This window comes from Pseudomonas sp. RIT-PI-o, assembly GCF_001297215.1.
Taxonomy (GTDB): Bacteria; Pseudomonadota; Gammaproteobacteria; order Pseudomonadales; family Pseudomonadaceae; genus Aquipseudomonas; species Aquipseudomonas moraviensis_A.
Map to the genome: position 1 here is coordinate 115,197 of NZ_LHPA01000016.1, position 56,996 is coordinate 172,192.

At 60.0% G+C, this 56,996-nt stretch carries 52 protein-coding genes and 1 tRNA gene (2 of these 53 cut by a window edge); 27 read left to right on the plus strand and 26 right to left on the minus strand.

From position 1 onward, the window contains the following. The 4 genes from AEQ63_RS06520 to AEQ63_RS06535 all read left to right on the plus strand — a co-directional run. Positions 1 to 823, plus strand: partial view of a zinc-dependent alcohol dehydrogenase gene (locus AEQ63_RS06520; RefSeq protein WP_064362466.1) — the 3' portion only. Its footprint begins 404 nt before the window's first position; only the last 823 of its 1,227 coding nucleotides appear in the window; its start codon lies beyond the left edge, outside the window; its stop codon occupies positions 821 to 823. Between the two features lie 15 nt (positions 824 to 838). Beyond that, positions 839 to 1,768, plus strand: coding sequence for a ZIP family metal transporter (locus tag AEQ63_RS06525; protein WP_082367732.1), 930 nt, complete (start codon positions 839 to 841; stop codon positions 1,766 to 1,768). A 110-nt stretch (positions 1,769 to 1,878) separates the two neighbouring features. Continuing rightward, positions 1,879 to 3,246: an iron-containing redox enzyme family protein gene (locus AEQ63_RS06530; RefSeq protein WP_064362275.1), complete on the plus strand. Its 1,368-nt coding sequence runs from the start codon at positions 1,879 to 1,881 to the stop codon at positions 3,244 to 3,246. A gap of 14 nt (positions 3,247 to 3,260) precedes the next feature. Beyond that, positions 3,261 to 4,205, plus strand: coding sequence for a methyltransferase (locus AEQ63_RS06535; RefSeq protein WP_064362277.1), 945 nt, complete (start codon positions 3,261 to 3,263; stop codon positions 4,203 to 4,205). Between the two features lie 32 nt (positions 4,206 to 4,237). Here AEQ63_RS06535 and AEQ63_RS06540 read toward each other — a convergent pair whose 3' ends face one another. Further along, a complete protein-coding gene (locus AEQ63_RS06540) occupies positions 4,238 to 4,672 on the minus strand; it encodes a hypothetical protein (protein ID WP_064362279.1) in 435 nt (144 codons plus the stop codon). Between the two features lie 312 nt (positions 4,673 to 4,984). Between AEQ63_RS06540 and lpxO the strand changes: the two genes are divergently transcribed. Continuing rightward, positions 4,985 to 5,884 carry a lipid A hydroxylase LpxO gene (lpxO, locus tag AEQ63_RS06545; protein WP_064362281.1) on the plus strand — a complete coding sequence of 300 codons (900 nt, stop codon included), beginning with the start codon at positions 4,985 to 4,987 and terminating at the stop codon, positions 5,882 to 5,884. A gap of 131 nt (positions 5,885 to 6,015) precedes the next feature. Here the strand turns inward: lpxO and ku are convergent, their stop codons facing one another. Next, positions 6,016 to 6,882 carry a non-homologous end joining protein Ku gene (gene ku / locus AEQ63_RS06550; RefSeq protein ID WP_064362283.1) on the minus strand — a complete coding sequence of 289 codons (867 nt, stop codon included), beginning with the start codon at positions 6,880 to 6,882 and terminating at the stop codon, positions 6,016 to 6,018. Positions 6,883 to 7,072: 190 nt separating this feature from the next. Between ku and AEQ63_RS06555 the strand changes: the two genes are divergently transcribed. From AEQ63_RS06555 to nudC, 4 genes are all read left to right on the plus strand, one after another. After that, positions 7,073 to 7,393, plus strand: a complete 321-nt coding sequence (locus AEQ63_RS06555) for a hypothetical protein (protein ID WP_042609927.1) — start codon at positions 7,073 to 7,075, stop codon at positions 7,391 to 7,393. Between the two features lie 52 nt (positions 7,394 to 7,445). Further along, positions 7,446 to 8,600: a PQQ-dependent sugar dehydrogenase gene (locus tag AEQ63_RS06560; RefSeq protein WP_042609928.1), complete on the plus strand. Its 1,155-nt coding sequence runs from the start codon at positions 7,446 to 7,448 to the stop codon at positions 8,598 to 8,600. A 227-nt stretch (positions 8,601 to 8,827) separates the two neighbouring features. Then, complete coding sequence (locus AEQ63_RS06565; RefSeq protein WP_042609929.1) at positions 8,828 to 9,640, plus strand: crotonase/enoyl-CoA hydratase family protein; 813 nt, start codon at positions 8,828 to 8,830, stop codon at positions 9,638 to 9,640. A 7-nt stretch (positions 9,641 to 9,647) separates the two neighbouring features. Beyond that, positions 9,648 to 10,478, plus strand: coding sequence for an NAD(+) diphosphatase (gene nudC, locus AEQ63_RS06570; protein WP_064362285.1), 831 nt, complete (start codon positions 9,648 to 9,650; stop codon positions 10,476 to 10,478). On the opposite strand, the gene AEQ63_RS06575 is transcribed toward nudC, so the two are convergent. The 3 genes from AEQ63_RS06575 to AEQ63_RS06585 all read right to left on the minus strand — a co-directional run bounded on the left by AEQ63_RS06575 (position 10,446) and on the right by AEQ63_RS06585 (position 12,589). Beyond that, positions 10,446 to 11,225, minus strand: a complete 780-nt coding sequence (locus AEQ63_RS06575) for a TSUP family transporter (protein ID WP_042609931.1) — start codon at positions 11,223 to 11,225, stop codon at positions 10,446 to 10,448. The genes nudC and AEQ63_RS06575 overlap by 33 nt on opposite strands. A 266-nt stretch (positions 11,226 to 11,491) precedes the next feature. Then, a complete protein-coding gene (locus AEQ63_RS06580) occupies positions 11,492 to 11,971 on the minus strand; it encodes a nuclear transport factor 2 family protein (RefSeq protein WP_064362286.1) in 480 nt (159 codons plus the stop codon). A 54-nt stretch (positions 11,972 to 12,025) separates the two neighbouring features. Further along, positions 12,026 to 12,589 carry a TetR/AcrR family transcriptional regulator gene (locus tag AEQ63_RS06585; RefSeq protein WP_064362288.1) on the minus strand — a complete coding sequence of 188 codons (564 nt, stop codon included), beginning with the start codon at positions 12,587 to 12,589 and terminating at the stop codon, positions 12,026 to 12,028. A 180-nt stretch (positions 12,590 to 12,769) separates the two neighbouring features. On the opposite strand from AEQ63_RS06585, the gene pssA reads away from it, so the two are divergent. Then, positions 12,770 to 14,113 carry a CDP-diacylglycerol--serine O-phosphatidyltransferase gene (gene pssA / locus AEQ63_RS06590; RefSeq protein WP_042609933.1) on the plus strand — a complete coding sequence of 448 codons (1,344 nt, stop codon included), beginning with the start codon at positions 12,770 to 12,772 and terminating at the stop codon, positions 14,111 to 14,113. A gap of 121 nt (positions 14,114 to 14,234) precedes the next feature. On the opposite strand, the gene efeO (AEQ63_RS06595) is transcribed toward pssA, so the two are convergent. From efeO (AEQ63_RS06595) to efeU, 4 genes are read right to left on the minus strand one after another with little or no spacing between them, the layout of a single operon-like run. Further along, the gene (gene efeO / locus AEQ63_RS06595; RefSeq protein WP_064362289.1) at positions 14,235 to 15,059 is read right to left on the minus strand and encodes an iron uptake system protein EfeO; all 825 of its coding nucleotides are present in this window, start codon (positions 15,057 to 15,059) and stop codon (positions 14,235 to 14,237) included. Positions 15,060 to 15,085: 26 nt separating this feature from the next. Continuing rightward, positions 15,086 to 16,384, minus strand: coding sequence for an iron uptake transporter deferrochelatase/peroxidase subunit (efeB, locus tag AEQ63_RS06600; protein ID WP_042609935.1), 1,299 nt, complete (start codon positions 16,382 to 16,384; stop codon positions 15,086 to 15,088). A gap of 15 nt (positions 16,385 to 16,399) precedes the next feature. Beyond that, positions 16,400 to 17,599, minus strand: a complete 1,200-nt coding sequence (efeO, locus tag AEQ63_RS06605) for an iron uptake system protein EfeO (RefSeq protein ID WP_064362291.1) — start codon at positions 17,597 to 17,599, stop codon at positions 16,400 to 16,402. 8 nt (positions 17,600 to 17,607) lie between these two features. Further along, entirely contained in the window at positions 17,608 to 18,447 is an 840-nt protein-coding gene (gene efeU / locus AEQ63_RS06610) for an iron uptake transporter permease EfeU (RefSeq protein WP_042609937.1), read from the minus strand. Between the two features lie 276 nt (positions 18,448 to 18,723). On the opposite strand from efeU, the gene AEQ63_RS06615 reads away from it, so the two are divergent. The 7 genes from AEQ63_RS06615 to AEQ63_RS06645 all read left to right on the plus strand — a co-directional run bounded on the left by AEQ63_RS06615 (position 18,724) and on the right by AEQ63_RS06645 (position 26,285). Then, on the plus strand, positions 18,724 to 19,740 hold the full coding sequence (locus AEQ63_RS06615) for an AraC family transcriptional regulator (protein ID WP_042609938.1): 1,017 nt from the start codon (positions 18,724 to 18,726) through the stop codon (positions 19,738 to 19,740). A gap of 284 nt (positions 19,741 to 20,024) precedes the next feature. Then, complete coding sequence (locus AEQ63_RS06620) at positions 20,025 to 21,689, plus strand: AMP-binding protein (protein ID WP_064362293.1); 1,665 nt, start codon at positions 20,025 to 20,027, stop codon at positions 21,687 to 21,689. An 18-nt stretch (positions 21,690 to 21,707) separates the two neighbouring features. Continuing rightward, a complete protein-coding gene (locus AEQ63_RS06625) occupies positions 21,708 to 22,469 on the plus strand; it encodes an SDR family NAD(P)-dependent oxidoreductase (protein ID WP_064362295.1) in 762 nt (253 codons plus the stop codon). A gap of 13 nt (positions 22,470 to 22,482) precedes the next feature. Beyond that, positions 22,483 to 23,676, plus strand: coding sequence for an acetyl-CoA C-acyltransferase (locus tag AEQ63_RS06630; protein ID WP_064362297.1), 1,194 nt, complete (start codon positions 22,483 to 22,485; stop codon positions 23,674 to 23,676). A 142-nt stretch (positions 23,677 to 23,818) separates the two neighbouring features. After that, entirely contained in the window at positions 23,819 to 24,946 is a 1,128-nt protein-coding gene (locus tag AEQ63_RS06635) for an acyl-CoA dehydrogenase (protein ID WP_064362299.1), read from the plus strand. Between the two features lie 15 nt (positions 24,947 to 24,961). Beyond that, positions 24,962 to 25,735 (plus strand): enoyl-CoA hydratase, encoded by a 774-nt coding sequence (locus tag AEQ63_RS06640; protein WP_064362300.1) that lies wholly within the window; start codon positions 24,962 to 24,964, stop codon positions 25,733 to 25,735. Positions 25,736 to 25,859: 124 nt separating this feature from the next. Continuing rightward, entirely contained in the window at positions 25,860 to 26,285 is a 426-nt protein-coding gene (locus AEQ63_RS06645; RefSeq protein WP_064362303.1) for an NAD-binding protein, read from the plus strand. A 462-nt stretch (positions 26,286 to 26,747) separates the two neighbouring features. Here the strand turns inward: AEQ63_RS06645 and AEQ63_RS06650 are convergent, their stop codons facing one another. The 5 genes from AEQ63_RS06650 to AEQ63_RS06670 all read right to left on the minus strand — a co-directional run bounded on the left by AEQ63_RS06650 (position 26,748) and on the right by AEQ63_RS06670 (position 32,879). Further along, positions 26,748 to 27,899 carry an acyl-CoA dehydrogenase family protein gene (locus AEQ63_RS06650; RefSeq protein WP_042609944.1) on the minus strand — a complete coding sequence of 384 codons (1,152 nt, stop codon included), beginning with the start codon at positions 27,897 to 27,899 and terminating at the stop codon, positions 26,748 to 26,750. Between the two features lie 3 nt (positions 27,900 to 27,902). After that, entirely contained in the window at positions 27,903 to 29,009 is a 1,107-nt protein-coding gene (locus tag AEQ63_RS06655) for an enoyl-CoA hydratase/isomerase family protein (RefSeq protein ID WP_042609945.1), read from the minus strand. 141 nt (positions 29,010 to 29,150) lie between these two features. Beyond that, positions 29,151 to 29,837, minus strand: a complete 687-nt coding sequence (locus AEQ63_RS06660) for an HPP family protein (RefSeq protein WP_064362305.1) — start codon at positions 29,835 to 29,837, stop codon at positions 29,151 to 29,153. A gap of 131 nt (positions 29,838 to 29,968) precedes the next feature. Beyond that, on the minus strand, positions 29,969 to 31,171 hold the full coding sequence (locus AEQ63_RS06665; protein ID WP_064362307.1) for an MFS transporter: 1,203 nt from the start codon (positions 31,169 to 31,171) through the stop codon (positions 29,969 to 29,971). Positions 31,172 to 31,499: 328 nt separating this feature from the next. After that, positions 31,500 to 32,879, minus strand: coding sequence for a UDP-glucose dehydrogenase family protein (locus AEQ63_RS06670; protein ID WP_064362309.1), 1,380 nt, complete (start codon positions 32,877 to 32,879; stop codon positions 31,500 to 31,502). 243 nt (positions 32,880 to 33,122) lie between these two features. On the opposite strand from AEQ63_RS06670, the gene AEQ63_RS06675 reads away from it, so the two are divergent. After that, positions 33,123 to 34,061, plus strand: a complete 939-nt coding sequence (locus AEQ63_RS06675; RefSeq protein WP_309475230.1) for a site-specific integrase — start codon at positions 33,123 to 33,125, stop codon at positions 34,059 to 34,061. A gap of 6 nt (positions 34,062 to 34,067) precedes the next feature. On the opposite strand, the gene AEQ63_RS06680 is transcribed toward AEQ63_RS06675, so the two are convergent. The 5 genes from AEQ63_RS06680 to AEQ63_RS06700 form a co-directional block, all read right to left on the minus strand. Beyond that, entirely contained in the window at positions 34,068 to 34,616 is a 549-nt protein-coding gene (locus tag AEQ63_RS06680) for a PqiC family protein (protein WP_064362311.1), read from the minus strand. A gap of 17 nt (positions 34,617 to 34,633) precedes the next feature. Then, a complete protein-coding gene (locus AEQ63_RS06685) occupies positions 34,634 to 36,289 on the minus strand; it encodes a PqiB family protein (RefSeq protein ID WP_064362313.1) in 1,656 nt (551 codons plus the stop codon). A 125-nt stretch (positions 36,290 to 36,414) separates the two neighbouring features. Next, positions 36,415 to 37,716: an NAD(P)/FAD-dependent oxidoreductase gene (locus AEQ63_RS06690; protein WP_064362316.1), complete on the minus strand. Its 1,302-nt coding sequence runs from the start codon at positions 37,714 to 37,716 to the stop codon at positions 36,415 to 36,417. Further along, a complete protein-coding gene (locus AEQ63_RS06695; RefSeq protein ID WP_064362317.1) occupies positions 37,713 to 38,801 on the minus strand; it encodes a polyamine ABC transporter substrate-binding protein in 1,089 nt (362 codons plus the stop codon). Before AEQ63_RS06695 ends, AEQ63_RS06690 begins: the two co-directional genes overlap by 4 nt. A gap of 150 nt (positions 38,802 to 38,951) precedes the next feature. Further along, positions 38,952 to 40,310 carry a glutamine synthetase family protein gene (locus AEQ63_RS06700; protein ID WP_064362318.1) on the minus strand — a complete coding sequence of 453 codons (1,359 nt, stop codon included), beginning with the start codon at positions 40,308 to 40,310 and terminating at the stop codon, positions 38,952 to 38,954. A gap of 162 nt (positions 40,311 to 40,472) precedes the next feature. Here AEQ63_RS06700 and AEQ63_RS06705 point away from each other — a divergent pair, with 162 nt between their 5' ends. The 5 genes from AEQ63_RS06705 to AEQ63_RS06725 all read left to right on the plus strand — a co-directional run bounded on the left by AEQ63_RS06705 (position 40,473) and on the right by AEQ63_RS06725 (position 45,826). Beyond that, positions 40,473 to 41,369, plus strand: coding sequence for a helix-turn-helix domain-containing protein (locus tag AEQ63_RS06705; protein ID WP_064362319.1), 897 nt, complete (start codon positions 40,473 to 40,475; stop codon positions 41,367 to 41,369). A gap of 81 nt (positions 41,370 to 41,450) precedes the next feature. Continuing rightward, positions 41,451 to 41,960 (plus strand): sigma-70 family RNA polymerase sigma factor, encoded by a 510-nt coding sequence (locus AEQ63_RS06710; protein ID WP_042609954.1) that lies wholly within the window; start codon positions 41,451 to 41,453, stop codon positions 41,958 to 41,960. Then, positions 41,957 to 42,910 (plus strand): FecR domain-containing protein, encoded by a 954-nt coding sequence (locus AEQ63_RS06715; protein WP_064362320.1) that lies wholly within the window; start codon positions 41,957 to 41,959, stop codon positions 42,908 to 42,910. The genes AEQ63_RS06710 and AEQ63_RS06715 overlap by 4 nt, the downstream gene beginning before the upstream one ends. Positions 42,911 to 42,977: 67 nt before the next feature. Continuing rightward, positions 42,978 to 45,380, plus strand: a complete 2,403-nt coding sequence (locus tag AEQ63_RS06720) for a TonB-dependent receptor (RefSeq protein WP_064362322.1) — start codon at positions 42,978 to 42,980, stop codon at positions 45,378 to 45,380. Positions 45,381 to 45,643: 263 nt separating this feature from the next. Beyond that, entirely contained in the window at positions 45,644 to 45,826 is a 183-nt protein-coding gene (locus AEQ63_RS06725; RefSeq protein ID WP_064362324.1) for a hypothetical protein, read from the plus strand. 274 nt (positions 45,827 to 46,100) lie between these two features. On the opposite strand, the gene AEQ63_RS06730 is transcribed toward AEQ63_RS06725, so the two are convergent. The 4 genes from AEQ63_RS06730 to AEQ63_RS06745 all read right to left on the minus strand — a co-directional run bounded on the left by AEQ63_RS06730 (position 46,101) and on the right by AEQ63_RS06745 (position 52,559). After that, on the minus strand, positions 46,101 to 48,422 hold the full coding sequence (locus AEQ63_RS06730) for a hypothetical protein (protein WP_064362325.1): 2,322 nt from the start codon (positions 48,420 to 48,422) through the stop codon (positions 46,101 to 46,103). A gap of 25 nt (positions 48,423 to 48,447) precedes the next feature. Next, positions 48,448 to 48,522, minus strand: a tRNA-Lys gene (locus AEQ63_RS06735). A 152-nt stretch (positions 48,523 to 48,674) separates the two neighbouring features. Then, positions 48,675 to 50,294 carry a nuclease domain-containing protein gene (locus AEQ63_RS06740; protein ID WP_064362327.1) on the minus strand — a complete coding sequence of 540 codons (1,620 nt, stop codon included), beginning with the start codon at positions 50,292 to 50,294 and terminating at the stop codon, positions 48,675 to 48,677. A gap of 3 nt (positions 50,295 to 50,297) precedes the next feature. Beyond that, positions 50,298 to 52,559: an McrB family protein gene (locus AEQ63_RS06745; RefSeq protein WP_177330590.1), complete on the minus strand. Its 2,262-nt coding sequence runs from the start codon at positions 52,557 to 52,559 to the stop codon at positions 50,298 to 50,300. A 674-nt stretch (positions 52,560 to 53,233) separates the two neighbouring features. On the opposite strand from AEQ63_RS06745, the gene AEQ63_RS28600 reads away from it, so the two are divergent. From AEQ63_RS28600 to AEQ63_RS06760, 4 genes are read left to right on the plus strand one after another with little or no spacing between them, the layout of a single operon-like run. Then, positions 53,234 to 53,410, plus strand: a complete 177-nt coding sequence (locus AEQ63_RS28600; protein WP_161806069.1) for a hypothetical protein — start codon at positions 53,234 to 53,236, stop codon at positions 53,408 to 53,410. A gap of 60 nt (positions 53,411 to 53,470) precedes the next feature. Then, complete coding sequence (locus tag AEQ63_RS06750; protein WP_042609959.1) at positions 53,471 to 53,986, plus strand: GNAT family N-acetyltransferase; 516 nt, start codon at positions 53,471 to 53,473, stop codon at positions 53,984 to 53,986. 36 nt (positions 53,987 to 54,022) lie between these two features. After that, complete coding sequence (locus AEQ63_RS06755) at positions 54,023 to 55,063, plus strand: GSCFA domain-containing protein (RefSeq protein WP_064362331.1); 1,041 nt, start codon at positions 54,023 to 54,025, stop codon at positions 55,061 to 55,063. Further along, complete coding sequence (locus AEQ63_RS06760) at positions 55,032 to 55,721, plus strand: hypothetical protein (RefSeq protein WP_064362332.1); 690 nt, start codon at positions 55,032 to 55,034, stop codon at positions 55,719 to 55,721. The genes AEQ63_RS06755 and AEQ63_RS06760 overlap by 32 nt, the downstream gene beginning before the upstream one ends. Positions 55,722 to 55,764: 43 nt before the next feature. On the opposite strand, the gene AEQ63_RS06765 is transcribed toward AEQ63_RS06760, so the two are convergent. The 3 genes in view from AEQ63_RS06765 to AEQ63_RS06775 are tightly spaced (at most 15 nt apart) and all read right to left on the minus strand, a layout consistent with a single transcriptional unit that may run on beyond the window. After that, entirely contained in the window at positions 55,765 to 56,634 is an 870-nt protein-coding gene (locus AEQ63_RS06765; RefSeq protein WP_064362334.1) for a TauD/TfdA dioxygenase family protein, read from the minus strand. A 15-nt stretch (positions 56,635 to 56,649) separates the two neighbouring features. After that, positions 56,650 to 56,856, minus strand: a complete 207-nt coding sequence (locus AEQ63_RS06770) for an MbtH family protein (protein ID WP_039762895.1) — start codon at positions 56,854 to 56,856, stop codon at positions 56,650 to 56,652. Continuing rightward, positions 56,849 to 56,996: the 3' end of a hypothetical protein gene (locus tag AEQ63_RS06775; protein WP_064362335.1), read on the minus strand. 536 nt of this gene lie beyond the right edge of the window; the window shows 148 of its 684 coding nt (coding positions 537-684); the start codon falls outside the window, past its right edge; its stop codon occupies positions 56,849 to 56,851. Before AEQ63_RS06775 ends, AEQ63_RS06770 begins: the two co-directional genes overlap by 8 nt.

Genomic DNA, 56,996 nt, shown 5'->3' on the forward strand with positions numbered 1-56,996 from the left:
GATCCCCGGCGGCCAGGCGGAACTGGTGCGCGTACCGAAAGCCAACACCGGCCCGTTCAAGGTGCCGGGCACGCTGTCGGACGAAAAAGTGCTGTTTCTTTCCGACATCCTGCCGACCGCCTGGCAAGCGGTGATCAACGCCGGCGTCGTCCAGGGTTCGAGCCTGGCGATCTACGGTGCCGGGCCGGTCGGTTTGCTGACCGCAGCCTGCGCCAGAATGCTCGGTGCGGAACAGATCTTCATGGTCGATCACCACCAGTACCGCCTCGATTATGCCCAGCGCACCTACGGCGTGATTCCGATCAACTTCGATGAGGACGACGACCCGGCCGACACCATCATCAGCCAGACTGCGGGGCATCGCGGTGTCGATGCGGTGGTCGATGCCGTCGGCCTTGAGGCCAAAGGCAGCACCACCGAAACCGTGATGGCTACACTCAAGCTCGAAGGCAGCAGCGGCAAGGCCTTGCGCCAGTGCATTGCAGCCGTGCGGCGTGGCGGTGTGGTCAGCGTTCCGGGGGTATATGCCGGGTTCATCCATGGCTTCATGTTCGGCGACGCCTTCGACAAGGGCCTAACCTTCAAAATGGGCCAGACTCACGTACAGCGCTTTCTGCCGGAGCTGCTCGGCTACATCGAAACCGGCAAGTTGCAGCCCGAAGCGATCATCACCCACAGGCTGTCGCTGGAACAGGCGGCCGAGGGTTACAAGATCTTCAATAAAAAGCAGGAAGAATGCCGCAAGGTGATTCTGACCCCGGGTGGCAGCGATGTTCCTTTGGCGCAGTTGGATGAGACCACGCCGTTCGTACCGGCCACTTGAACCTGAGGAGTATTCATGGCGCTACCGTCATCTTCATTCGCAGGTCCGGTGCGAGCATGGTTCGTGAACCTGTCGCGCACGGGCTGGGGAGGGCGCATTTTCTGGCTGACCCTGGTCGGGGTAACCGTGCTGCTGCTGATCAGCGGCTACACCGGTCTGGTCAGCACAGGCCGCGACACCTTGCGCCTCGCGAGCCTTGGCGGGCTGTCGGGTTTCGCCGCTACGGCAGTCGGTGCATTGCTGGCGCTGGCGTTGCGCGCGATTACTTCGCGAACCCAAGACACCATGCTCGGTTTCGCGGCGGGGATGATGTTGGCTGCCAGTTCCTTTTCACTGATCCTGCCGGGCATCGCGGCCGCGAAGGAGGCGGTAAGCAGCCCCATGCTCGCCGCCGCCGTCGTGGTTGCCGGCATGGCGTTGGGCGTTGCATTGATGGTCGGCCTCGACCGCTTCGTCCCCCACGAACATGAAAAGAGCGGGCGGCGCGGCCCTGAGGCGAAGCGCTTCAATCGGGTCTGGTTGTTTGTTCTGGCGATCACCCTGCACAACTTGCCCGAAGGCATGGCGATCGGCGTTAGTTTTGCCACCGGCGACATGAAAATCGGCCTGCCGCTGACCACTGCCATCGCCATTCAGGATGTTCCCGAAGGCCTGGCGGTGGCATTGGCGCTGCGGGTCACCGGGATTTCGGCCGGACGCGCGGCGTTGATTGCCGCCGCTTCCGGATTGATGGAACCGTTGGGCGCGATTATCGGTTTGGGCATCACCAACAGTTTCGCCTTGGGCTTCCCGGTGGCGATGGGCCTGGCGGCGGGCGCGATGATCTTCGTGGTTTCCCATGAAGTGATCCCGGAAACTCACCGCAACGGCCATGAAACCCCTGCAACGCTCGGGCTGATGCTCGGCTTTGGCGTGATGATGTTTCTCGACACCGCTTTGGGGTAGAGAAGCCGCGCAAACCGCTGAGCGAATCGTCGCGCACAAAAAAGGAATTTTTTTCAGCACCAATCACTCTTTCGTTTATAGGCAATGCCAATAACGCAGGGGAATGAGTCATGTCGCTGATCGAAATCCCGACCAGGAAGTCTTCGGGTAAAACATCCAGGCCGGCGGATACCGAGCGCCGGCTCTACGACCGATTGTTGGCACAAGACTCCACGGCCGATCGCGCGGCGCTGGACTTTCTGCGTCGACAATTGAGCACGGCGGCTGCACTGCCTGACGACTTGCCGAGCAACGCTGAAGAGTTGCTGCAATGGTCGGAAACCCGTTGCGCCAAAGTGGCTGGCGAATACGCGGATTACCTCGAACAGCGTCAGCAGGGCGCGCCACGCCGCTATTTCCGCAACAAATCCCACGCGTTGTATTTCATTCTGCATGTAGCACCGACCAAAGAGGTCGATGGCGCGTGGCTGGCCGGGCTGCTGCCGCAGTGGCAGGATCCGCGTTTCGACGATTTGCTCGACACCTATCTGGAAGAACTGGGCGAGGGCGTGCCCCGGCAGAACCATGTGGTGATCTATCGCAAACTGCTCGCCGAACATGATTGCTCGGATCTGAGCGGCCTTGCCGATGAGTATTTCTTGCAGGGCGCGGTGCAACTGGCGCTGGGGCGCTTCGGCGCGCAGTTCCTGCCGGAAGTCATCGGCTTCAACCTCGGCTACGAACAACTGCCGCTGCACTTGTTGATCACTGCGTATGAGCTGGCGGAGCTGGGCATCGACCCGCATTATTTCCGCCTGCATGTGACCATCGACAACGCCAGCACCGGCCATGCGCGCAAGGCTGTGCAATCGATGCTCGAGCTGATGCCGCTGGGCGAAGAGCGCGACGAGTTCTACCGGCGCATGGCGATCGGTTATCGCCTCAACGATGTCGGCAAGGGCACCACCGCAGTTATCAAGGAATTTGATTTGCAGCATGAAGTCATTGCCATGCTCGAGCGCAAGGCGGTGTTCGGTCGGCACATGCACTCTGATTACTGCCGGATCGAAAACCGCACCATCAACCAGTGGCTGGCGACGCCGGGGCAAATGGGCGAATTCCTCGCGGCGCTGGAGCGCAAGAGCTGGATCAAACGTGGCGAGGCGGTGGAAGAAAGTCGCTTCTGGCGTTTGATCGACGGCAGCGATGCGGCGATGTTCGGTGTGTTCAACGGCTATGAAAAACAACTGATGCGCGACTGGATCACTGAGGATTGCCCGGCGTCCCGGCCTCGGCCTTACGTGCGCCGCGAAGCCGCCGTCGAAGAAACCTTTGACGACGATGCCGATCTGCTCAACCTCGAAGCCGCGCTGGCCGACAAGCCTTCCACCGAGCAAATGGAGATTTTGCTGCCGTGGCTGCAACCCCAGCGGCATTGGCGTCCAGCCGGACTTTTCGCGACGCGTCGCTTCATGCAACTGCGCGCCCGCTTGCGTTGAAACAAGGAGCTTTCATGTCGGCACAAGAAACATCGGACAGAGCGCTGTTCGAGCTGGGCAAACGCCTGCTCGACAGCGGTTATCACTTCATCACCCCAACGCCGTTGACCCACGAACGTTTTCTGCAGCGTTTCGCCACACCGCTGGCGAAGGATCTGCGCGACGTGTTCGGCTGGTCCATGCCGTTTCCTGCCGAGCTATTCAAGGCAGACGAACTGGCAAGCCTGGAGCAGTCAGGCGTTGTCGCACGCGATGGCGCCGTATGGCGCAGCCAGGTGCGCTGGTCGACGCTCAATGACCGGTTATTTGCCCACTCGGCGTTTCCGACGACGGCAAGCGATGCAGTGTTCTTCGGCCCGGACACGTATCGCTTCGCCCAGGCCATCGAAGCGCAATTGCAGCAACGGTTTTCGCCGATCAGGCGCGCGGTGGATATCGGCTGCGGCAGTGGCGCCGGGGCGGTGCTCATCGCCAAGGCGCGGCCGGATGCCCAGGTAGTGGCGGTAGACATCAACCCGCAGGCGCTGCGCCTGAGTGCGGTCAACGCCGAGCTCGCCGGAGCCAGCAACGTGTCGGTGTATCACAGCGATCTGCTCGCCAGCGTCGAAGGCCAGTTCGACTTGATCATCGCCAATCCGCCGTACATGAACGACCAGCAACAGCGCGCCTATCGTCACGGCGGCGGGGCGCTGGGGGAGGGTTTGTCGGTGCGCATCGTGCGCGAGGCGTTGCCGCGTCTGGAAGTCGGCGGCACGTTGCTGGTCTATACCGGCGTGGCGATTGTTGCCGGTAAGGATCCGTTCCGCGAGGCGGTTGCGCCGCTGCTCAAGGGCGAGCGTTTCGGCTGGACTTATCGCGAGCTCGATCCGGATGTGTTCAGCGAGGAATTGCTCAAGCCTGAATATGAGCGCGCCGAGCGCATCGCCGTGGTCGCGCTGACGGTAACCCGCGAGCAGTGACCGACAGAGGGGCCACTGCTCGCGCGGTGGCCTTATCGATTTCTGATGCGTGAGAGTGTCAGCAGGCAAACCCCTACCAGCATCGCAGCCCCGGCTACCAGCAGCGGAGAAGGGCGAATTGGCTGCCGCGAAATTCGCTCGACACGCCCGGCGAGGGATGCGCGCACCGGCGCAGCAGCTTCTGCCAGATAGGGCGTTTCTTCGATTTCCAGGCGTAAGCCGTCCGGCATTACCAACGTCAGCCCCTCGATCGTGCCGGCAATCCTGTCCGGATACACCGGCTCACCGGTCGGGTCGAGCTGGTCGTAGAAGAACGTCTGTCCTTCAAGCCAGCCGACGGCGGTCTGCAATTCAGGTCCCAGGTAATACTTTCCATCGAGAAAAAAGCCAGAGAATTGCGGCGCGCGCTCGACGCTCTCAATGCGATAGCGCTGACCTGGTTTCATACCGGTTTCTGGGGCGATCATGGGGGTTCCTCCATTATTGGTAAGCGATAGAGGAGCGCGCGCGAAGCGTGGTTCCATCGAAATGAGCAACGGCCGTTTCGCCCGCTTTTGCAGTCGCGCCGGCATTACCCAAAAGTAGGGCAAGACAGTTTTTCACAGTTGAGGGTTCACTATCGGTTACAAAGTGTGGCTAAAATGCCACCCTTTCACCGAGCGCCCGGAAACGGCGCGGGCCAAGGACGCGCCCTGTGCATCAAGACCGCTGCATAAGACGCTGGGCCCCAAGGCCGCCACGCGCGCAGTTTGTTCACTTTTGACGTGTGACCCTTTTCCGTGAAACTCATCATTGCCGCTGTTTATGTCATCTCCATTGCTTACGTTCACCTGCGTGGACGCGTGCGCCACAAGCTGGGCCGGCAATTGAGTGACCACTCGACGTTTCTCGCGCCGATCAACTGCTTCCTGTACCTCTTTTCGAGAATGCCGAACAAGCCGTATCTGAACCCGGCGGATTTTCCCGATCTGAGCCCGTTGCAGGCCCATTGGCAAGAGATTCGCGAGGAAGGCCAGAACCTGCTGCGTGCCGGCGAGATCAAGCGCTCGAACCAGTATGACGATGTCGGCTTCAACTCCTTCTTCAAGACTGGCTGGAAGCGCTTTTATCTGAAGTGGTATGGCGACAGTCACCCGTCGGCAATGAAGCTGTGCCCGCGCACCACCGAACTGGTGCAAAGCATCGGCTCGATCAAGGCGGCCATGTTTGCCGAGCTGCCGCCGGGCTCGAAGCTGGTGCGCCATCGCGATCCGTATGCGGGTTCCTATCGCTATCACCTGGGGCTGGATACGCCGAACGATCCTGGCTGCTACATCAACGTCGACGGTGAGAACTATCACTGGCGCGATGGTGAAGCGGTGATGTTCGACGAAACGTTTATCCATTACGCAGAAAACACCACGGATCAGAACCGTATCATTCTGTTCTGTGATATCGAGCGGCCGTTGAAATACCGCTGGGCCGCTGCGTTCAATCGCTGGTTCAGCCGCACGGTGATGTCGGCGGCGGGCGCGCCGAATGATGCGGGGGACAAGACCGGTGGCATCAACCGCTTGTTTACCAAAATCTACAAGATCCGCTTGCGCGGCAAAGAGCTGAAGAAGCGCAATCGCACGCGGTATTACCTGGAGAAGTGGGCGATTTTTGCCGCGTTGCTGGCAATCTTTATTCTGATCTGACTTTTGTAGTTGGGCTGATTGGCGCTATCGCGAGCAGGCTCACTCCTACAGGGCAACGCATTCCAAACTGTAGGAGTGAGCCTGCTCGCGATTGGCCCTGACATTCAAATCGCTTCTTCCTGATTCACCCATTATTCCCCAGACGCCTTCCGAGTCTTCTTCGCCGGCGCCGCCTTGCTGGTTGATTTGGCCTTCGGCTTGGCCGGGGCCTTGCCACCAAGACTGCGTTTGAGCAGCTCGGTCAGGTCGATAACATCGGCCGTCTTGCGCTCCTCTTCGCCAGTGGCGGTCTCGACATCCTCGATCTTGCCTTCGTGGGCTTTCTTCTCGACCAGCGCCATGATCTTGTCTTCGAACTCGTCCTTGTAATCCTCCGGCGTCCACTCCGCGGTCATGTCTTCAACCAGACGTTTGGCCATGTCCAGCTCACCCTTGGCCAGTTGCGGTTTGGTCACTTCACTGCCCAGGGCCAGCTCATCGAGGCCGCGTACTTCCTGCGGCCAGCGCAGCTTGACCAGAACCAGCGCCGACTCCAGCGGCATCAGCGCCGCCAGGTATTGGCGGGTGTGCAGGACGACGCGGGCGAGGGCGACCTTGTTGGTTTTGCTCAGGGTTTCGCGCAGCAACGCGTACACCTTGCCGCCGCGTTTGTCCGGCGCCAGGTAGTAGGGCGTGTCGATGTTCTGCAGCGGAATCTGCTCGGCGTCGACGAACGAGAAGATGTCGATGGTCTGCGTCGAAACGGGGTGCGCGGAACGGATCTCTTCCTCGCTGAGCACCACGTACCGGCCCTTTTCGTAAGCCACGCCTTTGACGATGTTTTCCTTGGTGACTTCCTTGCCGGTGACCTTGTTGATGCGTTTATAGCCCACCGGGTCCATGCTGCGGCTGTCGAGCCAGTCGAAGTCCACGCCTTGGGACGACGTCGCTGAAACCAGCGCCACGGGGATGTGTACCAGTCCAAAACTGATTGCGCCTTTCCAGATTGCCCGAGCCATGACCTGTCCTCCGAGTGATGATCAGGTGACCCGTGGCGCGGCGAGAAAGTTTCCAGTGATTGCGCGGGCTGCCAGGGTTACGGTCAAGCCGTGTTACATGTTGTTTAAGGCGCAAGGGTTAACAAATCCGAACCCACGGCGTAGCGTGGGCTCCAAGGCTCTAGTCCACGCACATCGAGAGGCATTTCTCATGAACCGGTTTCTGATTGGCATCGCCGTCCTGGCCCTCAGTGGCGGTCTGGTTCATGCCGACGTCGTGCTGGCGCAAAGCCCCACCGGCAATAGCAACAATCCCTACAACAGCCCGATCCGCCGGGCCAATCCCAACAGCATGCAGGGCACCCAGCCCAGCGCTCCACCCCTTCGCGGGCCGAACACCGTTCCGGTACCGCGTCAGCCGACCGTGGAAAATCGCGGCATCGGCAACGGCCAGCCGATTCGCTCGGTACCGAGCAATCCGCCGACCTTCATTCCCAACCCGCCCTCACGGGGCACCGGCAGCAACCGTTGACCGGCAGGACTGAGGTTCTGTCAGCCCTTCACACGAACATAAGGAATCGTGCATGTTGCGTAAAACCCTTCTAGCCACCTGCTGCGCCGCCGCGCTGATCAGTGCCCCGGCGTTCGCCGCCGCGCCCAAAGAGCTGAAAAGCGAACAGGGCATCCTTGAAGTCAGCACCATTGCCCAGGGCCTGGAACATCCGTGGGCGCTGGCGTTCCTGCCCGATCAGAAAGGCATGCTGGTCACCGAACGGCCGGGCCGTCTGCGCGTCGTGAGCAAGGACGGCAAATTGTCGGAGCCGATCAGCGGCGTGCCACAAGTCTGGGCCAAAGGGCAGGGCGGTCTGCTCGATGTGGTGCTGTCGCCGGACTTCAAGCAGGACCGCATGGTCTACCTGTCCTACGCAGAGGGCGGTGGCGAGGGCGGCAAGGCCGGCACCGCGGTAGGGCGCGGACGACTTTCCGATGACCTGAAGACCTTGAAAGACTTCAACGTGATCTTTCGTCAGGAACCGAAATTGTCGGTGAGCAACCATTTCGGTTCGCGCCTGGTGTTCGATCGCGACGGGTATCTGTTTATCACCCTGGGTGAAAACAATGATCGCCCGACCGCGCAGGATCTCGACAAGCTGCAGGGCAAGGTCGTACGCATCTTCCCCGACGGCAAGGTGCCGGACGATAACCCGTTCGTTGGCCAATCCGGGGTTCGGCCGGAAATCTGGTCGTACGGGCTGCGCAACCCTCAGGGCGCGGCGCTCAATCCGTGGACCGGTACGTTGTGGGAGAACGAGCACGGGCCCCGTGGCGGCGATGAAGTGAACATCATCGAGCGCGGTAAAAACTACGGCTGGCCGTTGGCGACCCACGGTATCAATTACTCGATGCAGCCGATTCCTGAGGCGAAGGGTAAAACTGCCGAAGGAACAGTCGCGCCGCATCACGTCTGGGAGAAGTCGCCCGGTGTTACGGGCATGGCGTTTTACGATGCCGATCGCTTCAAGCCTTGGCAGCACAACGCGTTTATTGGCGCATTGGTGTCTCAGGAACTGATTCGCCTGCAGTTCGATGGCGACAAGGTCGTGCATGAGGAGCGTCTGCTGGGTGAGTTGAATCAGCGCATCCGTGATGTGCGCCAGGGACCGGATGGCTATTTGTATGTGCTGACAGATGACGAGAATGGCTCGTTGTACAGGCTGGGGTTGAAACCCTCGATCTGAGGCGTACCTGTGTAGGAGCTGCCGAAGGCTGCGATCTTTTGATCTTGATCGTTCCCACGCTCTGCGTGGGAATGCAGCCCGGGACGCTCTGCGTCCCAAAAGATCGCAGCCTTCGGCAGCTCCTACAGAATCAGTGCGCCAGGCAGTCCCGCATTTGGCCGAACCGCCACCCCATTGCCTTGTTATAGTTCGGGCCTTATTTTCCAGCCCGGTAAAGGATCACTGCCATGACTCAATACTCCGCCTTCAGCGTCGAACTGGCCGATAACATCGCCCATGTGCAGATCAATCGTCCGGAAAAGATCAACGCGATGAACGCGGCGTTCTGGAGCGAGATCGTCGAGATCTTCCATTGGATCGACGACACCGACGAAGTGCGTGTGGTGGTGCTGAGTGGCAACGGCAAACATTTTTCTTCCGGCATCGACCTGATGATGCTGGCTGGCGTGGCCAATGAACTGGGCAAGGACGTGGGCCGCAATGCACGCCTGCTGCGGCGCAAGATCCTCAACCTGCAGGCTTCGTTCAACGCCGTCGACAATTGCCGCAAACCGGTGCTGGCCGCCATTCAGGGCTACTGCCTGGGTGGGGCGATCGATCTGATTGCCGCTTGCGATATGCGTTACGCGGCTGAGGACGCGCAGTTCTCGATCAAGGAAATCGATATCGGCATGGCCGCTGACGTCGGCACGTTGCAACGGTTGCCGCGAATCATCGGAGACGGCATGCTGCGCGAACTGGCTTACACCGGTCGCACCTTTGGCGCCGAGGAAGCGCGCAGCATGGGCCTGGTCAATCGCGTCTACAGCGACAAGGACACGTTGCTCGAAGGCGTGTTCGAGATTGCCCGCGACATCGCTGCCAAGTCGCCGATTGCCGTGACCGGCACCAAGGAAATGATCAGCTACATGCGCGACCATCGCATTGACGACGGTCTCGAATACGTTGCCACCTGGAACGCCGCCATGTTGCAATCCACCGATCTGCGCGTGGCCATGGCCGCCCACATGAGCAAACAGAAACCCGAATTTCTGGATTGAGTTAACCATGATCTCTCGCTGGACCACTGCAGTACTCGACACCGATCAACCCGGCGGCTGGGCCGTGGCGCGCAGCCCGGAAGGCTTTCTGTTCGATGACAACGGCGCGCTGTTCCCGCGCGAATGGCTCAAGCGCCAGGACCTTGCGGTCCTTGCCGAGCACGGCATTGGTCATCTCGACGGCGAACCGGTGTATCTGCTGGAGTTGCGCAGTGTCAGCGATGTACCGGGTTGCGGCTGGAAAGGCCTGCGAGCGTTCATGCTCGAGGGCGATCACACGCTGTACAAAGTCCTCGGTTATGCCGCGCAGATCGGCACTTGGGCGCGCGAGCATCGCTTCTGCGGCAACTGCGGCCAGCCGATGACGCAGGTGCCGCGCGAGCGGGCGATGTATTGCCAGCCGTGCGATCTGCGCAGCTATCCGCGCATTTCACCGAGCATGATCGTGCTGATCACCCGTGGCGACGAAATCCTCTTGGCGCGCTCGCCGCGCTTCGTCACGGGGGTTTACAGCACCTTGGCCGGTTTCGCCGAGCCGGGGGAGTCGGCTGAGGATTGTCTGATTCGTGAAGTGCGCGAAGAAGTGCAGATCGAAGTGAAGAACATCCAGTACATCGGCAGCCAGTGCTGGCCGTTCCCGCATTCGATGATGCTCGGCTTCCATGCCGAATACGCCGGTGGCGAGATTGTCTGTCAGGAAGACGAGATCGAAGACGCCCAGTGGTTCAACGTCCATGAACTGCCGCCGTTGCCGGCGTCACGTTCGATAGCCCGTTACTTGATCGATGTCTACGTGGCGCGGCGCTTAGGCCACGCTGAACCAGTGCTGCCAGGCTAGGCGCACGGTCAGGCCAAGCACCACGGTGATGAATACCGGACGAATGAATTTGGCGCCGCCGCTGATTGCCGTGCGTGCGCCAAAAAAGGCCCCGACCATCACCGACAGGCCCATGCACAAGCCGATGATCCAGTCGACCTGACCGGAGAAAATGAACACCGACAGCGCCGCGATGTTGCTGACAAAGTTCATGCTCCGCGCTACGCCGCTGGCCTTGACCAGATCGATCGGGTACAGCAGCAGACTGCTCACTGTCCAGAACGCGCCCGTGCCGGGACCCGCCACGCCATCATAGAAGCCGAGGCTGAAGCCTTGGGTCGACTGCCATTTCTTTTTGATCGGTGCGTCGCTGTCCAGCGGCGCTTTCGGCGTGCCGCCAAACAACAGATACACGCCACAAGCGAATACGATCACCGGCAGCATCTTGTTCAGCCATTCGGCCGGCAGGTAATGCGCAACCACCGCACCCGTGAGCGCGCCGACCAGAGTGCCGACTATCGCGTGGGTCCACTGTCGCGGATGAAACAGTTTGCGTCTGTAGAAGGTGAAGCTGGCGGTTGCCGAGCCGAAGGTCGAACTCAGCTTGTTGGTGCCCAGCACCAGATGCGGCGGCAGGCCCGCCGTCAGCAGCGCCGGCGTGGTCAACAGACCGCCACCACCCGCGATGGCATCGATGAAACCGGCAAGGAAGGCAACGGCAGCCAGAATGGCCAAAGTGGTGAGGTCAACGCTGAGTTCGAAAGGCATGGAGTCGGCTTATTCGGCAAGGCGCAGAACGTGAGCTGCGGGGAGGGCAGTCATGTTACCTGTATCCAACTGTTGCGGCGAGCCGCAGGGCCTATTCGCGAGCAGGCTCGCTCCAACAGATGCGGTGCCGTACTCAAAATCAATATTCACCGCAAAACCATTGTAGGAGTGAGCCTGCTCGCGATGGCGGTTTGTCAGACGTGAAGACGTCACAGACATACCGCTATCGCGAGCAGGCTCACTCCTACATTGAATCGGGGTAGGCTTTAGAGGCCGAGTTCACTCAGGCCCGGATGGTCATCCGGCCGGGGGCCCAGCGGCCAGTGGAATTTGCGTTCGCTTTCCTTGATCGGCATGTCATTGATGCAGGCGTAGCGCTGGAACATCAGGCCGTTGTCATCGAACTCCCAGTTTTCGTTGCCGTACGAACGGAACCAGTTGCCGGAATCGTCGTGCCATTCATAGGCATAACGTACGGCGATACGGGTATCGGAGTAGGCCCAGAGTTCTTTGATCAAACGATAATCCAGCTCCTTCGCCCACTTGCGGGTGAGGAATGCCTTGGCCTCTTCGCGGTTGTTGGCGAACTCGGCGCGATTGCGCCATTTGGTATCGAGGGTATAGGCGAGCGAAACCTTTTCCGGATCGCGGGTGTTCCAGCCATCTTCGGCAAGGCGCACTTTTTCGATGGCTGAAGCGTGGTTGAACGGGGGCAATGGCGGACGTACCTGGGCTGCAGTCGACATGTTCAATCTCCTGATTCATTTAATGTATGAACAACAAGTCCGGCTTGTTAAGCGTTACAGGCCCAATAACTTTCGCGCCATGCATTGCGCATTATCGGCGGCACTGTGATCACCCATCACAAGCGCTACGGTAATGGCGCCTTCAATCAGAACCAGCAACTGTCTGGCCTGCAGTTGCGGATCCTCGGCGCCATATTCGGTACACAGCTCGCACACGTAGTCGAGCAGCTTCTGTTTGTGTTCTTTCGCCACCAGCCGCACCGGATCCTGGGGATCGCCGGTTTCGCCGCTGGTGTTGATAAAGGCACAGCCGCGAAAGCCATCCGAGTCGAACCAGCCCTTGAGCACGGTAAACAGGTTGATCAGGCGCTCGGCCGGGGTTGCAGCTTGGTCGACAGCGTTTCTGAACCAGCTCATCCAGCGTATGTCGCGTCGCTGAAGGGCCGCGACCACCAGCGCGTCCTTGTCGGCAAAGTAACGGTAGATGCTTTTTCTGGAGACGCCGGCGGTTTTCACCAGGAGATCCATGCTGGTGGCAGCGATGCCACTTTTGTAGATCAACTTTTCGGTGACATCCAGAATGATGTCGCGTGTGTCGCTGCTGATTGATTCGTTCATGTGGCGAACAGTAGAACGGATGTTCTCCTTGGTCAAGGGGATATGTATTGCGTCTGTGAAATCGCTTTCGCGAGCAGGCTCGCTCCCACAGGGGAATGCATTTCAACCGACACTGACAAGACCCGGCGCAGACGATGGTGTAAGCTCTCAAACTCTTCGGAATCGAACCTTGCGAGCCTTATGCCGTTGCTTTTCAAACGTTCTCTGCTGCCCAAACTGCGCAGCTTCGCGCTGACCGCCGAGGCGGTGAGCATTCTGTCCAGTGCTGCCGAATTCCGACGCTGCCTGCTCGAGCAAATCGCCGCAGCGACCCAGCGCATCTACATCGTCGCGCTGTATTTGCAGCAGGACGAAGCCGGCCAGGAAATCCTCGATGCCCTGCACGCTGCCAAACTCAAGCGTCCCGAGCTGGAAATTGCCGTCGTGGTTGACTGGTTGCGCGCCCAGCGCGGTCTGATCGGCGCGGGCAAGCAGCCTGGCAACGCTGCCTGGTATCAGGACATGACCCGCACGCATCAGAGCGAAGTGCCGATCTACGGCGTGCCGGTGCAGACCCGCGAGCTGTTCGGCGTGCTGCACCTCAAAGGCTTCGTCATCGATGACAACGTGGTCTACAGCGGCGCCAGCCTGAACAATGTCTACCTGCACAAACTCGACAAATACCGCTTCGACCGTTACCACGTGCTGCACAGTCGCGAGCTCGCGGATTCGATGCATCATCTGGTCAAGCATGGCCTGATCGAATCGAAAGCCGTGCATCGCCTCGACCTGCCGAACCTGCCGAGCACGCGCAGCCTGCGCAACGACATCGGCGACCTGCGCAGTCGCCTCAAGTACGCGACCTACGATACCGGCGCCGGCAGCACCAGCAGAGAAGGGCTGTCGGTCACGCCACTGCTCGGCGTCGGCAAGAACAATCCGCTGAACCGGGCGATCCTCGAACTGATCGCCAGCGCACAAAAGCAGCTGACCATCTGCACGCCGTACTTCAACCTGCCGCTGGGTGTGATCCGCGAGATCAACCGTGCGCTGGCCCGCGGCGTGAAGATCGATATCGTGGTCGGCGACAAGACCGCCAATGACTTCTACATTCCGCCGAGCGAGCCGTTCAAGGTGATCGCCGCGCTGCCGTATCTGTACGAGATCAGCCTGCGCCGCTTCGCCAAACGCCACCAGCACAGCATCGACAGCGGCCAGCTGAACCTGCATTTGTGGCGCGATGGCGACAACACTTATCACCTCAAGGGCATGTGGATCGATCAGCGCTACACCTTGCTGACCGGCAACAACCTCAATCCGCGGGCGTTCCGCCTGGATCTGGAAAACGCGCTGCTGATCGATGATCCGCAAGGCGAATGGCTGGAGCCCCGGGCGAAAGAGCTGGAGAACATCTTCCGCCATACCACGCGGATCGACAGCTTCCAGACCCTGGAGACACTGCCGGATTACCCGGCAGGGGTGGCGAAGTTTCTCAAGCGGGTGAGTCGGGTGAGGATTGAGCGGTTGCTCTATCGGATTCTCTAGGGTTTGGTATTTGTAGTGTGGCGAAAACCGCTATCGCGAGCAGGCTCACTCCTGCAGGGGAACGCATTCCAATTGTAGGAGTGAGCCTGCTCGCGATAGGGCCCTGACAGGCGCTGAAGATTCAGTTCAGACCCAACTTCCCGCGCATCATCGACAAATCCTCCGCCAATGTATTCACCGGCCCGACCAGCGCCTTACGGTCGTTGTCCTTCACTTTGTCGTAGGTTTCAAAGCCGCCATCCGCGGTCTTGTACTTGGCGAGGATCTTGTCGACCGTGGCGAAGTTCTTGTCGACTTTCGCTACAAATGCCTTGTCCTGCTGTTCGACCTGCGAACGGAACAGATCGACGATCTTCTTCGCGCCGTCGATATTGCCCTGGAAGTCGTACAGGTCAGTGTGGCTGTAGCGATCTTCCTCGCCGGACACCTTCGTCGCCGCGACTTCTTCCAGTAGCGCAGCAGCGCCACCGACGACTTTCTCCGGCGGGAAGGTCAGGCCGGCGACACGGGTTTGCAGGTCCTGCACGTCTTTGTTCAAACCGTCGGCCAGTGCATCCAGACCCTGGGTGGATTTCTCCGCGAACAGCGAATATTCGATCCGGTGGAAACCGGTGAAATCTTCAGCCTTCACGCCTTTCTCGTGATCATCGACCCGCGAGTCGATGGACGCATCGAGATCGCTGAACAGTTCTGCAATCGGCTCTATCGACTCGTAATAAACCCGCGTCGGCGCGTAGAGCTTCTGCGCGGTGGCGAGATCGCCTTTCTTCACCGCGTCGGTGAACTGCTGAGTGTGGCTGGCCAGCTCATCGAGCTTCTCCGTGACGTAAATCTTGTAGTCCGACACCGGCCCCACCAGATCCAGCGGCGCAGTCGCGGCGAACGCCGACAGCGGGGTGTTGAGCAAACCAAGGGTCAGCAATAACGCGAGTGGCGTCTTTTTCATGGGGCGGCTCCAGTGTCGGTTGGGTGTCATGCGGTTTTGTTGTGGGATGTGGCAGCCAGTAACGAGCGACCGATGAAGTCGTCATCGCCGGTGACGCCGGGCAGGGTGAAGAAGTAACCGCCGCCGACCGGTTTGAGGTATTCCTCGAGCGGCTCGCCGTTGAGGCGGGTCTGCACGGTGATAAAGCCTTGTTCCAGGTCGGCCTGGTAGCAGATGAACAGCAGGCCCATGTCGAGCTGACCGTTCTTGTTGACGCCGTTGGAATAGTTGAAAGGTCGGCGCAGGATGAGGTTGGCCTGGGTCGCGGCGGTGCGCGGATTGGCCAGCCGAATGTGCGCGTCGAGTCTGGTCAGCTTGCCGGCCGGATCCTTGCTGTAATCCGGCACTTCGCTTTCCGTGTGGCCACCGATGGGCGCGCCGCTGCTCTTGACCCGGCCGAGAATGCTTTCCTGCTCCTGCAAAGGCGTGCGATCCCAGCGTTCGACAAAGTTGCGGATGATGCGCACCGCTTGATAACTGCCATGGGCAGCCCACGCCGGCTCATCACTGCCCGGTTGCACCCAGACGATGCGGTCCATGGCCTTGGCGTCGTTGGAATCGGGGTTGGCCGAGCCATCGCGAAAACCCAGGAAGTTGCGCGCCGACTGCGCCGGTACGCCGGGTTTGGCCGGGGCTTGCGGCGGTACGCTGCCTTCCTGTTTCCAGCGCACCAGCAGCAGATCGGGGAGGTTCTTGACGATGTCGCGCAGGGCGTGAATGTTGGTGTCGGCGGTGTTGGCGCAGAACTGCAGGCTCAGGTCGCCATGGCAGCAATCGGCATCCAGCGCATCGTTGGGGAAACCGACCATGCGTTGCAGGCGCTTGGGTTTCGCCGCTGCCAGACCGAAGCGCTCGTCGAACAGCGAATCACCGACGGACACAGTGATGGTCAGGTTGTCCGGGGTGACCACCGGGCCGAGGATGCCGGAATCCGGCGGCGGCAGTTTCGGATCAATCTGCGCCACCGGGCCGCCCTTCATCAAAAACGCGATGCGTTCGTTCAGTGTGCGGAACAGTCGCTCGAGATCTTCGCGATCGGTCGCCAGCACATCGAACGCCACCAGCATGCCCGAGGCCGGGCGCGGGGTCACGATGCCGGTCTGGTGCACGCCGTGGAAATCGTGGCGGTCTTCGGTCTTGTCGCTGCTCGGCGCTTCGGTGACTTGTGCCGGCGCTGCGGCCATGGCCGGGCAGCTCAGGGCTGATCCGGCGAGGGCGACACCGGCGGCGCCCATGCCCATCAGCACGCGGCGCCGTTGCAGGTTGAGAGGTTCTGAATCGTTCATCGGGTGGTCTTCTGCTTACAGGCCGGAAAGGCCGAGGGCGGGGTCGATGCCATCCAGTGCCGTGGCCAGAGCCTTGGCTTTGGCGGCGATCTGCTGGCGTTGCGCGGAGGTCACGGCGTCGTAACTGACGTAGCCGTCGGCGGATTTCAGTGCGTCGAGCTGGCTGTCAAAGTCGCCCAACGCCTGGTCGACTTTCGCCAACACATCTGCCGCGGATTTGCTCAGCATCGGCCGCAACAGGTCGACGACTTTGTGCGCGGTTTGCCCGTTGGCGGCGAAACCGTTGAGATCGCTGTGGCTGTAGCGTTCTTCTTCGCCGCTCCCAGCACGCACGTCGGCGAGGCTGTTGAGGTTGCGCATGACGATGCTCACCAGTTGCTCCGGCGGCAGCGACTGCGCGAGCAACTGCTGCTTGAGCGTGGTGACGTCAGCGAGCAGGCGCTGGGCAATCGGCGCAACGTCGTCGAGTGTGCGCTGCTGGAACAGGGCATATTCGAGTCGATGGAAACCGACAAAGCCCGGATCCTGCTCGCGCTTTTCGAAATAATCCGCGCGGGCATTGATGTGATTGTCCAGCTCGGCCAGACGCTGCGCCGCCGGCGCCAGACGCTGATAAGCAGCACGCGCCGGCAGGTACGCGGCTTGCGCCTGAGCAAGATCGCCACTGGCTATAGCCTGATCCAGGGCTGTCACCGCTTTGATCAAGGCACTGCCCTGAACGGCCAGATACACGCGAAATTCCGACAACGGCCCGACGAACGCCACCATCGACGGTTTGGCCTTGGCGGCGGCGTCGGAAGCGGCCGTCGGCGTCACGTGCAAAGTGCCGCGCGGGTTACTGAGCAAGCCGCAGGTGATCGCGTAGTCGCCCGGTTGCAGGTTGGCGTTGATCACCTGGCTCAGCCCTGGCGCGATGTTTTCCCGTTCTTCGACCACCAGCACACCGTCGAGAATTTCCCACTCGACCGCACGCTCGGAGCGGTTGACGATGCGGAAACTGGCGCGGCCGGCCGGCACGGTCAGCGCATTCGGCTCGCAACTGTGCGGGTGGATGTTGACGACGATTTCGTCGTGGTTGTGCTGACGCTTGGCGGCGGCCATGTTCGAGGCGTACCAGAACAGCCCGCCGGCGCCGATCATCAGCACTACCGAGCCGGCCAGCGCCCAACGCAAGGCACGCGGCGGCGAGGCCTGAGGGATTTGATTGTCAGACATGGGTGGCCTTATTGGCTGGAAACGGAAGTCGTTGACGGCGCTTGGCGCGGCGCGGGCATAAAAAACATCACCAGCGCCAGCAGCAGATAAATCAGGTAAGCGCCGAGGGTGCTGACGGTCGGCGCATCCTGATAACCGAACATGCCGGCCAGCACCGAGCCCAGCGGGCCGTCCATCGGTAGCGTCGCGCTGAAGTCGAACAGCACCGTTTGCAGGTGATTCCACAACCCGGCTTCATGCAGCGCCTGCACCGAGTTGGCGAGGATCCCGGCTGCGACCACGAGGATGAACAAACCGGTCCACTTGAAGAACGCCGACAGATTCAGGCGCATGCTGCCGCTGTAGATCAGGAAACCGACGATCACCGCCAGGATCAGGCCGAGCAGGGCGCCAATCGGCGCGCCCGGGCCCTCGCTCTGCTGGAACACCGCAAGCAGGAAAAACACCGTTTCCAGGCCTTCGCGAGCGACAGCGAAAAAGACCATGGCAATCAGCGCAATCACCTGATGCCGGGACGCCGTCAGCGCCTGGTCCAGTGAGGCTTGCAGCGAATGCTTGATCGACCGCGCGACCTTGCGCATCCAGAACACCATCGAACTGAGAATGCCCACCGCGACCAGGCCAACCACGCCCTCGAACAGCTCCTGCTGCTTCTGCGGGAATTCGGCACTGACCAGTTCCAGGCCACCACCGACCAGCAGGGCGAGGGCGGCAGCGAGGAAAACGCCGATCCATACGGCGGGCATCCACTGACCGCGGCCGGTCTGTTGCAGGTAACTGGCAATGATGCCGACGATGAGCGCGGCCTCGATGCCTTCGCGCAACATGATCAAAAAGGGAACGAGCATTTGGTAGCCACAGCGATTTAGTTAGGTGGCTAAGTTGTAACATAATGACACTCATTCCCAAATGGCATTCATTGACATTTAGCTGAACCTCAGCTGAACGAAACACGCAACCCTGTAGGAGTGAGCCTGCTCGCGATAGCGGTCTGTCAGCCAAGGAGATGTGACTGATAGACCGCTATCGCGAGCAGGCTCACTCCTACAAGGGATTTGTATTGGGTCAGAGAGGCTGGGTTAAGATGCCCATCACCCAAAAAACAACAAGGCTTACCTCGCTCCATGGCGGACAAAGACACCATTGCCATTCCACTGGTGCGCGAAGCACTGCTGCAGAGTTGTGCTCCGGGCGCGGCCACGGATGAGGCGTTGAGCAAGGTCGGCATCGCTCCGGCTCTGTTGGCATCCGACGCGGGCAGGGTGCCGGCCTCGCAATACGCCAAACTCTGGCGCCTGTTGGCCCGGCGCGGTGATGACGAGTTCTTCGGCATGGACCCGCGCAAGCTCAAGTCCGGCAGCCTGGCATTCCTGTGTCGCAGCGCCATGGCGCAACCGACGCTGGCGGCAGCGCTGGACACCGGCCTGAATTTCCTTTCGCTGATGCTCGAACGCCTGCCGGCGCAACTGGTGCATCAGCAGAGCCTCGCCGAAATCGTCCTGCTCGAAGACGATGCCGAACCGCGCCGTGCGTTCACCTATTTCACTTACTGGATGATCGTGCACGGCGTAGCGTGCTGGCTGGCCGGGCGGCGGATTCCGATTCTGGCGATCGAACTGCGCTGCGCCGAACCGGATTTCACCGACGACTACCGGGTGATGTTTTCGGAGAACCTGCGTTTCGAACGTCCGCGTACGCGGATGATTTTTTCCGCCGACTGCCTCGACCTGCCGGTCAAGCGCAGCGCCGAAGAGCTGAAGCGCTTTCTCGCCCAGGCGCCGGCGAACATTCTGGTCAAGTACCGCGACCCGGACAGCCTGGCGAGCCGGATCAAGCAGGATCTGCGGCAACTGCCCGCCGAGCAGTGGCCGGAAACCGAGGCCTTGGCCCAGCAACTGTGCATGTCCGCCTCGACGTTGCGCCGGCGTCTGGCCGAGGAAGGGCAGACTTATCAGGGGCTCAAGGACAGTGTGCGCAAGGAACTGGCAATCACCTGGCTGGCAGAGCCTTCGATCAGTTTTGTCGAGATCGCCACCCGACTGGGCTTTGCTGATGCCAGCTCGTTCTACAAGGCGTTTCGCAAGTGGTCCGGGTCGAACCCGGGGCATTACCGCACGCTGATCCTGAATGAGGTTGTCTGACCCGACGCCTTCGCGAGCAGGCTCGCTCCCACACTTTGAAATGCGTTCCCCCGTAGGAGCTGCCGAAGGCTGCGATCTTTTGATCTTGATGGTGAAAATCAAGATCAACAGATCGCAGCCTCGTTGCACTCGTCAGCTCCTACAGGGGATGCGGCGCCAATCCGTTGGCCAAACCAGTCAGCCACTTTGATAATTTTGACCATTGCCCCAGGTCCCGCACGGCGCGACTATCCCTGTGTTGTTTACGGTTCCCAGCCTAATAAAAACACCGAGGGATTCTGGCAATGCGCGATTACTTGTCTGCCACGCAACAGTTCGATTATCAGCACATCGTCAATGCGTCGCTCAGCGGCACGCTGGCGGCGCTCAATGCCTGCGTCGAGTGTTGCGACCGCCACGCCTTGCCCGGTCGCATTGCCTTGTTCTGGGAAGGTCGCGACGGCAGTAGCGCGACCTACACCTTCACTGACCTGCAAGACAAAGCCGCGCGTTTTGCCAATTTCCTTCTCGCCCAAGGCGTGCAAAAGGGCGATAAAGTCGCCGGGCTGCTGCCACGCAACGTCGAATTACTGGTCACCGTTCTTGCCACCTGGCGCATCGGCGCGGTGTATCAGCCGCTGTTCACCGCGTTCGGTCCCAAAGCCCTTGAACATCGCTTGAACAGTTCCGGGGCGAAGGTTGTGGTGACCGATGCGGTCAATCGGCCAAAGCTCAATGAAGTCAGCGCATGCCCGACCATCATCACGGTTGGCGGCGTGAAAGGTCAGGGCATTGTCCGTGGTGATTTCAGTTTCTGGGCCGAGCTGAGCAACTATCCCAATGTCTGCGCACCGGTGCTGCTGACCGGTGAAGACCCGTTCCTGCTGATGTTCACTTCAGGCACTACGGGGCCGGCGAAAGCGCTGTCGGTGCCGCTCAAAGCGATCGTCGCGTTCCAGAGCTACACCCGCGATGCGGTGGACCTGCGTCCTGAAGATGCGTTCTGGAACGTCGCTGATCCGGGCTGGGCCTATGGCATTTATTTCGGTGTGACCGGGCCGTTGGCGCTGGGTCACCCGATCACCTTCTACGATGGCCCGTTCACCCTCGAAAGCACCTGCCGGGTGATCAACAAATACGCCATCAGCAACCTCACCGGCTCGCCCACTGCCTATCGCCTGCTGATTGCCGGGGGAGAGGAGTTCGCCAGATCGATCAAGGGCAAGCTGCGCATCGTCAGCAGCGCCGGTGAACCGCTGAATCCGGAAGTGATCCGCTGGTTCGCTGACAACCTCGACGTGGTCATCCACGACCACTACGGCCAGACCGAACTGGGCATGGTGCTGTGCAACCATCACGGCCTCGGGCACCCCGTCCATGTTGGCGCTGCCGGTTTCGCTTCGCCCGGCCACCGCATCGTCGTGCTCGATGAGCAGTACAACGAGCTGGGCGTCGGCCAGCCCGGCATTCTCGCCATCGACCGGGCGAAATCGCCGATGTGCTGGTTCGGTGGCTACGAAGGCGCGCCGACCAAGGCCTTCGTCGGCGACTACTACCTGAGCGGCGACACCGTCGAATGGAACCCCGACGGCAGCATCAGCTTCGTCGGCCGCAGCGATGACGTGATCACCACCTCGGGCTACCGCGTCGGCCCGTTCGATGTGGAAAGTGCGCTGATCGAACACCCGGCCGTGGTCGAAGCGGCGGTCGTCGGCAAGCCCGACCCGGAACGCACCGAACTGGTCAAAGCCTTCGTCGTGCTGAGTGCGCAGTACCGCGCCGCGCCGGAGTTGGCCGAAGAGCTGCGCCAACATGTGCGCAAGCGTCTGGCCGCGCATTCGTACCCGCGTGAAATCGAATTTGTCAGCGAATTGCCCAAGACCCCGAGCGGCAAATTGCAGCGCTTTATCTTGCGCAACCAGGAAATCGCCAAGGCTCAAGAGGCCGCGGCGCACAACGTTTCAGCTTGAATCCAAGGAAACACTGTCATGCAGATCGAGAACAAGGTTTTTATCGTCACCGGCGGCGCGTCAGGCCTCGGTGCTGCCAGCGCTGAATTGCTGGTCAGTGCCGGCGCAAAAGTCATGCTGGTCGACATGAACGCCGAAGCCGTCGCCGCTCAGGCCGAGCGCCTCGGTGCGCAGAGCGTCGTCGCCGATATCAGCAACGAAGCCGCCGCCGAAGCTGCTGTGCAGGCGACCATAGCCGCATTTGGCAGCCTCAACGGCCTGATCAACTGCGCCGGCATCGTTCGCGGCGAGAAGATCCTCGGCAAGAACGGCCCGCACGCCCTGAGCAGTTTTGCCCAAGTGATCAACGTCAACCTGATCGGCAGCTTCAACATGCTGCGTCTGGCCGCGGCGGCCATTGCCGAGAGCGAAGCCAATGCTGACGGCGAGCGGGGGGTGATCATCAACACTGCCTCGGTCGCAGCATTCGATGGCCAGATCGGCCAGGCTGCGTACTCGGCGTCGAAAGGTGCGATCGCCAGCCTGACCCTGCCCGCCGCCCGCGAACTGGCGCGCTTCGGCATTCGCGTGATGACCATCGCACCGGGCATCTTCGAAACGCCGATGATGGCCGGCATGACCCCGGAAGTGCGCGACTCATTGGCCGCCGGCGTGCCGTTTCCCCCGCGTCTGGGCAAGCCCGCCGAATATGCCGCGCTGGTACGCCACATCATTGAAAACAGCATGCTCAACGGCGAGGTGATCCGTCTCGACGGCGCCTTGCGTATGGCCGCCAAGTAAAGAGGAATCCGTCATGACTATGTCCAACGATCCGATTGTTATCGTCAGCGCCGTCCGCACACCGATGGGCGGCTTTCAGGGCGAACTGAAAAGCCTCACTGCACCGCAACTTGGCGCGGCGGCAATCAAGGCGGCGGTCGAACGCGCCGGTGTCGCCAGTGATGCGGTTGATGAAGTGCTGTTCGGCTGCGTACTGCCGGCGGGCCTCGGCCAAGCGCCGGCACGCCAGGCTGCGCTGGGCGCCGGGCTGGATAAATCGACGCGCTGCACCACGGTCAACAAGATGTGCGGCTCGGGCATGCAGACCACCATCATGGCCCACGACATGCTGCTCGCTGGCAGTGCCGATGTGGTGATTGCCGGTGGCATGGAAAGCATGTCCAACTCGCCGTACCTGCTCGATCGTGCCCGCGCCGGTTATCGCATGGGCCATGGCCGCGTGCTCGATTCGATGTTCCTCGACGGCCTCGAAGACGCCTACGACAAGGGCCGGCTGATGGGTACCTTCGCCGAGGATTGCGCCGAGACCAACGGCTTTAGCCGCGAAGCGCAGGACGCTTTCGCCATCGCCTCGACCACCCGCGCACAACAGGCGATCAAGGACGGCAGCTTCCAGGACGAAATCGTCCCGCTGACCGTCACCGTCGGCAAAGAACAGGTGGTGATCAGTAACGACGAGCAACCGCCGAAAGCCAAACTCGACAAGGTCGGCTCGCTGAAACCGGCGTTCCGCGAAGGCGGCACGGTCACGGCGGCCAACTCCAGCTCAATCTCCGACGGCGCGGCGGCACTGGTGCTGATGCGCCAATCCCACGCGCAGCAACTGGGCCTCAAGCCGCTGGCGGTGATTCACGGCCATTCGGCGTTTGCCGACACCCCGGGCCTGTTTCCCACCGCACCGATTGGCGCGATCAAGAAACTGGTGAAGAAAACCGGCTGGGCACTGGATCAGGTGGATCTGTTTGAAGTCAACGAAGCGTTCGCGGTGGTCGGCATGGCGGCGATGACGCATCTGGAGATTCCCCACGACAAGCTCAACGTGCATGGCGGCGCCTGTGCGCTGGGTCACCCGATCGGCGCCTCGGGCGCGCGGATTCTGGTGACGCTGCTGGCGGCACTGCGGCAGAAACAGCTCAAACGCGGGATTGCAGCCATCTGCATTGGCGGCGGCGAAGCCACGGCCATGGCTGTGGAGTGCGTTTACTGAAGGCATCCCCGATCAACTGTGGGAGCGAGCCTGCCCGCGAAAACGTCGTTTCAGCCGGAACATGCGTGACTGACACACCGCTTTCGCGAGCAGGCTCGCTCCCACAGAGTTCTATGTCGTACCCAGATTTGAAGGAATCACCATGATCCCCAACGAAGACCAACATCAGATCCGCGACATGGCCCGGCAGTTTGCCGAGGAGCGGCTCAAACCGTTCGCTGCCGAGTGGGATCGCGAGCACCGTTTCCCCAAGGAAGCCATCGCCGAGATGGCCGGACTGGGCTTCTTCGGCATGCTCGTACCGGAGCAGTGGGGCGGTTGTGACACCGGCTATCTGGCCTACGCCATGGCCCTGGAAGAAATCGCCGCCGGCGACGGTGCCTGCTCGACGATCATGAGCGTGCACAACTCGGTCGGCTGCGTGCCGATTCTCAAGTTCGGCAATGACGACCAGCGCGAGCGCTTCCTCAAACCGCTGGCCAGCGGCGCCATGCTCGGTGCCTTTGCATTGACCGAACCGCAGGCCGGTTCCGACGCCAGCAGCCTGAAGACCCGCGCGCGGCTGGAAGGCGATCACTACGTGTTGAATGGCTGCAAACAGTTCATCACCTCCGGGCAGAACGCCGGTGTCGTGATCGTGTTTGCCGTGACCGACCCGAGCGCCGGCAAACGCGGGATCAGCGCGTTTATCGTGCCGACCGACTCGCTTGGCTACAAGGTTGCGCGGGTCGAAGACAAGCTCGGCCAACACGCCACCGACACCTGCCAGATCCTCTTCGAAGATGTGAAAGTGCCGGTCGCCAACCGCCTCGGCGAGGAGGGCGAGGGCTACAGGATCGCCCTGGCCAACCTCGAAGGCGGCCGCGTCGGCATCGCCTCGCAAGCCGTCGGCATGGCCCGTGCCGCCTTCGAGGCCGCCCGTGATTACGCCCGCGAGCGTGACACCTTCGGCAAGCCAATCATCGAGCATCAGGCCGTGGCATTCCGCCTGGCGGACATGGCCACGCAAATTGCCGTCGCCCGGCAAATGGTGCATTACGCAGCGGCCTTGCGTGACAGCGGCCAGCCGGCGCTGGTCGAGGCGTCGATGGCCAAGCTGTTCGCCTCGGAAATGGCCGAGAAGGTCTGCTCCATGGCCTTGCAAACCCTCGGCGGTTACGGTTACCTCAACGACTTCCCGCTGGAACGCATCTACCGCGACGTGCGCGTCTGCCAGATCTACGAAGGCACCAGCGACATTCAGCGCATGGTTATTTCGCGCAATCTCTGACAAGGAATTTTCTTCATGACTTACGAAACGATTCTGCTGGAAACCCGCGACCGCGTCGGCCTGATCACCCTCAACCGGCCGCAGGCGCTGAATGCGCTGAACGCGCAACTGGTCAGCGAAGTGAACCACGCCCTCGATACGCTGGAAGCCGATGTGCACATCGGCTGCATCGTCCTCACCGGCTCGAAAAAAGCCTTTGCCGCCGGCGCCGACATCAAGGAAATGGCCGAGCTGACCTATCCGCAGATCTACATGGACGATCTCTTCAGCGACAGCGATCGCGTCGCCAACCGGCGCAAGCCGATCATCGCCGCTGTCAACGGTTTCGCCCTTGGCGGCGGCTGTGAACTGGCGCTGATGTGCGACTTCATTCTGGCTGGCGACAATGCCAGATTCGGCCAGCCGGAGATCAACCTCGGCGTGCTGCCAGGCATGGGCGGCACCCAGCGCCTGACCCGCGCGGTGGGCAAGGCCAAGGCCATGGAAATGTGCCTGAGCGGGCGCATGATCGACGCGGTGGAAGCCGAGCGCTGCGGCATCGTCGCGCGAATCGTGCCGAGTGATGAACTGCTTGATGAGGCGCTGAAAGTCGCAGCAGTGATCGCCGGCAAATCGCTGCCGATTGCGATGATGATCAAGGAGAGCGTCAACCGCGCGTTCGAGGTCAACCTGACGGAGGGCGTGCGTTTCGAGCGCCGGGTGTTCCATGCGGCGTTTGCGACGCAGGATCAGAAGGAAGGGATGGCGGCGTTTATTGCCAAGCGTGAGGCTGCATTCCAGGGCAAGTGATGGGCTGTCCGGGCTGGCGCTTTCGCGAGCAGGCTCGCTCCCACAGGGAGCTCCACCGTCCAGTGTGGGAGCGAGCCTGCTCGCGAAGCTTTTAAAGGCCCACTCACTAGCACTGCTGGATGTGATGGGTCAGAAAACCTGGCCGATGGGTGAAGACCCGGTCAACGCCGCCATCCTCAAGATCGCCACCAACATGATGCTGATCAGCGCCATCGAAGCCACCGGCGAAGCAATGGCGTTGACCCAGAGTTATGGCGTGGGCAATAGCGATTTCGTCGAGTTCATTACCAACACGCTGTTCGCGGCACCGGCCTATAAGGTCTACGGACCGAAGATCGCCGCGCGGGAGACGGAGGGGGCTGGGTTTACCTTGCGTCTGGGTTTGAAGGATGTTGGCCTGGCGCTGAAGGCCGGCGAGCCGAATCATGTGCCGTTGCCGGTGGCCAGCGTGTTGCGCGATAACTTGCTGGATGCGGTGGCGTTGGGCGAGGGGGAAAGTGATCTGGCGGCGTTGGGGGTGAGGGCGATTCGGCGTTCGGGGCAGGAATAATGTGTGAAACCCTCAAAAGCCCCTCACCCTAGCCCTCTCCCGGAGGGAGAGGGGACTGACCGCGCGATATTGGCGAATTACGCCGACCTGAAAGGTTGTCGCTGAATTCGTAACCGACTCGGTCTGCTCCCTCTCCCTGGGGAGAGGGGACTGACCGGGCGATATTGGCGAATTACGCCGACCTGAAAGGTTGTCGCTGAATCCGTAACCGACTGGGTCTGCTCCCTCTCCCTGGGGAGAGGGGACTGACCGCGCGATATTGGCGAATTACGTCGACCTGAAAGTTTGTCGCTGAATCCGTAACCGACTCGGTCTGCTCCCTCTCCCTGGGGAGAGGGGACTGACCGCGCGATATTGGCGAATTACCCCTACCTGAAAGGTTGTCGCTGAATCTGTAACCGACTCGGTCTGCTCCCTCTCCCTGGGGAGAGGGCTGGGGTGAGGGGAAGGGGGGCGACACCATCACAACTGGTAGTTCTTCAGATCCCGCGCAATCACCATCCGCTGTATCTCGCTCGACCCTTCATAAATCTGGGTAATGCGCGCATCGCGGTAGTATTTCTCGACCGGGTAATCCTCCAGGTAGCCATAGCCGCCATGAATCTGAATCGCCGACGAACACACTTTCTCAGCCATTTCCGAGGCAAACAGCTTGGCCTGTGATGCCTCGGACAAGCACGGTTTGCCCGCCGTGCGCAGCCGCGCTGCATGCAGGATCAGCAACCGCGCGGCATTGATCTGCATGTGCATGTCAGCGAGCAGATTGGCAATGCTCTGGTGCTCGATGATTGGCTTGTCGAATTGCACGCGATCCTTCGAATAGGCCAGCGCCGCTTCAAACGCCGCCCGGGCAATGCCCAATGCCTGTGCCGCGATGCCGATGCGTCCGCCTTCAAGGTTGGACAGGGCAATGGCCAGGCCTTTGCCACGCTCGCCGAGCAGGTTGGCCTCGGGGATGCTGCAGTTGTTCAGCGTCACCGCGCAGGTGTCGGAAGCGCGAATGCCCATTTTGTGTTCGGTGCGATCGACGATGAAACCCGGCGTATCGGTCGGCACCAGAAACGCCGAAAGGCCTTTCTTGCCCAAATCCGGGTCGGTCACCGCAAACACGATCGCCAGTTTCGCCCGTTTGCCGTTGCTGACAAATTGCTTGGCGCCGTTGATCACCCATTGGCCGTCGCGCAGTTCGGCGCGGGTGCGCAGGTTGTGCGCTTCAGAGCCGGCCTGGGGTTCGGTCAGGCAGAAGCAACCGATGGTTTGCCCGCTGGCCAGATCGGCCAGCCAGGTCTGCTTCTGTTCGTCACTGCCGTAGTTGAGCACCGGGCCGCAGCCGACCGAGTTGTGAATGCTCATGAACGCACCGGTCGCGCCGTCACCGGCGGAGATTTCCTCGACGGCCAGCGCATAGGCGACGTAATCGACGTAAGTGCCGCCCCATGCCTCAGGCACGACCATGCCGAGCAAGCCCAGCTCGCCCATCTTCGCCACCAGGGCGTCGTCGATCCAGCCGGCCTTTTCCCAGGCCTGGGCATGGGGCGCGATCTCGCCGCGGGCAAAATCCCGGGCCATGTCGCGGATCATCACTTGTTCTTCAGTCAGTTCGAGATCGTGCATGGCTCAGCTCCCGCTCTCATCAAAACCATGGAAGAAACTCGCCACCTGCGCAGCGTCCAGCCCAGCGACGGTCGGCGGGTTCCAGCGCGGTGACTTGTCCTTGTCGATCAGCAGGGCGCGTACGCCCTCGATCAGATCGCCCCGGGCAAACCACTGGCGGTCCAGGTGCAGTTCCAGAGCAAAGCAGTGCTCCAGGCTCAAGTGCCTGCCGCGACGGAGCATTTCCAGGGTCACGGCCATGGCCAGCGGCGAGCGGGTTTCCAGCAGATCTGCCGTGGTCAGCGCCCATTCATGGCTGTCGGCGACGGTGACGGCGCGCAATTGCTCGATCATGCTCGGCACGTCGGGCAGCGCAAAGAAGTGGTCGATGGCCGGGCGCAAGGCTTCGAGCGGCGCATCGGGCAGGGTTTGCACGGCGTGCCTGGCGAGCAGATTCTGCAGCGACTTGAGCGGTGTGTCCTGCCATTCCATCTGGTCGAGCTTTTCATCGAGCAGGGCCAGTTTGCTGCTGTCCAGATACCAGTCGGCGAGGCCGCAATACAGCGCATCGGCAGCGCGAATCTGCACGCCGCTGACGCCCAGATAAATCCCCAGCTCACCGGGAATGCGCGGCAGGAAATAACTGCCGCCGACATCAGGGAAATAACCGATGGCCACTTCCGGCATCGCCAGACGGCTCTTCTCGGTGACTACGCGCAGATCGGCGCCTTGCACCAGGCCCATGCCGCCGCCGAGGACAAAACCGTCCATCAAGGCCAGCACCGGTTTGCGGTAGTGATGAATCGTCAGGTCGAGGGCGTATTCCTCGACGAAGAAATCTTCGTGCAGCGTGTCGCCGCTCTTGTAACTGTCGTACAGCGAACGAATATCACCGCCGGCGCAGAAGGCCTTTTCACCGGCACCGCGCAATACCACGGCGTGGACTTCGGCGTCAGACGCCCAGGCATCGAGCTGCTGTTGCAGCAGACGCACCATGTCGAGGGTGATTGCATTGAGGCCCGCAGGGCGGTTGAGGGTCAGGTGGCCGATGTGGTTGCGCACCTCGGCCAGCACATCGTTTTGCATGGCATCCATGGACGGGGTCCGCCGGGATGAAGCCTGAGCTGTCATCAGTAACTCCCTGCTTTTATTGTCTTTATTCGAAAAGCCCGCGCGCGGGCGTTAGCGGATCGTAACAGTGCAAATTTGCCGTGTACAACGGGGATATCTGCAGGGGGAATCTGCGTTTTTACATGCCTCGAAATTGCGCGGTTATCTGAAGGTTTCGCTGATGCTACGGCGTTTGGCGTGCAGCTCGCTGGCGTGGATCAGGCGTTCGAGGTCTTCGGGGGTGACGTCGATGAAAGCCTCCATGTCCGCCAGCGCCCGTTTCAGGTCTTCGGCGGTGATCGCCTGGCTGTCGACCGGGACCACTGGCGGGGCCGGATCGGCGGGGCGTTTCGGGTAGCGGATGCGGGTCAGGTTGTTGTAGGCCAAGGCGCTGGCGAGCATGCACAGGGCACCGAGCATCACCGGTTCCATGGCTTTCCAGTCCATGGCGATGGTCGCCGGATCGGCCAGCACCAGCGTCAACGCCAAGGCCCCGGCCGGTGGATGCAGACAACGCAGCCAGCACATCAGGATCACCGCCATGCCGGCGGCGAGGCAGGCGCTGCCCAGCGTTCGGCCGAGCACGTGGGCCACCAGCAAGGCGACCACGCCGGCACACAGGTAGCCGCCGAGAATCGACCACGGCTGGGCGAGGGCGCCGGAGGACACCGCGAACAGCAGCACCGCCGAAGCGCCGAGCGGGCCGATCAGATGAAACGCGACGTCATGCCCGAACACCTGCGCGCACATCCACACGCTGACCAGCGTGCCCAGACTCATGCCGATGGCGGCACGGCTCCATTCTGTGGGGCGGGTGTTGATGGCGGCGGGCAACCAGCGAGCAAGCATGTAGAACTGATCCTTTGCAAAATCCGGGACAAAAAAAAGGACTTGTCCGGCATATCCGGAAAGCCCTCGAAGGTTCCAACATTGGGGGAGGAACGCGCGTAGTTTGCCGATCAAACTCGATGCTGACAAATTCATATAAATGCACTTTTAGTGCACTGTTTTTGCATTGAAGCGGTGCGACGCGCGCTGATGAAGCATAGATAACCGCCCAGTGCCGCCAATCCGCTCAGCGCATAGAACATGCTCGGGGCGGGTGTGTGCATCAGCAGAAACCCGCAAATGACCGGGCTCGCGCCGCCACCAAGGGCGGCGAGGTTCTGCGCGCCGTAGTAGCTGCCGCGCAGGGCCTCCGGGGCGAGGGTGTCGACGAACAGGAAGTCGGCCGGGTAAATGATCATCTCGCCCAAGGTGAAGATGAACATTGCCACGCACCAGCCGAGCAGGCTGTCCGCCATGCTGAAACCGATCAACCCGGCGATGAACAGCGCGGTGCCACCGGCAATCCAGTGACGCAGGTGTTCGCGGCTGAGCCAGCGACCGACCTGGTACTGCAGCAGGATCACCGTGATTGCGTTGCACGCGAGCAGGGCGGCCATGGTGTCGAGCATCTGTTGCTGGTTATGGGTGACCAGCAGGTATTGCGACAGGTAAAGGGTGAAGCGCCCGTGCACCAATGTGCTGAGCAGACAGCCGAGGGTGAACAACACCATCGTGCGGTCGTTTTTCAGGATCACCAGGGTGTTGAGGAAACTTTGCGGCGCGCTGCCAGCAGTGATCGGACGGGCATCCCTGGCCACGCCGAGCAGGAGAAAAATACTGCCAATGGCAATTGCACCGGCAACGATGAAAGGCGCGGACGGCTGCACTCCGGCAATCACCACGCCGAGCATCGGGCCGACGGCGTAGCCGATGTTGGTCAGCGTGTAATTGAGGGAAAACGCCTTGACCCGCTGGCCCACCGGCAGCTGTTCGCTGAGGATCGCCTTGCTACCGATGAGGAACAGCGCCGACGCAGTTTCGCTGATGATCAGCACCACGGTGACCAGATACAGGTTCTGCGCGAAGGTCAGCAGGATCAGGCCGATACCGCTGGAAAGCATGGACAGGATCAGCAATTGGCGTTTGTCCAGCTTGTCGATGATGTAGCCGCCGTACAGCGACAGCAGCGTGGCGCTGAACACGGCAATGCCCAGCAGCAGGCCGACATCCTGCGGATTGAGCCCGAGCTTGTTGCTGAGGAACAGCGTCAGCAGCGGACTGACCAGAGCACGACTGACCACCACGGTCAGCGAGCTGATCATCAGCCGGCGAATGAACGGAGAATAGATGGCCACGGAAGGGGAATGTCCTTATTCGGGAAGCCTGGGGCAAAAAGCTGATCCACTATCGCCCCCTTGTAGGAGTGAGCCTGCTCGCGATGGTGGTGGGTCAGCCTCTGAATGTGTCGAATGGTACACCGCTATCGCGAGCAGGCTCACTCCTACAGGGGGTGCGTACACACGATTATCACTGACCACCGCAAATCCAATGTGGGAGCGAGCCTGCTCGCGAAGGCGGCGGATCAGTCACCTCCGATGTCGCTGACATAGCGTATTCGCCAGCAGGCTCGCTCCCACAGGGTCTGTGCACCCCACAATTACCACTGACTCCCACCGGGGCAGCTCAAGCCACATCCGAAGCCGCCGCTCTCTGCCGCAATGTGATCGGCAACCTGCACGATTCGCCGCGCCCCATCGGGAAATACTGAAACCCGTTGCGCGCCAGGCGTTCGGCGTCGTACAGGTTGCGCCCGTCGAAAATCACCGGGCTGTGCAGACGCTGTTTGATCAGCTCGAAATCCGGTGCTTTGAACTGTTGCCATTCGGTGCAGATGATCAACGCATCGGCGCCGGCCAGTACCGATTCCGGCGTGCCCATCAACATCAGTTTTGACTCGTTCGGATAGAGCTTCTGCGTTTCCAGCATGGCCTCCGGATCGAACGCACGCACGCTGGCACCGGCAGCCCACAAATCCTCGAGCAGCACCCGACTCGGCGCGTCACGCATATCGTCAGTGTTGGGCTTGAACGCCAGGCCCCACAGGGCAAAGATCTTGCCGCGCAAATCGCCCCGGTAGAAGGCATTGATGCGCTCGAACAGCTTGTGCTTCTGGCGCTGGTTGATCGCCTCGACCGCTTGCAGCAGATCACTTGAGCAGTGCTCCTGCTCGGCACTGTGAATCAGCGCGCGCATGTCCTTGGGAAAACACGATCCGCCGTAGCCGCAACCCGGGTAAATGAAGTGATAGCCGATCCGCATATCGGCACCGATGCCCTGGCGCACCGCTTCAATGTCCGCACCCAGATGCTCGGCGAGTTCGGCGATCTGGTTGATGAAGCTGATCTTGGTCGCCAGCATGCAATTGGCGGCGTATTTGGTCAGCTCGGCGCTGCGCAGATCCATGAACAGGATGCGCTCATGGTTGCGATTGAACGGCGCGTACAGATCGCGCATCACGTCGCGCACCTCAGCGCCTTCGCAGCCGATGACGATACGATCCGGCCGCCGGCAATCGGCGACGGCAGAGCCTTCCTTGAGAAATTCCGGGTTGGAGACGATATCGAACTGCAGCAAACGGCCGATCTTGATCAGCGCCTTCTCGATGTGGCTGCGCAAGGCATCGCCCGTGCCCACCGGCACCGTGGATTTCTCCACCACGATCAATGGCTGCTCACGATGCCGGGCAATCGCGTCGCCGACCGACAGCACATAGCGCAGGTCCGCCGAACCGTCCTCGCGTGACGGCGTCCCCACCGCGATAAACGCTACCCGCCCATGCAACACGGCGCGTCGTTCATCGGTGGTGAATTGCAGGCGATTGGCATCCAGCCCTTCACGCACCAGGTTTGCCAGGCCCGGCTCGAAAATACTGACGTGCCCCTCGCGCAGTTGCTCGATCTTCTGCGCGTCGACATCCATGCACACGACCTCGTGCCCCACCTCGGCCAGCACCGCCGCTTGCACCAGACCGACATAACCACTGCCAAACACCGTGATCTTCATGCCGCACTCCTGCCTGCAGTTCCATGCATTGAAGATAAGAGCGCGATGTTTCATTTCGCCTACCGTGCGGATGAGCCCGCAAATGGACCGTTCGGGGAATGCCCGATTGACTTTTGCGGCCTCGAACGGCAGGTTGTCGGCCTTTCGCGGCAACCCCTTTCATTGAGTCATGCCGTTTTTTGCGTTTCATTTCATGCATTTATTGTTTTTGTTGAATCGTTTTTTATTTCAAGGCCGTTTCGTTTGAGTGATTTGTCGAGTACCCAACCCGCACCGTCCACCAGCAATCCACTGACCGTTTACCTGGCGCGACTGGCGCCTTCCAGCCAGTTGACCATGCGTTACGTGCTGCAAGACGCCGCCGACCGCCTCGGTTTCGAAGACGTCGATATCGAAGAGATCCCGTGGCACGGTTTGCAACCGGAAGACGTGGTGGCGCTGGTCGCCGCGTTGCGTGCCGACGGTTACGCACCGAACACTTCGTCCCTGTATGTGAACGCCGTGCGCGGGGTGATGAACGAAGCCTGGCGCATGAGCCTGATCAGCCAGGATCACCTGCTGAAAATGCGTTCGGTCAAAGGCATTGCCGGCACGCGTTTGTCCCAGGGCCGCAATCTCAAGCGCACGTTGATTCACGAACTGATGGAAGTCTGCGCTGCCGACCCGCGCCCGCAGGGCCTGCGTGATGCGGCGGTGATTGCGCTGCTGTACGGCACCGGCATGCGCAAGTCGGAATCGGTGGATCTGGATCTGAGTCAGGTCGACTTCCACGAACGCAGCCTGACCGTGACCGGCAAAGGCAACAAACAGCTGATCAAGTACGCGCCAGCCTGGGCGTTTGCCAAGCTCGACGCCTGGCTGGAACTGCGTCGCTCACAGCTCAAGGAAGGCGAGAGCGACGATGCGTTTCTGTTCAACCGCATTCGTCGGGGCAGCCACATCACACGCGAGCGCATCACCAAACACGCGATTTACTACATCGCCCGCCAGCGGGGAACGCAGGTCGGGGTGAAGATCATGCCCCACGATTTCCGGCGCTCGTTCATTACTCGGGTGATCGAGGAGCACGACCTGTCGATCGCGCAGAAACTGGCGCATCACAGCAATATCCAGACGACCGCCAACTACGACGTACGCGATGACAACGAGCGGCGGCGGGCGGTCGATCGCTTCGATTTGTAAGCCGAGTCAGTTTTGCGGCGGGCAGCGCGAGCCGGTGGCCGCCTGCGTGATTTGCCCAGCGAGGCGTTTGACGTTGTTCTGTTGCGCGGTCACCAGTTCTTCGATGCTCGGCCCTGAAGACGTCTGCAAGACCGAGCGACAGGTCAGCAGCGCGGCATCCGTCGCACCGAGCGGGCGCACTCGCCATTTCACGTCAATCAGGGCGTACTGACCAGGAATCGAATCGAAGCGCTGCACGTCGACGCGCACGGCAGCTCGTTGCTGGCCGACGCCACTGCTCAATTGATCGGCCAGCGCCCCGCGTAACTCATCGGCAAGGGTGGCGCTCCACCAATCGGTATCCAGGATAGCGACGCCGCTGTTGCCTTGGCGGATGACGATCTGCGCGCGATCGACCTGCGGCGGCACGCTGATGCTTTCGATGGCAATGTCGGCGCCGTTGCGACTGACGCCCGGTTGCGCCGGGGTCAGCGTGTGAAAGCTGATCGGGTCGCTGCGGCACGCGGTCAGCAAGGCGAACGCAGCGAGCAGGGTGATCTTCAACGGTAAAGCCATGGATGCAGCTCCTGTGCTCAATTGCGTGGCGATCCTTTGAGGTCCAGCGGCGCGGCGTTGTCGGGACGTCCACGAATCAGCGACTCAGGATGGCGGCCAAGGTAATCCGACAGCTCACGCAACGAACGTGACATGCGCCCGAGTTCGTCGAGGGTCTCGGTGAGTTGCTCGCGCTGCGGTGAATCCTCGGCCAGGGTCGAACTGGCGGACTGCAGGGTTTTGCTGACATCGGCGAGGGTGCTCTGCACGCCCGGCAGGGTCTTGGCGTTGAACTGCTTCAGGCTTTTGCGCAGCTCGACCAGATTGCCGTCGAGGTTGCTGGCGATGCGCTCGACCGGCAGCGCGTTGATCTTGTTGACCATCGCTTCGAGTTTTTCCTGCAACTGTTCGAGGCTGCCCGGCACTGTTGGAATGGTCACTGGCCGCGCCGTAGGGTCGAATGCGACTTTGGGTGCCTTGGGGTAGAAATCCAGGGAAATATACAACTGACCGGTGAGCAGGTTGCCGTTGCGGGCCTGGGCGCGCAGACCATTTTCGACGAAAGTGGCGATCAGACGCGCGCCGGTGGCCTCGTCGTTTTCGTCGCCATGGTAGGTCTTGAGAATTTTCGCGTGGGCGCGGCCCAGTCGCTGCGGATAGATGACGATGCCGACATTCACCGGAAAGGTTCGCTTGACCTCGTCGAAGTCGAGATTGACTGCCACCACCCGACCGATTTCGATGCCAAGGAACTCCACTGGCGCATCGACCTTGAGCCCGCGCAAGGCCTGATCAAAGCGCAGCGCCAGATACTGCGCCTTGCCGTCGGGCGGGGCGAGGGCGGCGGTCTGGTTGGCGAACAGTTCGAAATTCTTGTCTTCGCCCGCCGGCGTGTCGTTGGGGCTGTAGTCCGGGGCGCGGAAAGCGATGCCGCCGACCAGCAGGGTCGACAGCGACTCGGTTTTCACCGCAAAACCGTTGGCGCCGACATTGATGTCGATGCCGCTGGCGTTCCAGAACCGGGTGTTTTCGGTGACGTAGGCATCGTTGGGCGAATGCACGAAGACTTCGATATTGACGCCTTTGCCATCCGGGTCCAGCGCGTAGGACACCACCTGGCCGACCGGAATCTTGCGGTAGTAGACCGGGGAGCCGATGTCCAGCGAGCCAAGGTCAGCGGTGTGCAGGGTAAAGCGCTTGCCCGGTTCGCCGTAGGTGATCGGCGGTGGGTTCTCCAGGCCTTTGAAGGTTTTTGCCCGGGTGTTGGCCTGGCCGATGTCGGCGCCGATGTAATCGCCCGACAGCAGCGTATCGATGCCTGAGACGCCGCCAGCGCCGATGCGCGGGCGCACCACCCAGAATTGCGAATCCTCGCGGGTGAAGGCTTCGGCCTGCTTGGCCAGTTTGATCGTGGCGTTGACGTTTCTATGATCGTCGGCCAGTTCGACCTCGGAGACGTGGCCGATGACCACGTTGCGGTACCTGACTTCGGTCTTGTTGGCGGTCAGGCCATCGCCGGTCTTGAAGGTGACGGTAATCGTCGGGCCTTCCTGGAGGATGTTGTGGATCACCAGCGAAATGCCCACCAGCACCGCCACGATCGGCACGATCCATACCAGCGAAATGCCGAAACGGCGGGTCTTGATCGGCGCCTGACCGGGTGCTCGCGGCTCGTCGCTGGCTGACGACTTCATCCATGTCCTCCTTAATTGATCGGGCACTGAGCGTCAGGAACGCAAAAGCACTTCATCAATATAGAAGTGCCTTGCGATAGAGCAAATCCCCAGCCGTTTTAACTTCAGGAATATGTAAGCGCCTGTTAACCGAGCATTTCGCGCAGGCGATACCAGAACATGCCCAATGCCAGCAACGGTGAGCGCAGGGCCGGGCCGCCGGGAAAGGTCATGTGCGGCACGCTGCTGAAGACGTCCATGCCTTGGCTGTGTCCGGCGTGAATGGCTTCGCCCAACAGTTTCGCGCACCAGTGCGTGACGTTGAGGCCATGACCGGAGTAGCCCTGCGCATAGAACACGTTCGGGTGCTGTTTGAGCCGGCCAACCTGGGGGAAGCGGTTGGCGGTGATGCCAATCTTGCCGCCCCATTGGTAGTCGATGCGTACGTCGGCCAGTTGCGGGAACACCTTGAGCATTTTCGGTCGCATATACGCGGCAATGTCCGCCGGATCGCGGCCGGAATAATGACAAGCGCCGCCGAACAGCAAACGTCGATCAGCCGAAAGCCGGTAATAATCCAGCCCGACCTTCTGGTCACACAGCGCCAGGTTCTGCGGAATCAACCGCGCGGCGCGGGATTCGTCCAACGGCTCGGTGGCGATGATGTAACTGCCGGCGGGCAGCACTTTGCCGCTGAGTTTCGGTTCCAGTTCATCCAGATGCGCGTTGCAACCCAGCACCAGGCTGCCGGCGCGCACTGAACCCGTGGCGCAACGCACCTCGACGGTCGGGCCATGGAGAATTTCCAGCACCGGACTCTGTTCGAAAATGCGTACGCCCAGCGATGCGGCGAGACGCGCTTCGCCTTGCACCAGATCCAGCGGATGCAAATGGCCCGAGCCCATGTCGATCAATCCACCGGCGTACACACCAGCGTCAACCACTTGCTGACGGATCTGCTCAGGGCCGACCAGCCTGGTCTCGTGGGCGTAGCCGAGCTCGTCGAGGCTGGCCTGTTCCTGCTTGAACGCAGCGAATTGCGCAGCAGTGTTGGCCAGTTCGCAAAAACCCCAGCGCAAATCGCAGTCGATGGCGTTTGCAGTGACGCGCTGGCGCACCAACTCCACCGAATCGATGCCGGCGCGCTGCAGATAACGCACGCCGTCCTGGCCTACGTAGCGGGCGAACCCCTCGACTTCATGGCCGATCCCGCGTATCAGCTGACCGCCATTGCGCCCGCTGGCGCCCCAGCCGATCCGCCGCGCCTCGAGCAACACCACCGACAGACCGCGCTGCGCCAGTTCAATCGCCGTGTTGACGCCCGTGAAGCCGCCGCCGATGACGCAGACATCGGCAAGCAGATCACCGTCGAGCGCAGGGTAGGGCACGGTCGCCCGAGCAGATGCGGCGTACCAGGAACGAGCGTGTTGTGGGCTGTGCTGATTCATTTGTTCGACTTCACTTTGCTCCACGACCGGGTCATCAGGCGCATGATCGCTTGGGGCGGGGTCGAGGAAATGTAAAGTTTATCGAGCACCGATTGCGGCGGATAAACCTCGGGATTGTTGACCAGTTCCTGATCCATGAAGGGCTTGGCCGCCGGGTTCGGGTTGGCGTAGCCGACGGTGGCGCTTACCTTGGCGATCACTTGCGGATCGAGCAGGTAATTGATGAAGGCGTGGGCCTCTTTGGCATTGCTCGCATCGGCGGGAATCGCTAGCAGATCGAACCACAGGTTGGCGCCTTCCTTGGGAATGGCGTAGGCGATATTGACGCCGTTCTTGGCTTCCTTGGCGCGGTTGGCGGCCTGGAACACATCGCCGGAATAACCGAAGGCGACGCAGATGTCGCCATTGGCCAGGTCGGAGACGTATTTGGAAGAATGGAAATAGGTGATGTACGGGCGGATGCTCAGTAGCTTGGCTTCGGCCTTTTTATAGTCCTCGGGACTTTCGCTGCGTGGGTCCATGCCCATGTAATTGAGAATGGCGGGGAAGACTTCGTCGGCGGAGTCCATCATCGACACGCCGCACTGGCTGAGCTTCTTCAGATTCTCGGGTTCGAACAGCACGGCCCAGGAATCGATGTGGTCAATGCCGAGCACTTGCTTGACCTTGTCGACGTTGTAACCGATGCCGTTGGTGCCCCACAGATAGGGAACGGAATGCTCATTGCCCGGATCGTTTTTTTCAAGCAATTCAAGCAGTTTCGGGTCAAGGTTGTTCCAGTTTGGTAATTGCGAGCGGTCGAGCTTCATGAACGCGCCGGCCCTTACCTGCCGAGCGAGAAAATGATTGGACGGCACTACCACGTCGTATCCGGTACGCCCGGCGAGGAGTTTGCCTTCGAGGGTTTCATTGGAGTCGAAGACGTCGTAGATCACCTTGATCCCGGTTTTGCTCTGGAAGTCGGCGAGGGTGGTTTCGCCTATGTAGTCGGTCCAGTTGTAGACGCTGACCTGAGACTCGGCGTGGGCTGCGGCGCTGAACAGCACGCTCAGCGCTACCGGGAATAGGGATTTCAATGGACGCATATCGACACCTTTTCAGTTGTTGGTTTTTTCAGGTGGTTCTCTATTGCCTGGATAACCGCTATCGCGAGCAGGCTCACTCCTACATGGGAACGCATTTCAAATGCAGGAGTGAGCCTGCTCGCGATGGTGTTAGGACAGACAGCGAGGATTTCAGACGCTCAGCAACAGGAACTCGCGCTCCCACGAGCTGATCACGCGCTTGAAGTTTTCGTGCTCGGCGCGCTTCACCGCGACGTATCCGCGGACGAATTTGCTGCCCAGGTACTCGGCCACCTTCGGACTCTCTTCCATTTGCGTCAGGGCTTCTTCGATGGTGATCGGCAGACGCAGATTGCGCCGTTCGTAGGCGCGGCCCTCGACCGCCGCGCTCGGCTCGATCTTTTCGACCATGCCGATGTAGCCGCACAGCAAGCTCGCGGCAATCGCCAGATACGGGTTGGCGTCGGCGCCGGGCAAGCGGTTCTCCACGCGCATCGACTCCGGCCCCGACGTCGGCACACGCAGGCCCACCGTGCGATTCTCTTCGCCCCATTCGACGTTGACCGGCGCCGAGGTGTCCGGCAGGAAGCGGCGGAACGAATTGACGTTCGGCGCGAACATCGGCAGGACTTTCGGGATGTACTTCTGCAGGCCACCGATGTGATGACGGAACAGCTCGCTCATGTTGCCCTCGGCATCGGCAAAGATCGGCCTGCCGGTGGCGATCTCGACCACGCTCTGGTGCAGATGCATGGCGCTGCCGGGCTCGTCGCCGATCGGTTTGGCCATGAACGTCGCGGTGACGTTGTGCTTGAGCGCCGCTTCACGCAGGGTGCGTTTGAACACTGTGATCTGGTCAGCCAGATCCAGGGCATCGCCATGGCGGAAGTTGATTTCCATCTGCGCCGGGCCGTCTTCATGGATCAGCGTGTCGAGGTCCAGGCCTTGCAGTTCGCACCAGTCGTAGACGTCTTCGAACAGCGGATCGAATTCGTTGGCGGCGTCGATGGAGAACGACTGCCGGCCACTTTCAGCGCGGCCCGAACGGCCCAGCGGTGCCTTGAGCGGCAGGTCCGGATCTTCGCAGCGCTGGGTCAGGTAGAACTCCATTTCCGGCGCAACGATCGGCTTCCAGCCCTTGTCGGTGTAGAGCTGCAGGACTTTCTTCAGCACGTTGCGCGGCGACAGTTCGATCGGGTTGCCGAACTTGTCGAAGGTGTCGTGGATGACGATAGCGGTTGGCTCGATCGCCCATGGAATCACGTAGACCGCGTCAGCCACGGGTTTGCAGACCATGTCGATATCAGCCGGATCGAGCAGGTCGTAGTAGATGTCGTCGTCGACAAAATCCCCGGTTACCGTTTGCAGCAGCACGCTCTCCGGCAGGCGCATGCCGCGCTCATGCAGGAACTTGTTGGTCGGTGCAATCTTGCCGCGGGCGATGCCGGTCAGGTCGCTGACCACGCATTCGACTTCGGTAATCTTGTGATCTTTCAGCCAGGTGAACAGCTGATCGAAAGGGGCGTTCATAAAGACCTCGTTATTGGTTTTGTAGACGCCGGGGAGGGCGGGTTTCATCTTCCGCCCCTTCCCCTGTGGCGCGTTGACGACTATCTTGGGCGCGGCTTGCGATTCCATCTATCCACTTTCAGCAGCACCAAAGCGCACCAAAAGAGTGCGCAAGGTCACCCCATGACAACGTGCAATCCGCTCCAGGTACAAGCGTTCAACACCGCCGACGTGGCCGAACAAATCCGCGCCACACCGGGCTGGGTCCAGCATTACCAGCAGATGTCGCCGGGGCATTTCGCCGGGCAGATTCGCTATCTGGATCTGCAAGGCGTCGAGGTCTACGAAGAGCAGATGAACACTCGGGTCGAGCAGAATTTCAGTGCGCCATCCGGTGCCCTGGCGTTCTGTTTCGATCGCAGCGATAACGCGCTGTATCTGCTCAACGAAGAGAGCCGCAACATCTGGATCACCCCTGAGAACTACCGGGAAATTGCCGTGGTCTTTGGGCCGGAATTCGTTCAAGAGCACGGTTTGCAGGTGGCGAAACTCGAAGGATTGTTCATGGCGCCGCTTAACGGCGGACAGAACGCTCTGTTCAGCAGCTGGTTAAGCTCGATTCTCACGAAGTTGGCGCAAGCCGCTGATCCACTTGATAAAGATCGCCTGACTGAACAGCTTCTAGAAGACTGCCTGTTCATCCTCGACAACGCTCAAACCAGTCTCGATCGTGGCGGATTGCAGCGGCGCAACGAGGAACGCAAGATCATGCAGCGCGTAGTGGAGTGGGCGGCTGACTCGCCGGAGGACACGGTCAATCTGCTCGAACTTTCCCAGGTTGCCGGCGTGCCTCTGCGCCAGTTGCAACAGGCGTTCAAGGCCTACACCGGAATGACCCCGAGTCACTGGTTGCGCCTGCGGCGGTTGAACAGCGCGCACCGGGAACTGCTCAAACGTCGGCCCGCGGAAACCACGGTTGCCGAAGTGGCAATGCGCTGGTCGTTCTGGCATCTGGGGCGGTTTTCCAGTAGTTACCGCGCGCTGTTCAAAGAGCTGCCGAGCGAGACGCTCAAACGCTGAGCAGAAAAAGGCTTTGTGTCCTTGGCGAAGTTAAATAGAATCAGTCTCATTTGAATCTACCTTCGCGCAGGGTCTCTTGAGATGATTGAAGCCACGTCACCGGCGGAGCAGAGCCTGCAGCAGTTGTACCGTGAACATCGCGGCTGGCTGGAAACCTGGCTGCGCCGGCGCATGGGCAATGCGTGGGATGCGGCGGACCTCAGTCAGGACACCTTTGTGCGCGTCTTGTGCAACGCGCCGCCACTGGCCGAATTGCGCGAGCCCCGCGCGTACTTGCTCACCGTCGGCAAACGGCTGCTGAGCAATTTCTACACGCGACGCCATCTGGAAAAAGCCTACCTCGACGCCTTGGCGCAATTGCCGGAAGCGTGCGCGCCGTCGCCGGAGCAGCGCTGGTTGCTGCTGGAAACCTTGCAGGCACTGGATGAACTGCTCGACGGCTTGCCGCGTGCGGTGCGTCGGGCTTTTTTGTGGAGCCAGCTCGAGGGGCTCGGCTACCGCGAGATTGCCGAGCGCTTGCAGGTCTCAGAACGTACGGTGAAACGTTACATGGCCCAGGCTTACGAGCATTGCTTGCTGGTGGAACTGTGACGCGCGTTGCCCCCAGCGATGAAGCGCGCGAAGTGGCGCGGGCGGCGGCGCAGTGGTTGGCATTGCTCGAATCCGGCGGAGCCAGCGATGAAGATCGCGCCCGGTTGCAGCATTGGCGCAGCAGCGACAGTCGCCACGAAAACGCGTGGCAGAAAATTCAACAATTGCGTCAGCGCTTTGCAGGCTTACCGCCGGCGCTGGCCATGGCCACGCTGGATCGGCCGGATCCTGAACGGCGCGCGGCGCTCAAGCGTGCCTTGGGCGTGGCGGCGCTGGTGCCGGCGGCGTGGTTGATCGGCCGCGAGCTGCCGCTGGAGGTCTGGCGCGCCGATCTGCACACCAGCACCGGTGAGCGGCGCACAGTGCAGTTGGCGCAGGATTCGTCATTGCAGCTCAACACCGACAGTGCGGTGAACGTCGATTTGCCTGCCCGTCAGTTGACGCTGATGCGTGGCGAGATGGCGCTCAACGTAGCGGGGGATTCAGCCTTTATCGTCAACGCGCCTTACGGCCGGATGATCGTCAGTCACGGCGACATCTCGGTGCGCCTGAATGCACGCAACTGCCAGGTCTGCGTGCTGCGTGGCTCAATGCAGTTGCAGCCGTTGCACGGGCCGACGCGGGTATTGAAGCAGGGCCAACAAGTCAGCCTGCAAGCGTCTGGTGCCGGCGCGGTGACGGCATTCGATACGTTGATGCCCGGGTGGCGCGACGGCGTGATGATGGCGCAAAACCAGCCACTGGGTGATTTCCTGCGCGAGTTGAGCCGCTACCGCCCAGGCGTACTGCGCTGGGATCCGGCGCTGGAATCGCTGCGCATCACCGGCAGTTTCCGCCTCGATGACACTGATCAAGTGCTGTCACTGCTGGCGGCAAGTTTGCCCGTCGACGTGCACACGCGAACGCGATTCTGGGTGTCGCTGGTGCCGCGTGCAGAAAAAACTGGCTGAAGCCTGTCCCTTTTTTTCGCCTCGCTGGTCATTCCAGGCAAGTGAACCAAATCGAGAGCTTCTTCCAATGCCCGCAGTATTCCCAGGTCGTTTGCGTCCGTTGTTGCAGTTGAGTCTTTTGCTGAGCCTGAGTGCCAGCCCCGTGTTGATCCAATCGAGCTGGGCCGACGACGGCAGTCGCCGCAGTTATCAGGTCCCGGCCGGTAGTCTGAGTGCGGCGTTGACGCGGTTCGCCGGCCTGGCCGGAGTCAACCTATCGGTGGATCCGGCGCTGGTCAGCGGCCGCAACAGCAATGGTTTGGCCGGTGAATATGGCGTGGAGGAGGGGTTCAGCCGATTGTTGCAGGGCTCGGGGCTGCAACTGCAACCGGTCGGCGATCAGGCTTATACGCTGGTTCCCGCGGCAGAAGGCAGCACCTTGCAGCTTGCGCCTACATCTATTCTCGGCGCGAGCGGGTCAACCGAGGCCGACGTGTTTGCCGGCGGCCAGGTTGCACGGCGAGGCTCGCAAGGGCTGTTGGGCTCCAGGGATTTCATGGAAACCCCGTTCAGCATGACCACCTACACCAGCGAAACGGTGAAGAACCAGCAGGCGCGCACGCTCGGCGACCTGATCGGCAGCGACCCTTCGGTACGCGCGACCAACCCGGCCGGCGGACGCTACGAGCAATTCACCATCCGTGGCTTCAGCCTGTTCAACAGCGACGTTTCCTACAACGGCCTCTACGGAATCTTGCCGACGTACACCATCGACATGGAAATGGCCGATCGCGTCGACATCCTCAAGGGCCCGAGCCAATTGATCAACGGGATTTCGCCACGGGGCAGTGTAGGAGGGGGGATCAACGTCGTGCCGAAACGCGCCACCGACAAGCCGATCACCTCGCTGACGGCCAACTACGCCTCGAACAACCAGGTCGGTGGCGCGGTGGATGTCGGGCGGCGCTTTGGCGAAGACAATCAGTTCGGCGTGCGCTTCAACGGCGTCAAACAGTCCGGCGATACGGAATGGGATCACCAGAGTGTCGATCGCGACATGGCGGTATTCGGCCTGGATTTCCGTGGCGAACGCTTGCGGCTGTCCACCGATATCGGCCACACCGAACGCGACACCGACGCGCCGCAGGAACGCGTGCAAGTCGCCGCCAATGCCAGGGTGCCGAACGCCAATGATGTGCGCGACAACTATGCGCAACCCTGGAGCAAGGCGCGCACCGAAGATACCTTCGGTACGGTGAACGGGGAGTTCGATGTCAGTGATTCGGTCATGCTATATGGCGGCGTCGGCGCGCGCAAAAGCAATCACGACTTCTTGCGCCATGCCGTTTCGGTGACTAACGACGCCGGTGATTTCAGCGTCCAGCCGCGAGATTTCACTCGCGACGAAAACGTCCGCACGGCTACCGCTGGCGTTCGTAACTGGTTCCAGACCGGGCCGGTCAGCCATGAAGTGAATCTGGCAGCCAACTACTTTTATATGGACTTCGAAAACGGCGGCGCCCGTTACGCGGCCGGGCGCAGCAACCTCTACGATCCGGTGGAAATCGCCAGACCCGGCACGCCGACCCGCAATGACGCCAAGGTCTACACCGAGAACCGCTTCAGTGGCGTGGCGTTGTCCGACACTCTCGGTTTCCTCGACGATCGCCTGTTGCTGACCCTGGGTGCGCGTTGGCAGCGGGTCAAAGTCGATGACTGGAGCGACGGCATCAAGGGCGACACGGCTTACGATGAAGAAAAGGTCTCGCCATCGGGAGGCATTCTGTTCAAGGCAACCGACAAACTCTCGCTGTACGCCAACTACATGGAAGGCCTCAGCCAGGGCAAGATCGCACCATCGACATCGATCAACGAGGACGAAATCTTCCCGCCATTCATCAGCCGCCAGATCGAAGTCGGCGCCAAATACGACGCGGGCTCATATGCGCTGACCGCAGCAGTGTTCCGCATCAAACAACCCGCCTACGAAACCAACGCCACCACGCGTGTCTTCGGCCCGAACGGCAAGCGCGAGAACAATGGCGTGGAACTCAGCGTATTCGGCGAACCGCTCAAAGGCTTCAGATTGCTCGGTGGAGTGATGTACATCGATAGCGAATTGACTCACACCACCAACGGCACATTCGACGGCAACCGCGCACCGGCGACACCGAAATACAACGTCAACCTTGGCGCGGAGTGGGATGTGCCAACGGTGCAGGGCTTGACGTTGACCAGTCGCGGAATCTATTCAAGTTCGCAGTACCTGGACCAATCGAACGACAAGGAAATCGACTCTTGGGAACGGTTCGACGTAGGCACACGCTATGCTTTCAAGCTCGACGAGAAGACCGTTACCTTGCGCGCCAATGTCGAAAACGTGCTGGATAAGCGCTACTGGAGCTCGGCGGGAGCCTCGGATGACAGTGAGCCGGGGTTGACGCTGTCGACGCCGAGGACGTATCTGCTGTCGGCGACTGTGGATTTCTAGGAAGCGGGGCAAAATCGTCTATCTTCGTCGATAATACGTTAACTACACTAAATGACCGTTTAGTTGAGCTATCAAAAAAGCCTCCCGATAACGGAGGAGACAATGAACCCAGCGCAACCAGTCGCACATCATCAGGTCCTTTCGTTATGGGCGATAACGCAAACGGGCCTAAAAAACTGTTAGTTCTTACAGTTTTAAAATTGCTCTGAGGGGCAAAGGATAGTCGCTGCGTAATGAGCACATTCCACCAAGGAGAAAACGCCATGACAACGTTCAGCGATGACCAACTCTTGAACCTGACTCCAGAGCAATTGAAACAATTAACACCCGCGCAAGTGGCACGACGAAAGGATTTGATCAACAAACCGGCGGATCAGTGCGTTATTGCCAAACAGACAATTACTCAGCAAACGACCAAGCCTATGAATTCGCCAAGTGATGAGTAAATTCTTCAGAAGTCGAATCGGGGCATTTCAAACCAGATCAGAAATCCCGTTACGGTCAGTAGCGGGATTTTTTCAGTCGAATGATCGGATGGGGAATCTACGGCAATATCGGAGGTAGAGGTTTAGCGGCTGACCTGGCAATGGATCTCAATTCCGCGTGGAAACCACGACAACCTCGTAACATCTTGTTACGTGTAATGTATATTATGTTAAATCATGGATGCGAATAGCCTCAGGCTTCAGATATCACATCCACCACTCCCAGCCTCTCAGTCTAAGCAACGCCATTCGTTTGCAGCTTCAACAACCAATGTCTCTCGGTAGTCCATCCGATAAAAACCTGAGCACCTTCGCTTGCTTGGCGAGCCTCGGTCAACGGTGTGCCAGAAGCTGCTACTCGCAATCCTCTAATCGCCGGCAGGAACCTTTCACGAAATGCACTAGGCTGAGTCGCGAAATGAGCTTCGATACGTTCAATCGCGAATTGCATTTCTGCCTCACCGAGCATCGCTAGATAAAACACCATCTGCCGCCAGGCATAAGCCGTATTTTTAATCATCACCATGCTGCTGTGATAAAGGCGCAATTTCATCTGTTGGCGTACGCATATCCATTTGAAGCATTCCTCAGCCATCGAAGCCAGGCGATCCTGCAATAGCGCTTTCAACCCAAGCTCACCAAATAAGAGCGAGAGGTTTTGTGTCGTCAGGATCTGTTGTTGCTCAATGATTTTCCCGTTAGTCGCCGGTCGCCATGCCCCCAGGCCCTCATCAGCGCGCTGGGAGCACAATCTGGCCAATGCGTCCCTGTTACTAGCGTCAGGCCTGGAGAACCTTTTGCGCCTGGATTTCGGTTGATCAGGAAGCATCGCCAATTGGCTTGCATCAATGTCGTAGTAATTGGCGTATAGCGTGCCACCTGTCAAAGATGCCGCCTGCCTGGCAGCTCTTATGTACTTGTTCGAGAAAGCGCCCATGAAAATGTCCGAGGCGACTTCTTCCACAAAAGGCAGATCCAGCTTGGCCATCGCCGCAAGCGCGGCAAATTCCTGAATCAGTTTGTTGGGCAGGATCGCTTGAGGAAAAGCGCAAAGAGTCATTGCTGCGGATTGGATCAGGAACTGTTTCGCTGCCTCAGCGACCACCGCGTCCGTTTCTCGCTGGTCTTCAACAGCCGCCACCCACGGCAATTCCTTCATTTTGACCTGGGTTTGCAGATCCAACAGCAACAATGATCGGCGTTGTCGAAAGGCGCGATAGGTTGCGACAGACAGCATCCGCAGCGACGTATCGCGAAATCCTGCGCTGCAGATCTCAGCCGTTATCGCTGGCAGCAGACGCGCCACGGTATCACCAGATGTAATTAATCCCTTCTCGATCAATTCAGCAATTGTGCCCTTTCGACACCGCTCGACGCGTCGACGAATATCAGGAGGAATGCCGATACCTGTTAACAGCGAATATGCGGTCGCTTCTTCGCAGGTAACGGGTTGCAACAGAGATGAAAAGTCGGAAACTCCGTCCGAACCGGGATACCTGCTCAGACGTGCGGCAACCGCTTTAGCAAATAAATGGTGCCCGGGTGAGGACACGTGACTGCGTTGAGACTCTCTGTGCTTTTGATGAGATTGGGATTCGGGATGACCATGCTTGCGTACGAAATCGTCGACGATCCTGCGAATTCGTCCGACTTGCCGTCCCGTAAGCGACGCCGCATCGCTAGCGCAACTCCCCAGCAGTGCAAACAACTCCCCTACCCGATCCCTTGAGCTTTCAGCTTCACCTGAAGCGCTGGGGCAAGAAGCATCGAACTGCCGCTTCAGAATATTCGCCTGCTCGAACCAGCCCTCGGGGTACCGGCGACAAGGCCAATCATCCTGATACGTTACAAGGAACAGCGACACCGCCGAATCGTAAAGCGGTAAACAAGTTTCCACGACATGCTTCTGCACTGCCACGCGCGCCTGTGCCGGGCGATTTGAAAGCACGGCTCTGACATCCCCAACAGTAAAAACCTGCACTTGAGCTGTTGAAAGCGGCAAACCGTCAGAAGCCATCGGAAAGAATCGCAGCTGTTCAAAGAAAGGCGCTATCGCTTCAACCAGGTCCCATGCGTTCTCTGTACGTTGCTGCCCCAGCAACCAGGCCACCGTCAGCAGTGCAGCTTCTTCGGGCACCTCGATTCGATAATCCCCGCTCGCCAGCTTCGTTTGCAGTACCTCGATCCCCTCCTCCGTAAGGTGCCAAGTGTTGAGATCGAGTCGCTCGAAGCCAGGACGGATACCAGGAATCGAAGCAGCCAACTGTCGCTCGTACTCGGTCAGTGCACCGCCGGCCAAGAACTGCCCAGTGGCGAAACCTCCAGTGACGACTTCCAGCGTGACCCACTCAGGCACATCCGCGAATGGAGTTCGTGAGCCATACGACGCCGATCCCTGCAATATGTGCTCGATTACATTGCGCCAGCGCTCGATGCGCTTGCTCGTCTGTCCGTCATTGTCGAGGCCCGGTGCAGTGAGTGCTCGAGACAGTTGAAAGGCTGCATAGCCGGCACCTATGCCGGCGTTCGCATTCGATTCCCTATCGTCCCTGAGCATGAGTCCTTCCGAGCCTGCGATGTTGTGGGTCCGGGGGCTGGATTCGAACCAGCGCCCACCCGGTTAAGAGCCGAGTGTTCTACCGCTGAACTACCCCGGAACAGAGCGCGGATTGTCTACGAGCGTTGAACGATTGTGAAGATCGAAAACATTGCCGCTTGTGAACCTGAACGGTCGCACCGGCGTCGCGAACCAATACGCCGGGAGCCGAAGACTTTATTTCGGGTTGTGGGATTGTCAGCGAGTTTAGCGCTACTGTGCGAAATCGATTACTTCGCCGTTCCAGTAGCAATTGTACGCGCCGGAGCGTCCGCGATTGAGACTGCACAAAATACGTTTGAGCTCGATCCCCAGCGCCTCCCCTTCTGATTCAGCCCCGATTTGCCAAGCTCCGACCCCATAGTCCGCATGATAGGTCGGGCTGACAAGCGACATAACTTTGTCTGCCCGTGGTATCAGCAGCAATGAGACGTCAGGCTTGATGCCCTTCCACTGGAGACTGTCGTGATAAATGTGCGCTGACTCCATTGCATCCAGGACGCTGGCGCGGGCGCTGCGATACTTCGCGTCGAAAACCAAGAAGCGCTTCGCCGAAGGCGAGTCCAACGTCACGACGATGTCCGGATATCGCTCTCGCGATAAGCTTTGAAAACCGCGATGCGCAGGTTGATCAATCGCTGGGCATCGGACTTGGTAACACGCCTCAACGGTCACATCAGCCGCTATTCCCCGCCACACGATTTCTTTTAGACCCACCGATCGATATTCACGACTCCAGACGAGTTCAGGAAACTGACGTCGCAGCTGTGAGACTACAGTTACAAAGCACCACCGCTCATAAATCTCCCATGTTGGGCTGATCCACAGCGTCTCATCAGGATCCTTTCCAAACCAGCCTGAACGCAACGCGTACCAACCAAACCGATAAGCTCGCGCATATGCGGGGTGAGCAGAGATCGCATTCAATCCAGCAGCCGATAGACGCCTGGCAGTCACGATGCAGAAAGGTCTCGCGCGTTGAAGCCGTTGAAGCTTGCTAGCAAGCGACTCGGTGAACGCGATTCGACGTACGAGCCTTGGCGTTAATGCTGATCGGGTATCGCAGACCACTTCAGTGGCAGCTGCATGCTGAAGCCCCCTCACCACCTGCCGACACCGCCTAAGGAGATCGAAGAGAACGAGTCCAATGGCCTGATTGGCCGGATTGTCCTCTTCCTCGTAAGATTTGCTGACCTCGAAGCGAACAGTATTCAAGGCCGGACGCTGAGTGCTGGCAGGATGCAAGAGTGCCTGTCCCGTTGGCCCTCTGAGTGCCTTATGCACGGATGCGGAGTCCAACCGCTTGACCGTGTGCGCACTCACCGACGTGCGAACACTCTTCAAGGTTGTTAACGGCCGCTGAGATATCTGTTTGAGCGCGCGGTGAAACCGATCTCCATAGCGCCTCAGCCTCGCATACTGCAGATGCGCGTTGGTTAGCGCTCCATCATGGCCAACTCCAAACTGAGCCTCTTCTGTGCCCATAACGAGAGCCGGGTCGAAATCCAGTATCGCCTTAACCATGGCAGCGAATGCCTGACCTCCGAGCTTATTATCAGCTGCCGAAACGTCCAGCCGGTAAATGGCGGCAGTTCTCCCTCGGTCATCCAGAAGCTCTGCCACGACCTCTCCTGCATAAAAGCCTGGCGACCATAACCAAGCACACGCCTCGTTTTCGTCGACCGTCTTGATCAAGACGTCATCAATGTAGAAAGAGAAGCCTTCAAGCGCGGTAAAACGATAAACCTTCTTCTCCATAAAACCTGGGTTCAACTGACCTGGGTGCACGTCAAATCGAGCGTCCCCCTGCTCTACCTGCAAGATGATCGACATGGTCTACCGCCAGAATCTGGTCGAGCCGGAGTGAGCCAGATCGTCAGCCATTTCTTTGACTTTGCGCATCGACATTCCCAACCCCGCATTTTTGAGCGTGGTATGGAGCAATGTGAACACCTCCTGAAGTCGAGGGCTGTCTTCACCGCGCAATTTGGGGAGTATCTTCGAATAAATGGCATGGTCGAGTGCTCGTGAGAACTCGATGACACCACCCGCCTGCGTTTGCTGCAGATAGCCAATCACATCGTTGAGCGTGCGCCACCCGAAATGCAGTCGAGCTGGGCGAAGCACATCCATGAGTGAGGACATGAGATTTCTGACGATTGAAATCTGTTCATCCTCAAGCGAGCTCTTCTGCCAGCCAGGAAATGCTTTGACCTCAATGTCCCAAAACTCGATCACAGACGCTCGATCAAGCACCTTGTCGCTCAACCCATGAGTGGTCTCATCCATGTTCACGGTGCCGATGATCACGAGGTTGCTCGGATACGGAATGCCTGGAGGAACACCATCGATCTCGTCAACTTGACCGTGAAAGACGATCGTTTCGCCGGTTTCCATCGCTGAAAGCAGAGGCGCCAGATATTGTTCCGGATGAGAGAGGTTCATTTCATCAAGAACCAGTGTGTAGGGCTTCGTCGGGTTGGCGCTTGCCTGCAGGAGGAAATCCAGAACGCCGGTACGCACATATGCGTCAGACTCCAGCGGATTAACGTAACCCAGCAGACTCGTGTAGTCGTGCCAGCCTGGCTGGACAGGAACGATCAGCAACCCTTCACTTGGCTCGGGATCGTCCTGCCACAGACTGAGCGCATAATTACGGGCAAGTTGCGTTTTTCCCGCACCGCTTAAGCCTGTGAGTACCGCGAAATGGCGCCTCGGATGCCCCCACAATCCAGCATCAAGTTGTCCAATCAGCTCTTCTGGAAAGCGAAATTCTTGATCAAATCGCGCAATCAAGGCGCCTAGCTTAGGCCTCTCGATATCGATATCGAGCTGTACCGGAGGTATTTGAGCCAAGGAAGGGCTGATGTCTGGAATGCTCGCAAGACCCTTTGGTTCCCAGTGAATGCGGTTAACCCACTGTCTGCCCCTTTCAGTGAGGCTGAGCACTTTCTCGTAGATCGTGGCTAGATCAAGGTACCTGAACCAACTAATAATTGCTGAGGGGGCGAAATCAGACTTCCATCCAGGATTTGCCTTTCTGAGAGTGAGGATGGCCTCACGGTTGGATAACGGTGAGTCACGCAATGCCACTAGCAAATAGTCAAACCCCAAGATGCGGGTGATCATCCAGTCAATGATCTCATCTGGGTCACCCGACTCCAGAAATGCCTCGCCGCGGGGTGTTAATTGCAGGTTATTTCCGTTGGCACGCAGCACGCCCCATTCGGCGATCAGAGCGTTCAGCTGAGTGTTGCAAGTCGACGTTTTTGATTGAGGGCTGATCGATTGCAAGTGTTGGATGAAGTCTTCACGAGTGCATCCATCTGTTGCAAAGTCGATCATGCTTTGAATGGTGGCTGTGCCTCCGCCAATCGCCAGCAGACCGCGCCTCCTCCTTTCAGGAGGCAAGGGCTTGAGTACTTCGTCACCTGTCTCTAAGTCGGATATTTCGGTGGCTTCGCCTTCTGGGTTCTGAACATAGTTGACGAACATTAGCCAAGGCAACGTCAATCGTGAGACGCCCTCCCTGGAATAAACGTCAGCCACTTCACCCAGCACTTCATTTAACCGGTTCAACACGAGTCGGTGCAGATGACGTCTCTGACCGCTCAGTGGAAGCCCCAAGGCATGCGCCAGCTCTCGCAGTTTCCGATGATGCGCTATCGACGTGAAAGCACCTGGACAAAGCAACGCGAAGACGCGGTACATTTTGAGTCGAGGGTTTCTTTTGGTCAGCGCACCAACCGCGGACGCAATTTGCGACCAAGCTTCAGCGATGAGCATCTCATTCTCAGTAGGATCCCGGGTCTGCGCGTACTTTTGCTTCAGTTGCCAGAGGCTTTCTGCGATTTCCGAATTTTCGGCGACCGCAGATATGTTGATGCGCCCCATGCCTGTTGCCGAAACAGCCTCGGTATCCCAGAGCGCGAGTTGGAAGTCCTTGCTTATGAACTCCTCATGGGACACATCCCTGACACGCACCAACCATTTCTTGAATTCGGTGATCCAGCTTTGATTACCCGCCAAGGACATCACCTGCTCCTGGAGGCTAATACACGCAGTCCTCAGTTGTTCGTCGTCCTTAAGATCCAGCAAGTCCATTCTCCCCAAGCGATATTTATAGATGGCGAGATAATGTCACTGCTGCGGGCTGGAAGCCAGATCCGACCTTTGACGTAGCAGGAGGTAAGCGAGAGCATTTCACTATCTCTCACCCTGCATGACCTAGTCGTAGGCTGACGCACCGGCTTGATGGGTTAGCCATTATCCTGGAGCTTAATCGTTTTGAGCGGGCCAAAGCGGATTACAGGGATACGCTGGGATTTTTCCGCAAGGAGGACCTATGCAGCATTTTTTCAGTTGGGATACCCGTCGCGGCAACCATGATTGCACTGCCGACATTCAGCTCGGGTGACCCATATGAGCCTTGGCGGATTTGCACCGGACTTCTGATAGGCGCCGTCTCATCGCTGGCTTCCAGAGATATGGGCCGCAAGCCTAAAACCATCGCATCCTACCTGGTGGGCAGTGAAAAAATTTCGAGATACTCAGGCCATACGCTTCATCGCAAGTTTGAGGAGTTCATAAACGACTAGCAGGCATAACTGAAGCCCTAACGGGTTCCATGTTCAAATCTGACGGCCTTACACGGTCGATTCGCGTTCAGATGTCCGATGCGCGTCACATCCGCTCCGCATTACGTAAGAAGTAGGCTGGCCTGATACATGAACGCCTGAACTGATGGCGTTGCACCTTTCAGGATCACGGCTGTGGAGAACGCAACCGCGGCGAAAATGGAAAAAACCAGCGATGCTCCGACGGCAATTCAGGATTTACGAATTATCACATGTGCTGCCAATACCTTTGAGAGCTGCTTTATTAACGGTGTCAAGGGCAGCGCGGTGATGTCGCTGAGAATACGCTCACGAAATCCGCTGCATCATTGATCTTTCGCGCCACACCCAGTAAAAACTGTCTTCCCTTTCCGCCCTTGCAAGGAGCTGCGGATGCTTGAGCTCACCACGCAACGCCTGGACCTGCGCACGATGGTCGAATCCGACTGGCCGCTGTTCCTCAGGCTGCATTCCGAGCCGCAAACCATGCAGTATGTGTTCGGTGAAATCGCCGAGGACCAGGTGCGCAAAGGCTTCGAGCATCGGCTTCCGGCCTGGGGGCCGCAGTCGGATCACTGGTTGTGTCTGGTGGTGATCGACAGGGCCAGCGGGCAGGAACTGGGTGTGACCGGATTCCGCATCCTGTCGCCGGGGCATGCCGAGGTGGGTTGCCTGCTGTTGCCCGAGCATCAGGGCAAAGGCTTTGGCACCGAGTCGCGGCAGGCGATCATCGACTATGCCGCGGCCATCGGCCTGGACTCGTTGGAGTCGACCGTGACCGACGGTAATATCGCGTCATGCAAGGTTCTGGAGAAATGCGGTTTTGTATTCGAGCGCCGCGTGCCGCAGGCCTATCAGATTGGAGATCGGTGGTTTGACGACCTGATCTACCGCTATCAAATCAGCTGACCGGTTTTATCAGCGACCGCCAAGGAGGCCCTCCTCGTGAACCCTTATCAGTGCCTGCCACCCCGCGCTTTCTGGCGCACCGCCGTGGCTGACAAGCCCGCGCTGAACATCGATCAACTGTGGACGCCACAATTCGAGATCGGCAACAAGGACGCCATCGTCACCGCCGGCTCGTGTTTCGCCCAGCACATCGGCCGGGCGCTGGGCGAACGCGGCATGAACTGGCTGGATGCTGAACCGGCCCCGCCCGGACTGCCCGAAACCGACTGGAAGGCCCATAACTATGGAGTTTTCTCGTTTCGTACCGGCAATCTGTACACTCCGGCGATGCTGTGCCAATGGCTGGAATGGGCGCTCGGCGTGAGCCTGCCACCCGACGAAACCTGGGCCCATGACGGGCGTTTCTTCGACCCGTTCCGCCCCGCCGTGGAACCCGACGGCTTTGCCAGCGAGGACGCAGTGTTCGCCTCGCGTGAAGCCACCCTCGATGCCATCCGCACCGCCCTGCGCCGCGCCAAAGTGTTCGTGTTCACCCTGGGCCTGACCGAAGCCTGGCAGAACCGCCAGACCGGTCTGGTGTATCCCGTGTGCCCCGGCACCGTGCGCGGCACCTTTGATCCGCAGCTGCACTGCTTCTGCAACTTCGGCTTCATGGACACCTATGGGGACATGGTCAGGGCGCTTGAGTTGATGCGTTCGATCAACCCGCAACTGCGCCTGCTGCTCACCGTGTCACCGGTGCCCCTGACGGCGACCGCCACGGGCGAGCATGTGTTGAGCGCCACCACCTATTCCAAATCAGTCCTGCGCGCCGTTGCCGGGCAGCTGTGCGAAGACCTGCACGACGTCGACTATTTCCCCTCCTTCGAAATCATCACCGGCACGCCTTTCAAGGGCGCGTTCTACCAACCCAACCAGCGGGAGGTCACGCCTGAAGGCGTGGCATTTGTCATGCGGCAGTTTTTCGCCGGGCTCGATGCGGTTCAACCGCTGCAGGCGCCGACCAGCGTTGCCTCCACCTGCGTGTCCAGTGAGGAGCTTGTCTGTGAAGACGCCGTGCTCGATTACTACGCCTAGGTTTCTGCTGCTGGGCGATTCCCATGCCGGGGTCATCGGCAAGGCAGCGCAGGCCCGCGAGTTGCCTTTCAGTGGCGGCCCGCTGGGCACCGGCCGGGATTTCGCGGTGGATTTTTTCAGCCTGACCCGTCATGACGTGGCGTTTCGGGACGTCGAGATGGAGCGCCTGTATCGCCAGGCCCTTGAGCCATTCGAAGTACCGCAACTGGCGAAGGTCGGGGTGCCGCTGGTAAGTACCATCGGCCTGAGCCTGCACTATCTCGCCACCGCGCCGAACTGGACCTGCTACCAGACGCCGGACGGCGAATTCGACGAAGGTTTTCTCACCAGGCCGCTGTTCGAGTCCATCATCGACACCTTGTCCCGGCCTGCGCTGGCGTTTTATGAACAGGCCCGGGCGCTGAACCTCAAGGTGTTCGCCGTGCTGCCGCCGCAGCGGGTGCCAGAGCTGTCCGACCCACGCGTGTTCATGGCCGCGCAGGCGCTGCTGATCGAGCGCCTGCAAGGGCTCGGCATCGAGCTGATCGACGTGCGCGCGGCGGCGAATGATGAGCTGGGTTTTCAGCTTCCGGCGTACTGCGAGGTGGATGACCCGTTGCACGGGAATCTGGCGTTCGGCGAGTTGATCGTCGAGCAACTGCTCAAACAAGGTCTGTGAATGAGCGGTGGGAGCGGCGCCCTCTCCCACCGGTTTTTTAGACTCAAGCCTTGGGCTGCGTCCCCAGAATCGTCACCCGCTCGCCATACCGCGAGTGCGGAAAATAATCCCAGACCGCATGGTGCTGTGTGCAGCGGTTGTCCCAGAACACCAGGCTGTTCGGCGCCCAGCGCACGCGACAGCTGACGACCGGTTCGCGGGCGACCAGGTCAAACAGCATGTTCAACAGTACCTGACTTTCACCGTCAGACAACTGGACGATGTGCGAGGTGAACCCGGAATTGACGAACAGCGACTTGCGCCCGGTTTCCGGGTGGCGAACCACCACCGGGTGTTCGGTTTTCGGCAGATTGGCCGGCGCCTCATAGCCCTTCCACGGAATCGCACCGTCATGGATCGCGGTCAATTCTCCGAGAAACTGCTGCATCGTCGGCGACAGCATTTCCAGCGCCAGGTGCATGTTGGCGAACAGCGTGTCGCCGCCGGTGCCGATGGCCGGGGTTTCCTTGACGTACAGCATCGAGCCCATGGACGGCGCCAGATCGGCGGTGCCGTCGGTGTGCCAGGTTTCGCCGGCCACGTAGCGCGATTGCGCATTGGCGCGGATCACCACCAGCTCCGGGTCATCGCCGTCGATGTCTTCCACCGGCAGAGCCCGCAGCTCACCGAACAGCCGGCCAAACGCCTTGTGTTCGTCCACCGTCAGGTGCTGATCGCGGAACACCACCACGTGGTTCTCCAGAAAGGCCCGGCGGATTTCCGTGAGCTGCTCGTCGCTCAGCGGCTGCGAAAGATCGACGCCGCCGATCTCGGCGCCGATGATCGGCGTGATCCGCTCGACCGTGATGTGCTGATACGGCGCGCGCCGTTCGGCGGCGATGCGCTCGATTGCCTTGAGTGCCAACTGATCCATGTTCCCTCACCTTTTTTATTGGAACGACACCGATGATTGCTCGTGCAGCGAACGCGGGCGCATGTCGATCCAGTGTTCGTTGATGTAATCCAGGCAGACCTGGCGTTCGCCACGCATCCCCGCCTCGTTCCAGCCGCTGGCCATCGGCTTGCCCGCCGGCCACAGGGAATACTGACCCTGGGCGTTGATCACCACATCGAATTGCAGGTGTGCGTCATTCATGTCGTTCTCCTGTTGAACGCGATTGCAGCGTGGCCAGACTCCGGTCGAGCCCGGCGGCGAGATGGTTGAATACGGCATGTCGCTGTTCGTCGCTCCAAGCGCAGGCCCCGACGTAAACCCGCACGGACGCCCCGCACACC

Bases quoted from the DNA above. Each gene is read 5' to 3' on its own strand.
- AEQ63_RS06575 (WP_042609931.1), bottom strand. From the start codon at position 11,225: ATGCCTTTCGAACTCAGCGTTGACCTCACCACTTTGGCCATTCTGGCT.
- efeU (WP_042609937.1), bottom strand. From the start codon at position 18,447: ATGCTCGTTCCCTTTTTGATCATGTTGCGCGAAGGCATCGAGGCCGCG.
- efeO (WP_064362291.1), bottom strand. From the start codon at position 17,599: ATGTCTGACAATCAAATCCCTCAGGCCTCGCCGCCGCGTGCCTTGCGT.
- pssA (WP_042609933.1), top strand. From the start codon at position 12,770: ATGCCGTTGCTTTTCAAACGTTCTCTGCTGCCCAAACTGCGCAGCTTC.
- AEQ63_RS06540 (WP_064362279.1), bottom strand. From the start codon at position 4,672: ATGATCGCCCCAGAAACCGGTATGAAACCAGGTCAGCGCTATCGCATT.
- AEQ63_RS06585 (WP_064362288.1), bottom strand. From the start codon at position 12,589: ATGAACGAATCAATCAGCAGCGACACACGCGACATCATTCTGGATGTC.
- AEQ63_RS06535 (WP_064362277.1), top strand. From the start codon at position 3,261: ATGTCGGCACAAGAAACATCGGACAGAGCGCTGTTCGAGCTGGGCAAA.
- AEQ63_RS06770 (WP_039762895.1), bottom strand. From the start codon at position 56,856: ATGAATGACGCACACCTGCAATTCGATGTGGTGATCAACGCCCAGGGT.
- AEQ63_RS06655 (WP_042609945.1), bottom strand. From the start codon at position 29,009: ATGACAGCTCAGGCTTCATCCCGGCGGACCCCGTCCATGGATGCCATG.
- AEQ63_RS06700 (WP_064362318.1), bottom strand. From the start codon at position 40,310: ATGAACGCCCCTTTCGATCAGCTGTTCACCTGGCTGAAAGATCACAAG.
- AEQ63_RS06615 (WP_042609938.1), top strand. From the start codon at position 18,724: ATGGCGGACAAAGACACCATTGCCATTCCACTGGTGCGCGAAGCACTG.
- AEQ63_RS06645 (WP_064362303.1), top strand. From the start codon at position 25,860: ATGGGTCAGAAAACCTGGCCGATGGGTGAAGACCCGGTCAACGCCGCC.
- AEQ63_RS06710 (WP_042609954.1), top strand. From the start codon at position 41,451: ATGATTGAAGCCACGTCACCGGCGGAGCAGAGCCTGCAGCAGTTGTAC.
- AEQ63_RS06560 (WP_042609928.1), top strand. From the start codon at position 7,446: ATGTTGCGTAAAACCCTTCTAGCCACCTGCTGCGCCGCCGCGCTGATC.
- AEQ63_RS06730 (WP_064362325.1), bottom strand. From the start codon at position 48,422: ATGCTCAGGGACGATAGGGAATCGAATGCGAACGCCGGCATAGGTGCC.
- efeO (WP_064362289.1), bottom strand. From the start codon at position 15,059: ATGAAAAAGACGCCACTCGCGTTATTGCTGACCCTTGGTTTGCTCAAC.
- AEQ63_RS06630 (WP_064362297.1), top strand. From the start codon at position 22,483: ATGACTATGTCCAACGATCCGATTGTTATCGTCAGCGCCGTCCGCACA.
- AEQ63_RS06670 (WP_064362309.1), bottom strand. From the start codon at position 32,879: ATGAAGATCACGGTGTTTGGCAGTGGTTATGTCGGTCTGGTGCAAGCG.
- AEQ63_RS06640 (WP_064362300.1), top strand. From the start codon at position 24,962: ATGACTTACGAAACGATTCTGCTGGAAACCCGCGACCGCGTCGGCCTG.
- AEQ63_RS06660 (WP_064362305.1), bottom strand. From the start codon at position 29,837: ATGCTTGCTCGCTGGTTGCCCGCCGCCATCAACACCCGCCCCACAGAA.
- AEQ63_RS06620 (WP_064362293.1), top strand. From the start codon at position 20,025: ATGCGCGATTACTTGTCTGCCACGCAACAGTTCGATTATCAGCACATC.
- AEQ63_RS06680 (WP_064362311.1), bottom strand. From the start codon at position 34,616: ATGGCTTTACCGTTGAAGATCACCCTGCTCGCTGCGTTCGCCTTGCTG.
- AEQ63_RS06685 (WP_064362313.1), bottom strand. From the start codon at position 36,289: ATGAAGTCGTCAGCCAGCGACGAGCCGCGAGCACCCGGTCAGGCGCCG.
- AEQ63_RS06530 (WP_064362275.1), top strand. From the start codon at position 1,879: ATGTCGCTGATCGAAATCCCGACCAGGAAGTCTTCGGGTAAAACATCC.
- AEQ63_RS06690 (WP_064362316.1), bottom strand. From the start codon at position 37,716: ATGAATCAGCACAGCCCACAACACGCTCGTTCCTGGTACGCCGCATCT.
- nudC (WP_064362285.1), top strand. From the start codon at position 9,648: ATGATCTCTCGCTGGACCACTGCAGTACTCGACACCGATCAACCCGGC.
- AEQ63_RS06565 (WP_042609929.1), top strand. From the start codon at position 8,828: ATGACTCAATACTCCGCCTTCAGCGTCGAACTGGCCGATAACATCGCC.
- AEQ63_RS06625 (WP_064362295.1), top strand. From the start codon at position 21,708: ATGCAGATCGAGAACAAGGTTTTTATCGTCACCGGCGGCGCGTCAGGC.
- AEQ63_RS06720 (WP_064362322.1), top strand. From the start codon at position 42,978: ATGCCCGCAGTATTCCCAGGTCGTTTGCGTCCGTTGTTGCAGTTGAGT.
- AEQ63_RS06750 (WP_042609959.1), top strand. From the start codon at position 53,471: ATGCTTGAGCTCACCACGCAACGCCTGGACCTGCGCACGATGGTCGAA.
- AEQ63_RS06725 (WP_064362324.1), top strand. From the start codon at position 45,644: ATGACAACGTTCAGCGATGACCAACTCTTGAACCTGACTCCAGAGCAA.
- AEQ63_RS06740 (WP_064362327.1), bottom strand. From the start codon at position 50,294: ATGTCGATCATCTTGCAGGTAGAGCAGGGGGACGCTCGATTTGACGTG.
- ku (WP_064362283.1), bottom strand. From the start codon at position 6,882: ATGGCTCGGGCAATCTGGAAAGGCGCAATCAGTTTTGGACTGGTACAC.
- AEQ63_RS06555 (WP_042609927.1), top strand. From the start codon at position 7,073: ATGAACCGGTTTCTGATTGGCATCGCCGTCCTGGCCCTCAGTGGCGGT.
- AEQ63_RS06765 (WP_064362334.1), bottom strand. From the start codon at position 56,634: ATGGATCAGTTGGCACTCAAGGCAATCGAGCGCATCGCCGCCGAACGG.
- efeB (WP_042609935.1), bottom strand. From the start codon at position 16,384: ATGAACGATTCAGAACCTCTCAACCTGCAACGGCGCCGCGTGCTGATG.
- AEQ63_RS06580 (WP_064362286.1), bottom strand. From the start codon at position 11,971: ATGTCGACTGCAGCCCAGGTACGTCCGCCATTGCCCCCGTTCAACCAC.
- AEQ63_RS06705 (WP_064362319.1), top strand. From the start codon at position 40,473: ATGACAACGTGCAATCCGCTCCAGGTACAAGCGTTCAACACCGCCGAC.
- AEQ63_RS06635 (WP_064362299.1), top strand. From the start codon at position 23,819: ATGATCCCCAACGAAGACCAACATCAGATCCGCGACATGGCCCGGCAG.
- AEQ63_RS06650 (WP_042609944.1), bottom strand. From the start codon at position 27,899: ATGCACGATCTCGAACTGACTGAAGAACAAGTGATGATCCGCGACATG.
- AEQ63_RS06695 (WP_064362317.1), bottom strand. From the start codon at position 38,801: ATGCGTCCATTGAAATCCCTATTCCCGGTAGCGCTGAGCGTGCTGTTC.
- AEQ63_RS06525 (WP_082367732.1), top strand. From the start codon at position 839: ATGGCGCTACCGTCATCTTCATTCGCAGGTCCGGTGCGAGCATGGTTC.